At 71.6% G+C, this 57,235-nt stretch carries 46 protein-coding genes, 1 tRNA gene and 3 pseudogenes (1 of these 50 cut by a window edge); 28 read left to right on the forward strand and 22 right to left on the reverse strand.

Annotated features, from left to right (window positions below; all coding sequences use genetic code 11):
• Positions 1-155: 155 nt before the first annotated feature.
• From ACFUJR_RS09085 to ACFUJR_RS09095, 3 genes are all read left to right on the forward strand, one after another.
• Positions 156-482 carry a hypothetical protein gene (locus ACFUJR_RS09085; RefSeq protein WP_383163600.1) on the forward strand — a complete coding sequence of 109 codons (327 nt, stop codon included), beginning with the start codon at positions 156-158 and terminating at the stop codon, positions 480-482.
• Positions 483-544: 62 nt separating this feature from the next.
• A complete protein-coding gene (locus ACFUJR_RS09090; protein WP_383163599.1) occupies positions 545-1,558 on the forward strand; it encodes a DUF6745 domain-containing protein in 1,014 nt (337 codons plus the stop codon).
• Between the two features lie 118 nt (positions 1,559-1,676).
• The gene (locus ACFUJR_RS09095) at positions 1,677-2,468 is read left to right on the forward strand and encodes an SIMPL domain-containing protein (RefSeq protein WP_383163597.1); all 792 of its coding nucleotides are present in this window, start codon (positions 1,677-1,679) and stop codon (positions 2,466-2,468) included.
• A 203-nt stretch (positions 2,469-2,671) separates the two neighbouring features.
• Here the strand turns inward: ACFUJR_RS09095 and ACFUJR_RS09100 are convergent, their stop codons facing one another.
• Positions 2,672-3,328, reverse strand: a complete 657-nt coding sequence (locus ACFUJR_RS09100; RefSeq protein WP_383163596.1) for a TetR/AcrR family transcriptional regulator — start codon at positions 3,326-3,328, stop codon at positions 2,672-2,674.
• 81 nt (positions 3,329-3,409) lie between these two features.
• Positions 3,410-4,588, reverse strand: a complete 1,179-nt coding sequence (locus ACFUJR_RS09105; protein WP_383163594.1) for a Glu/Leu/Phe/Val dehydrogenase dimerization domain-containing protein — start codon at positions 4,586-4,588, stop codon at positions 3,410-3,412.
• A 123-nt stretch (positions 4,589-4,711) separates the two neighbouring features.
• Here ACFUJR_RS09105 and ACFUJR_RS09110 point away from each other — a divergent pair, with 123 nt between their 5' ends.
• The 3 genes from ACFUJR_RS09110 (at position 4,712) to ACFUJR_RS09120 (ending at position 8,845) form a co-directional block, all read left to right on the forward strand.
• Positions 4,712-5,911, forward strand: coding sequence for an MBL fold metallo-hydrolase (locus ACFUJR_RS09110; protein WP_383163592.1), 1,200 nt, complete (start codon positions 4,712-4,714; stop codon positions 5,909-5,911).
• 321 nt (positions 5,912-6,232) lie between these two features.
• Positions 6,233-7,309, forward strand: coding sequence for a hypothetical protein (locus ACFUJR_RS09115; protein ID WP_383163591.1), 1,077 nt, complete (start codon positions 6,233-6,235; stop codon positions 7,307-7,309).
• A gap of 30 nt (positions 7,310-7,339) precedes the next feature.
• On the forward strand, positions 7,340-8,845 hold the full coding sequence (locus ACFUJR_RS09120) for an MFS transporter (protein ID WP_383163589.1): 1,506 nt from the start codon (positions 7,340-7,342) through the stop codon (positions 8,843-8,845).
• A gap of 91 nt (positions 8,846-8,936) precedes the next feature.
• Here ACFUJR_RS09120 and ACFUJR_RS09125 read toward each other — a convergent pair whose 3' ends face one another.
• Positions 8,937-9,629 (reverse strand): YoaK family protein, encoded by a 693-nt coding sequence (locus ACFUJR_RS09125; RefSeq protein WP_383163587.1) that lies wholly within the window; start codon positions 9,627-9,629, stop codon positions 8,937-8,939.
• Between the two features lie 285 nt (positions 9,630-9,914).
• The gene (locus ACFUJR_RS09130) at positions 9,915-10,955 is read right to left on the reverse strand and encodes a helix-turn-helix domain-containing protein (RefSeq protein WP_383163585.1); all 1,041 of its coding nucleotides are present in this window, start codon (positions 10,953-10,955) and stop codon (positions 9,915-9,917) included.
• Positions 10,956-11,481: 526 nt separating this feature from the next.
• Between ACFUJR_RS09130 and ACFUJR_RS09135 the strand changes: the two genes are divergently transcribed.
• Entirely contained in the window at positions 11,482-13,068 is a 1,587-nt protein-coding gene (locus ACFUJR_RS09135; protein ID WP_383163583.1) for an RICIN domain-containing protein, read from the forward strand.
• Positions 13,069-13,226: 158 nt separating this feature from the next.
• A complete protein-coding gene (locus ACFUJR_RS09140) occupies positions 13,227-13,634 on the forward strand; it encodes a hypothetical protein (RefSeq protein WP_383163581.1) in 408 nt (135 codons plus the stop codon).
• A 133-nt stretch (positions 13,635-13,767) separates the two neighbouring features.
• Here the strand turns inward: ACFUJR_RS09140 and tnpA are convergent.
• Positions 13,768-14,183, reverse strand: a pseudogene (tnpA, locus tag ACFUJR_RS09145) (IS200/IS605 family transposase).
• Between the two features lie 26 nt (positions 14,184-14,209).
• On the opposite strand from tnpA, the pseudogene ACFUJR_RS09150 reads away from it, so the two are divergent.
• The 6 genes and pseudogenes from ACFUJR_RS09150 (at position 14,210) to ACFUJR_RS09175 (ending at position 19,802) form a co-directional block, all read left to right on the forward strand.
• Positions 14,210-15,425 (forward strand): annotated as a pseudogene (locus ACFUJR_RS09150) (RNA-guided endonuclease InsQ/TnpB family protein).
• Between the two features lie 550 nt (positions 15,426-15,975).
• Positions 15,976-17,820 (forward strand): sensor histidine kinase, encoded by a 1,845-nt coding sequence (locus tag ACFUJR_RS09155; protein ID WP_383163579.1) that lies wholly within the window; start codon positions 15,976-15,978, stop codon positions 17,818-17,820.
• Positions 17,821-17,826: 6 nt separating this feature from the next.
• Positions 17,827-18,261, forward strand: coding sequence for a roadblock/LC7 domain-containing protein (locus ACFUJR_RS09160; RefSeq protein WP_383163577.1), 435 nt, complete (start codon positions 17,827-17,829; stop codon positions 18,259-18,261).
• A 2-nt stretch (positions 18,262-18,263) separates the two neighbouring features.
• On the forward strand, positions 18,264-18,635 hold the full coding sequence (locus ACFUJR_RS09165; protein ID WP_383163576.1) for a DUF742 domain-containing protein: 372 nt from the start codon (positions 18,264-18,266) through the stop codon (positions 18,633-18,635).
• A complete protein-coding gene (locus ACFUJR_RS09170) occupies positions 18,613-19,236 on the forward strand; it encodes an ATP/GTP-binding protein (RefSeq protein ID WP_383163574.1) in 624 nt (207 codons plus the stop codon). The genes ACFUJR_RS09165 and ACFUJR_RS09170 overlap by 23 nt, the downstream gene beginning before the upstream one ends.
• On the forward strand, positions 19,233-19,802 hold the full coding sequence (locus tag ACFUJR_RS09175) for a GAF domain-containing protein (RefSeq protein WP_383163572.1): 570 nt from the start codon (positions 19,233-19,235) through the stop codon (positions 19,800-19,802). The genes ACFUJR_RS09170 and ACFUJR_RS09175 overlap by 4 nt, the downstream gene beginning before the upstream one ends.
• A 108-nt stretch (positions 19,803-19,910) precedes the next feature.
• Here the strand turns inward: ACFUJR_RS09175 and ACFUJR_RS09180 are convergent, their stop codons facing one another.
• Positions 19,911-21,110, reverse strand: a complete 1,200-nt coding sequence (locus ACFUJR_RS09180; protein WP_383163571.1) for an acyl-CoA dehydrogenase family protein — start codon at positions 21,108-21,110, stop codon at positions 19,911-19,913.
• A 546-nt stretch (positions 21,111-21,656) separates the two neighbouring features.
• Between ACFUJR_RS09180 and ACFUJR_RS09185 the strand changes: the two genes are divergently transcribed.
• On the forward strand, positions 21,657-22,028 hold the full coding sequence (locus ACFUJR_RS09185) for an MmcQ/YjbR family DNA-binding protein (RefSeq protein ID WP_383163569.1): 372 nt from the start codon (positions 21,657-21,659) through the stop codon (positions 22,026-22,028).
• Between the two features lies 1 nt (position 22,029).
• Here ACFUJR_RS09185 and ACFUJR_RS09190 read toward each other — a convergent pair whose 3' ends face one another.
• Positions 22,030-22,923: a transketolase family protein gene (locus ACFUJR_RS09190; RefSeq protein WP_383163567.1), complete on the reverse strand. Its 894-nt coding sequence runs from the start codon at positions 22,921-22,923 to the stop codon at positions 22,030-22,032.
• A gap of 23 nt (positions 22,924-22,946) precedes the next feature.
• Positions 22,947-23,633, reverse strand: a complete 687-nt coding sequence (locus ACFUJR_RS09195; RefSeq protein WP_383163565.1) for a transketolase — start codon at positions 23,631-23,633, stop codon at positions 22,947-22,949.
• Between the two features lie 127 nt (positions 23,634-23,760).
• On the opposite strand from ACFUJR_RS09195, the gene ACFUJR_RS09200 reads away from it, so the two are divergent.
• Positions 23,761-23,834, forward strand: a tRNA-Pro gene (locus tag ACFUJR_RS09200).
• A gap of 383 nt (positions 23,835-24,217) precedes the next feature.
• Here ACFUJR_RS09200 and ACFUJR_RS09205 read toward each other — a convergent pair.
• A complete protein-coding gene (locus ACFUJR_RS09205) occupies positions 24,218-25,168 on the reverse strand; it encodes a glycoside hydrolase family 16 protein (protein WP_383163563.1) in 951 nt (316 codons plus the stop codon).
• 349 nt (positions 25,169-25,517) lie between these two features.
• Between ACFUJR_RS09205 and ACFUJR_RS09210 the strand changes: the two genes are divergently transcribed.
• From ACFUJR_RS09210 to ACFUJR_RS09230, 5 genes are all read left to right on the forward strand, one after another.
• Positions 25,518-25,754 (forward strand): hypothetical protein, encoded by a 237-nt coding sequence (locus tag ACFUJR_RS09210; protein WP_383163561.1) that lies wholly within the window; start codon positions 25,518-25,520, stop codon positions 25,752-25,754.
• 217 nt (positions 25,755-25,971) lie between these two features.
• Complete coding sequence (locus ACFUJR_RS09215) at positions 25,972-28,059, forward strand: bifunctional polysaccharide deacetylase/glycosyltransferase family 2 protein (protein ID WP_383163614.1); 2,088 nt, start codon at positions 25,972-25,974, stop codon at positions 28,057-28,059.
• 2 nt (positions 28,060-28,061) lie between these two features.
• Entirely contained in the window at positions 28,062-29,324 is a 1,263-nt protein-coding gene (locus ACFUJR_RS09220; RefSeq protein WP_383163559.1) for an acyltransferase, read from the forward strand.
• 346 nt (positions 29,325-29,670) lie between these two features.
• The gene (locus tag ACFUJR_RS09225; RefSeq protein ID WP_383163557.1) at positions 29,671-30,774 is read left to right on the forward strand and encodes a TerC family protein; all 1,104 of its coding nucleotides are present in this window, start codon (positions 29,671-29,673) and stop codon (positions 30,772-30,774) included.
• A gap of 49 nt (positions 30,775-30,823) precedes the next feature.
• Positions 30,824-31,027, forward strand: coding sequence for a hypothetical protein (locus tag ACFUJR_RS09230; protein WP_383163555.1), 204 nt, complete (start codon positions 30,824-30,826; stop codon positions 31,025-31,027).
• Between the two features lie 30 nt (positions 31,028-31,057).
• On the opposite strand, the gene ACFUJR_RS09235 is transcribed toward ACFUJR_RS09230, so the two are convergent.
• Entirely contained in the window at positions 31,058-33,634 is a 2,577-nt protein-coding gene (locus tag ACFUJR_RS09235) for a SpoIIE family protein phosphatase (RefSeq protein ID WP_383163553.1), read from the reverse strand.
• Positions 33,635-34,356: 722 nt separating this feature from the next.
• Between ACFUJR_RS09235 and ACFUJR_RS09240 the strand changes: the two genes are divergently transcribed.
• Complete coding sequence (locus tag ACFUJR_RS09240; protein ID WP_383163551.1) at positions 34,357-34,647, forward strand: DUF1540 domain-containing protein; 291 nt, start codon at positions 34,357-34,359, stop codon at positions 34,645-34,647.
• 53 nt (positions 34,648-34,700) lie between these two features.
• Here ACFUJR_RS09240 and ACFUJR_RS09245 read toward each other — a convergent pair whose 3' ends face one another.
• Positions 34,701-35,288 (reverse strand): CBS domain-containing protein, encoded by a 588-nt coding sequence (locus tag ACFUJR_RS09245; protein WP_383163549.1) that lies wholly within the window; start codon positions 35,286-35,288, stop codon positions 34,701-34,703.
• A complete protein-coding gene (locus ACFUJR_RS09250) occupies positions 35,285-36,622 on the reverse strand; it encodes a nicotinate phosphoribosyltransferase (protein ID WP_383163547.1) in 1,338 nt (445 codons plus the stop codon). Before ACFUJR_RS09250 ends, ACFUJR_RS09245 begins: the two co-directional genes overlap by 4 nt.
• A gap of 584 nt (positions 36,623-37,206) precedes the next feature.
• Here ACFUJR_RS09250 and ACFUJR_RS09255 point away from each other — a divergent pair.
• Positions 37,207-37,749: a flavodoxin domain-containing protein gene (locus ACFUJR_RS09255; RefSeq protein WP_383163545.1), complete on the forward strand. Its 543-nt coding sequence runs from the start codon at positions 37,207-37,209 to the stop codon at positions 37,747-37,749.
• 205 nt (positions 37,750-37,954) lie between these two features.
• Here ACFUJR_RS09255 and ACFUJR_RS09260 read toward each other — a convergent pair whose 3' ends face one another.
• The 6 genes from ACFUJR_RS09260 to ACFUJR_RS09285 all read right to left on the reverse strand — a co-directional run bounded on the left by ACFUJR_RS09260 (position 37,955) and on the right by ACFUJR_RS09285 (position 46,824).
• Positions 37,955-38,413, reverse strand: coding sequence for a cyclic nucleotide-binding/CBS domain-containing protein (locus tag ACFUJR_RS09260; RefSeq protein ID WP_383163543.1), 459 nt, complete (start codon positions 38,411-38,413; stop codon positions 37,955-37,957).
• 11 nt (positions 38,414-38,424) lie between these two features.
• Positions 38,425-38,619 carry a hypothetical protein gene (locus ACFUJR_RS09265; protein ID WP_383163541.1) on the reverse strand — a complete coding sequence of 65 codons (195 nt, stop codon included), beginning with the start codon at positions 38,617-38,619 and terminating at the stop codon, positions 38,425-38,427.
• A 108-nt stretch (positions 38,620-38,727) separates the two neighbouring features.
• Positions 38,728-40,311 (reverse strand): AAA family ATPase, encoded by a 1,584-nt coding sequence (locus ACFUJR_RS09270; protein WP_383163539.1) that lies wholly within the window; start codon positions 40,309-40,311, stop codon positions 38,728-38,730.
• Complete coding sequence (locus ACFUJR_RS09275; protein ID WP_383163537.1) at positions 40,304-41,170, reverse strand: universal stress protein; 867 nt, start codon at positions 41,168-41,170, stop codon at positions 40,304-40,306. The genes ACFUJR_RS09270 and ACFUJR_RS09275 overlap by 8 nt, the downstream gene beginning before the upstream one ends.
• Before the next feature lie 277 nt (positions 41,171-41,447).
• A complete protein-coding gene (locus ACFUJR_RS09280) occupies positions 41,448-42,836 on the reverse strand; it encodes a M1 family metallopeptidase (protein WP_383163612.1) in 1,389 nt (462 codons plus the stop codon).
• A 61-nt stretch (positions 42,837-42,897) separates the two neighbouring features.
• Positions 42,898-46,824 (reverse strand): Pls/PosA family non-ribosomal peptide synthetase, encoded by a 3,927-nt coding sequence (locus ACFUJR_RS09285; RefSeq protein WP_383163535.1) that lies wholly within the window; start codon positions 46,822-46,824, stop codon positions 42,898-42,900.
• A 219-nt stretch (positions 46,825-47,043) separates the two neighbouring features.
• On the opposite strand from ACFUJR_RS09285, the gene ACFUJR_RS09290 reads away from it, so the two are divergent.
• Positions 47,044-47,739 carry a helix-turn-helix transcriptional regulator gene (locus tag ACFUJR_RS09290; protein ID WP_383163533.1) on the forward strand — a complete coding sequence of 232 codons (696 nt, stop codon included), beginning with the start codon at positions 47,044-47,046 and terminating at the stop codon, positions 47,737-47,739.
• A 32-nt stretch (positions 47,740-47,771) separates the two neighbouring features.
• Entirely contained in the window at positions 47,772-48,293 is a 522-nt protein-coding gene (locus tag ACFUJR_RS09295) for a DUF3291 domain-containing protein (RefSeq protein WP_383163531.1), read from the forward strand.
• Positions 48,294-48,454: 161 nt separating this feature from the next.
• Here the strand turns inward: ACFUJR_RS09295 and ACFUJR_RS09300 are convergent.
• Positions 48,455-49,258, reverse strand: a pseudogene (locus ACFUJR_RS09300) (DUF899 family protein); the annotation flags it as partial.
• Positions 49,259-49,504: 246 nt separating this feature from the next.
• Between ACFUJR_RS09300 and ACFUJR_RS09305 the strand changes: the two are divergent.
• Positions 49,505-50,302 carry a VOC family protein gene (locus ACFUJR_RS09305; RefSeq protein ID WP_383163529.1) on the forward strand — a complete coding sequence of 266 codons (798 nt, stop codon included), beginning with the start codon at positions 49,505-49,507 and terminating at the stop codon, positions 50,300-50,302.
• 33 nt (positions 50,303-50,335) lie between these two features.
• On the opposite strand, the gene ACFUJR_RS09310 is transcribed toward ACFUJR_RS09305, so the two are convergent.
• Positions 50,336-52,951, reverse strand: a complete 2,616-nt coding sequence (locus ACFUJR_RS09310; RefSeq protein WP_383163527.1) for a SpoIIE family protein phosphatase — start codon at positions 52,949-52,951, stop codon at positions 50,336-50,338.
• Positions 52,948-55,077, reverse strand: a complete 2,130-nt coding sequence (locus tag ACFUJR_RS09315; RefSeq protein ID WP_383163525.1) for a SpoIIE family protein phosphatase — start codon at positions 55,075-55,077, stop codon at positions 52,948-52,950. Before ACFUJR_RS09315 ends, ACFUJR_RS09310 begins: the two co-directional genes overlap by 4 nt.
• 375 nt (positions 55,078-55,452) lie before the next feature.
• On the opposite strand from ACFUJR_RS09315, the gene ACFUJR_RS09320 reads away from it, so the two are divergent.
• A complete protein-coding gene (locus ACFUJR_RS09320) occupies positions 55,453-56,220 on the forward strand; it encodes an SDR family NAD(P)-dependent oxidoreductase (RefSeq protein ID WP_383163523.1) in 768 nt (255 codons plus the stop codon).
• Positions 56,221-56,356: 136 nt separating this feature from the next.
• Complete coding sequence (locus tag ACFUJR_RS09325) at positions 56,357-56,749, forward strand: nuclear transport factor 2 family protein (RefSeq protein ID WP_383163610.1); 393 nt, start codon at positions 56,357-56,359, stop codon at positions 56,747-56,749.
• A gap of 6 nt (positions 56,750-56,755) precedes the next feature.
• Here ACFUJR_RS09325 and ACFUJR_RS09330 read toward each other — a convergent pair whose 3' ends face one another.
• Positions 56,756-57,235, reverse strand: the end of a protein-coding gene (locus tag ACFUJR_RS09330; protein ID WP_383163521.1) for a LysR family transcriptional regulator. Its footprint extends 534 nt past the window's final position; only the last 480 of its 1,014 coding nucleotides appear in the window; its start codon lies beyond the right edge, outside the window — the gene reads right to left on this strand; the stop codon is at positions 56,756-56,758.

The raw sequence follows: 57,235 nt of genomic DNA on the forward strand, positions 1-57,235 counted from the left end.
GCCGGGCAGAACAGCGGGAAGACAGCCCAGCAGGGCGTCAGTCAGTGGCAGAGCCACGACCACCGGGACCTGAGTATCAGCATCAATGTCAGTGGCTGCGTCTAGCGTCGTGTGCGTGGTCGACACGTGGCGTGTCCACCACGGAGGGGAGAGCCATGTACCGGCAGGGAGACGTGCTGATCGTGCCCGTCGCGGAGAGCGCGGTGCCCGACCACGTGAAGGACGCGGAGGGGGAGCCGCGAGACGCGCGGGGGCGGATGGTCCTGGCGCTCGGCGAGGTCACCGGGCACGCCCACGCCGTCCCGGGGCCTGGCCGACTGGTCGCCGAGCCGGGCCCCTTCGGCCCCCTGGTGCTCGAACTGCCCTCGGGAGGCCGGGTGGTGCACGAGGAGCACGCCCCGATCCCGCTGCCGAAGGGCTGGTACCGGGTGGTGCGTCAGCGGGAGTACACGCCGGGCGCGTACCGGATCGTCGCGGACTGACCCGGCGGCGCGGACCGAGAAGTCGTCGCGAAGCAACAGCCGCGCAGGAACAAGGGGGAGAGATGAACGGGACAACGACGGCGGTGGACAGGTGGCGGGCCGTCGCGGCAGCCACCGGGGCGGCGGACCGAGCGGCGGCCGAGGCCGGGGTACGGCTCGCGTACCGCACGGCCGGCCTCGCCGCCCCGGAGCGGATCGTCTGGGCGGACTCGCCCCGGGAGGCCGTCGCGCTCGTGCGCGAACTGGCCGACGCCGGGCGCTCGGTGCGCGACGAGGTCCGGACGCGGCCCTGGGCGGAGGAGCGCCGCCGGATCCATGACGCGCTCGGCCCTCGTGGCTGGACCGCGCTGTGGACCAGCACCGGCGCCCGGCTCTGGGAGGCGTCGCGGACGCTCGCCGATCGCATCCGGTCCGCCGTCGTGGACGATCTCGCCGGGACGTCCGTCGACGCCGCGGCCGTGCGCCTGGTTCTGCTCGACGCGGTCCTCGGACAGCAGGACGCGGCCTGGCTCGCCGCCTTCGACGGCCGGGGCGAACGGCTTGCCGGGCTCGCCGCGGTAGCCGCGCACGCGGGCTGGTGGTGGCCGTACGAGAGGGTCGCCGTGGTGTGCGAGCGGCCGGTGGAGCTGCACCGGGACGAGGCAGGGCGCCTGGACCGGGGCGACGGTCCCGCGCTCGCCTTCCGCGACGGCTTCGCGCTGTACGCCTGGCGGGGCATGTCGGTGCCGGCGGAGTTCCTCGCCGGACTGGGCGGGCTCACTCCCGAGCGGATACGGGCCGAGGAGAACGCCGAACTGCGGCGCGTGATGCTCGAGTACTACGGCTACGAGCGCTACCTCGCGGAGTCGGTGGCCCGCCCCGTGGGCCGGGACGAGGCGGGTGTCCTCTGGCGCATCGAGCTCGTGGACGACGAGGACGTGGTCATGGTCGAGGTGGTCAACGCGACCCCGGAGCCGGACGGCTCGTTCCGTACCTACTGGCTGCGCGTGCCGCCCGGGACGAGGACCGCGCGCGAGGGCGTCGCGTGGACCTTCGGGCTTGGCACGACGGCGTACGAACCGGTGGTGCAGACCTGACGACGCGACAGACCTGAGCGGGTGACCGGACAGGAGTGGCGCGCGGGCGGGGGCGGTGGAGGGTGTTGGGATGGGCGGCGCCGGGGCTGTCCGGCAACCACCGCCGAAGGGACCGCCCGTGACGACCGGTCATCACCCTCGCTTCCGCACCCCTGTCCGCACCCGTCTCCTCCGCCGCGCGACGGCCGCCGGTTTCGTGCTCGGCGCGCTCGCGCTCGCCGGTGTCGCGCCCGCGCTCGCGGCGGCCCCCGTGGCCGGCCCCGCCGCGGCGACCGTCGGAGCTCCCGCTCCGGCGACCCTCACCGTGACCGGGACCGGGCGGGCCGGTGCCGCGCCCGACATCGCGGTGATCTCGGTCGCGGTCGAGGCGCGGGCCAAGACCGGTGAGGAGGCGATGGCGGCCCAGAGCCGTGCGGCGGAGGCGCTGTTCGCCGCGCTGCGGAAGCAGTCCGTCGCGGACCGGGACATCCGTACCGAGAGCATCGCCCTGTTCCCGGTCTACACCCAGGCCAGCAACGGGGAGAGCAGGGTCTCCGGCTACCAGGCCTCGCAGAGTGTCTCCGCGACGGTCCGGGACGTCGACAGGACGGGCCAGGTCGTCGGGGCCGTGACCAAGGCGACCGGGGACGCGGGCCGGGTGGACGGGGTGACCTTCGACGTCGCCGATCCGGCCGCGCTGCGGTCCAGGGCCCGCGAACTCGCCCACAAGGACGCCCACGACAAGGCCGCCCAGCACGCCCGGCTGAGCGGCCACCGGCTCGGCCGGCTGGTGTCGCTCACCGAGACGGACAGCGGCCGCCCCGCAGCCGGGGCCATCCCCGAGGCGTCCGCCGACGCCTCGGGAGTCCCACTGGCCCCCGGCGAGATCGAGGAACAGGTGACGGTCACGGCCGTGTACGAGCTGCTCTGAGCGCGCTGGGGCGGGCCGCCGCAGGCCGACGACGGGCCGGGCCACGCCGATGGCCTGCTGTCCGGTTCGCCGGGGCGGGGACGGGTCGGGGACGGGGACGACCGTCCGTCCCGAGGGCCGTGCGCCACCGGCGGGTGGCTGTGCTGCGTACGGGTGGCTGCCCGTCCCGGCGAGCGGGCGACGGCGGGCGACGGCGGGCCTGGCTACACCGACGACCTGTGGCCCGGACTGTCGGGTGCGGGCGCACGGTCGACCGTTTCGTCGAGGGAGGGCAGGCCGAGTTCCCTGGCCAGGGCGGCGTCGGCCCACTCCAGCATCGCGGCGCGGGAGAGCGATCCGGCGTACGACGTCATCTGCACGGCGAGCCCGTCCAGGAAGGCGGTCAGTCGCCAGGCCGCGGCGGCCGGGTCGGGGCACGGGAACTCTCCGGCTGCCGCGCCCTCGCCGATCACCCGGGTCAGGGTCGCCTTCCACTGCTGGTCGAGCGCCCCGGCGACCTCGCGCAGCGCCGGTTCGCGCAGGCACGCCGCCCAGCCCTCGATCCAGAGCCGCCACCCCTTGGCCTGCCCGGTCGGGGCGTACCACCGCACGGCCGCCCGTAGCCGGCGCAGGGCGCTGGTGCGCCGCTCCAGGAGCCGGCGCAGATGGGCGAGATCGGCCTCGGCGGCGTACGCGAACGCCTCGGCGACGAGCTTCTCCTTCGTCGAGAAGTGGTAGAGCACGAGCGCGTTGCTGACCCCGAGGGCCGACGCGACATCGGCGATCCGGACGGCGGCCACGCCTCGCGCCTCGATCTGCTCGACGGCAGCGCGGAGCAGCTCATCACGCCGCTCCGCCACGCTCAACCGCACTCTCGTCACGCCGGTCAGCCTACACACGCGCACCCCCCGACCATGATCCTCTTCTCTGCCTGCCAGGCGGCCGCATGAGGGGCCCGACGCTCAGTACCAGCCGTACCGCTCCGCGATCTCCGGCAGCCGCTCCTCGACCAGCGCGTGCGCCGCGGCGCGCGGGGTGGTGCCGTCCGCCTCCGCGCGGTCGAGCATCCGGCCGACCAGGGCGCGCATGGCCGTGCGGATGTGCGCGAACGCGCCATCCGCGTCTGCGTCGATGTCGCCGAAGAGGGTCCACCACCACCAGGCGTTGGTGGCGGAATTGACGACCACGTCGGGCAGGACGGTGACTCCGCGCGCCGCGAGCAGCACCTCCGCCTGCGGCAGGACGGGCATGTTGGCCGCCTCGACGATCCAGCGGGCCCGGATCCGCTCCACCGCCTGGCCGTCGATCGCGTACGACACGGCAGCCGGGACCAGGACCTCGGCGTCGACCGCGAGCCAGGCGTCACCGGGACGCTCCGAGTCACCCGGCCGCAGGGCGCTCCGGTCCACGGTCCCGTACGGGTCGCGTGCCGCGAGCAGGGCTTCGACATCCAGGCCGTCGGGGTTGGCGATCGTGCCCTTCACGTCGGCGACCGCCACGACGGCGAGTCCGGATCGGGACAGGAAGCGCGCGGTGGCCCCGCCCATGGTCCCGAAGCCCTGCACGCAGACGCGGGTGCCCGCGTACGGCCGGCCGGCCCGGTCCAGGGCCACGAGGACCGATTCCGCGACCCCGCAGCCGCCCACCAGCGCGTCGAGGCCGATGCCCTCCACCTCGACCTCGAAGGCGTCGGCGAGTCTCCGCCGGGCCCGCGTCTCGTCGTCCAGGAGCGGATAGACGGCCTGGATCGAGGAGACGAGCCCGGCCTCGGCCGCGGCCCGGTCGACCAGGTCCTGGGTCAGGCCGAGGTCCTCGCCGGTGGTCCAGCAGCGTTCGATGTAGGGGCGCATCGCCCGCAGGTACCGGACCAGGACGCCGTACGCCTCGGGCGAGCGCGGATCGCAGTCGATGCCGCCCTTGGCGCCGCCCAGCGGAACGTACCGGCCGTTCGGGTCGTAGTGCAGGGCCTCCTTCATGCTCATGCCCCGCGCCAGACCGGCCACCTCCTCCAGGGTGCAGCCCTCACGCATCCGCAGGCCCCCGCTGGCCACACCGCGAACCAGCCGGTCGACCACCAGATGACCCCGCCGTCCGGTGACGTGGTCCGACCAGGTGACGGAGAGCAGAGGAGTGGTGCTCATGGGCGTTCTCCCGGGCTGGAGCGAGTGCACTACTGAACCGTGGTTCAGTATGAAGCACGCGGCCCGGCCGGGAGCGTCGCAGGCCGCTCATAATGGAACGACCCCCGACCATCAGGAGGACCCGTGACCGGTACCGGCTCCGACCATCCGCTGCGGGCCAGGCTGCGCGCCCTGCGGCCCGAGGCCTTCGGCGCCGACCCGGCCGGGGAGCGCCTCGCGCGCATCCGCCGCTCGCCGAACTTCGCGAACGGTGTCTTCCGGAATCCCGTGGCCGCGCGGATCAGACCCAGCGGGTCGACGATCGAGTTCGCGAAGATCTACTTCGACAAGGAGGCGCGGACGCACCGTGCTCCCTCCGGCGCGATCCCCGTCCACGCCACCACGCTGGCCGACCTCGCCCAGCCCCCGGTCTCGGGCCTCCGCATCACCTGGATGGGGCACTCCAGCGTCCTCGCGGAGATCGACGGCCGCCGGGTCCTCTTCGACCCCGTCTGGGGCGACCGCTGCTCGCCCTTCGCCTTCGCCGGACCGAAGCGCCTGCACCCCGTGCCGGTGCCGATCGCCGCGTTGGGCCCGGTCGACGTCGTCGTGATCTCCCACGACCACTACGACCACCTCGACCTGCCCACGATCAAGGCGCTCGCCTCCACGGACACCGTCTTCGCGGTGCCGCTCGGGGTCGGCGCCCACCTGGAACGCTGGGGCGTGCCGGCCTCGCGCCTGCGTGAGCTGGACTGGAACGAGTCCACCGAGGTCGGCGACCTGCTGCTGACCGCGACGCCCGCCCGTCACTTCTGCGGCCGCGGCCTGCGCAACACCCAGCACACCCTCTGGGCGTCCTGGGTCGTCGCGGGCCCCGAGCACCGCGTCTACCACAGCGGCGACACCGGATACTTCCCCGGCTTCGCGGAGATCGGCGCCGCGCACGGCCCCTTCGACGCGACGATGATCCAGATCGGCGCGTACAGCGAGTACTGGCCGGACATCCACATGACCCCGGCCGAGGGCGTCCAGGCCCACCTCGACCTCCAGGGCGGCCAGGCGCACGGCGTGCTCCTGCCGATCCACTGGGCCACCTTCAACCTGGCCCCGCACGCGTGGGCGGAGCCGGGGGAGTGGACGGAGTACGAGGCCGAGGAGACCGGCCAGGCTGTGGCGTTCCCCCGTCCCGGCGCGCCGTTCGAGCCAGAGGGGAAGCTGCCGGCCGAGCCTTGGTGGCGCGCTGTGGCGCATCCGACCGCGCAACCGTGGCGTCGCCCCCGGCCTGCTGAGGGCGTCGCCGAGCCGCGCAGCGACGATCTCGACCTCGCGGGCGAGAGGTGACGTCGGCCGGGGACGACTTCGCCGAGGTCGCGCGGATGCTGGAGCGTCTGGCGTCCGCAGGGCTCGACTGAGTGCTGCGGGCTTCGGACGGGGCGCCCGCAGGGAGGCGAGGCGTACGCCGGTCATCCGCCTCTGGAGGACGATGCGGCTCCCGGAACCCCGGCTCGGGAGAGCGGTGGGCCCGCGTACGGCCAGGGCGAGGGCGTCGCGCAGGTGGTGAGAACGTTGCTGCCGTGCCGGTCGCAGGACTGGGATGGCGGCTTCCCGGGCCCCGGCTATGGTGGTCGGAGGGGGCCGCGACTGCAGGTGAGCGAGGTCTCGATGAGCGGATCGTCCACTCCTCGCAGCGCTGAGGGCTCCATGGGGCAGGGCTACGCACGGCATTCGCGGGTCCAGCACCGCGCCGGCGACTACGGGATGCCCTTGTTGCACCGGGCTCTGGACGTGGTCGCTCTGCCGGAGGACGGCACGGCCTTTCGGGTGGCGGACCTCGGTGTGGCAGCCGGGACCAACTCCCTGGACCCGATGCGTGCCGTGGTGGAGGGGATCCGCGTGCGTACCGGCGAGGACACCCCCGTGGCGGTGGTCCACACCGATATCCCCGCGAACGACTTCAATGCCATGTTCGCCACGATCATGGACTCGCCCGGCTCCTACGCCCACCTGCCGCAGGTCTTCGCCCAGGCCGAGGCGCGGTCCTTCTATGAGCCCCTTTTCCCGCCCGGGGACCTGCACCTGGTCTGGAGCGCGATCGCGGTGCACTGGCTCTCCCGGGTTCCCGAACCCGTCCCTGACCACGTCTTCTCCTCACGGGCCACCGGTGGCGTACGCCGGGCCCTGAAGGAGCAGTCCCGGTCCGACTGGGAGGCGTTCCTCACCCACCGGGCCCGGGAGCTGCGCTCCGGCGGGCAGCTCGTCGTCCTGGGCGGGGCGGCGGCCGACGACGGTTCGAGCGGGGCCGAAGGCCTGATGGACACGGCCGGGGCCGTACTGGCCGACCTGACCCGCGAGGGCCTGATCACGTCGGTCGAGTACGCGGGCATGACGATTCCGACCTGGAACCGGACCAGGGAGGAGTTCCTCGCTCCGCTCAGGGATGGGCCGCTCGCAGAGCTCCTGCGGGTCGAGGAACACGACCTCGTGGTGCTGCCCGACATCCTCCTCGGACACCTCCGGGAGACAGGGGACGTCCAGGGCTACGCCGAACAGGTGACGGCGTTCTTCCAGGCGGCGTTCCAGCCCTCCTTGTTCAGCGCGCTGGATCCCGGCCGTGGCGGCAGCGACGTCGACGCCCTCGCGGACGCGTTCGCCGCCGGGATGCGGGCCCGCGTCGCCGCCGACCCGGAGGCGGTCGAAACCCACTGGCATGTCGTACCCCTGCGCATCGCACGCGTGTGACCGGCCCGGACGCGACAGGTGAGGCGTGGCATGACGGAGGGCCCGGCCCGGCCGCCCGGCCCGAAGCGGCGCAGGGCGCTGGCCGTCCTGCTCCTGGCGGCGTTCATGGGCATCCTCGACGTGCTGATCGTCAACGTCGCCGCCCCGTCCATCCAGCGTGACCTGCACGCGAGTTTCGACGACATCCAGGCGGTGATCAGCGGATACGTCCTGGCGTACGCCGTGGCGCTGACCACGGGGGCGCGGCTGGGCGACTCCTACGGCCAGAAGCGTGTCTTCCTCCTCGGTGTGCTGGGGTTCACGGCGTTCTCCGCAGGGTGCGCGGCGGCACCGTCGGCCGGAGTGCTCATCGCCCTGCGCCTCGGCCAGGGGCTGGCGGCAGCCCTCATGCTGCCGCAGGTGCTCGCGCTGATCCAAGTGATCTTCCCGGAACGGGAACGGGCCCGGCCGCTCGCGTTGTACGGGGCGACGCTGGGCCTGGGGGCGGTCCTCGGGCAGATCGTCGGCGGCGCTCTGATCCGACTGGACGTCCTCGGTCTGGGATGGCGCTCGGTGTTCCTGGTCAACGTGCCGGTCGGGCTCACCGTGGCGGCCTGCGTACCCGCCACGCTCCAGAAGCGCAGGCTCGCCGGGCGGCACCCCCTGGACATTCCGGGCCTGCTGCTGACCGCGGTCGCCATGACGCTCCTGATCTTCCCGCTCATCCGGGGCAGCGCCGACGGCTGGCCCGTCTGGGTCTGGCCGGCCTTCGCCGGGTCGGGCCTGGCCCTGGTCGCCCTGTGGTACGCCGAGCGGCGGCGGGAGATCGCGGGCGGCGGCCCTCTGGTCCCGCCGTCGCTCTTCCGCAGACCCGGGTTCCGGACCGGGCTGGCCATCGCCCTGGTCTTCTACAGCGGCAACTACGGGCTGTTCCTGCTGCTGGCGTACGTGTTCCAGGACGGCCTGCACCTGTCGCCGCTCGCCTCCGGCATCGGGTTTCTGCCACTGGGCGTCGGGTTCGCCGCCGCGTCACTGGCCAGCCGCCGGCTTACCGCACGGTACGGCAGCCGGGTCCTCCTCGTCGGCGCGGGGACGATGGTGGTCGGCTACGTCGTGCTCATCGCGACGCTGTTGCCCGGCCCGCTCTCCTCCGGACCTCTCGCGGTGCTCACCATGGCGCCCGCGCTGGTGGTGTCCGGGGTCGGGCAGGGGTTCGTCTCGGCGCCGCTCATCGGGGTCGTCCTGGCAACCGTCCGCCGCGAGGACGCCGGGGCCGGTTCCGGAATGGTGCTGACCACGAACCAGCTCGCCAGTTCTCTCGGGGTCGCCGTGCTCGGCGCGCTCTTCGTCGCCCTGCTCGGCGCCGATCCGCAGGACACGGGGGCACGGCTGGACGAGCGGGACTTCACCGCGGCTCTCAGGGGCTGCTCCTGGCTGCTGCTTGCCCTGGCGGTGGCCGTGGGCCTTCTGGCCCGGCGTCTGCCTCCTGGGGACCAGGCCCGCCACCCCGCGTCGGGCGACGCGGAAGGGCCCCCTGGCCACCCGGGCCGCAGGTGAGCCGCGGGTGAGCCGCGGGTGAGCCGCGGGTGAACCGGGGTGAACCGGGGTGGGCCCGGGACGGGAACGGCCGACGCGGGGAACGCGCGCGTCACGCGGTCGGCGGTCGTCGGGATGCCGGACGGGCCGCGTATCCCCCCATGCCTCCCAGGACACCCGCCGCCGCGACCAGCAGAGCCACGGTGATGCTCACCCGCAACAGCAGCGTGCCGATGGCCGCGCCGGTCAGCACCGCCACCAGACCCGCGGCCCGATAGCGCTGGGACAGGTCACCCGCCCCGCCGCCCAGAGCCGAGTGCCGGATCCAGGTGATGAGGGTTCCGGTGACGAGGGTGGTGTTGAGGACGGCCCCGAGCCGCCACATGGTCGCGCTGCGTACCCCCATCGCCAGCGCGGTCGAGGCGATCACCGCGTAGTGCCGCGGAGACGGCTCTCCCGTGACGGACGGCAGGCCGAGCGCGACCAGCGCCCCCACCACGAGCAGGGTCGCCGCGATGAGGGCCGAGGTGAAGATCCACCGCCGGCGCCTGGCCTGCAAGCGCACTCCCAGGCGGTTCCCCGCGGCGGCGCCGACCACGAACGAGGCGAGCGCCGTCGACGACCCGAGGGGTGTCAGACCCTCGCCCCCGGCAAGCGCGAAGCCGAGGAAGAGGATGTTGCCGGTCATGAAGGCCGTGAAGACCTGCCCGAGGCCGAGGAAGGCCACCGCGTCGACGACGCCCGTGACCGCGGTCAGCAGGACAAGCACCTTGGGCAGTGGATCGGGATGAGCGGGTACGGGCACGGGCACGCCTTCCTGTCGCCGACGAGAGGGCGGGACGGCCGGTCCGGCCGGCGCCCGGCGACCGTTCCCGCTCCGCCGCCGAACGGGTCCCGCCGCCCATTACAGCCCCAGCCCGGTCACACGGCACGCCGGGGAAGGGGCCGGGAGCGGGCCGGGCTCGGTCGGCCTGGCAGGGACGCAACGCGTCCCGTGACTCACCGGTCGGCGGAGTCGTCGGTGGACATGTCGCAGTCGCGGGCGTCGGTGAGTGAGGTCCTGCGGCCCCCGGTCGGCTCCTCCGTGCGCCTACGAAGGGGGCGAAGGCGGGCGGTAGCGCTCCAGGTTGGTGCGGACCCGGTCGAGGTACGGCCGGATGCGCTGGAGCTCGGTGCCCTGTCGTTGCACTCGCCAGGTCGAGATGCGGTAGCCCGCGGCGAGGTTGAGGGCCGGGTCGCCTGGAACGCCTTCGAGTTCGGGGGCTATGGCGCAGAGCATCCTGCCCACGGCGGGGATGGAGTCCTCGGGGCTGAAGGGCGGCGTGGGGATGGTCTTCTGCTGGGTGGGCGGCAGGTAGTAGCGAAGAACGCGGGGTGTCCAGCGGGCGATGCCGTACTCGTCCCTGGCCGGGTCGCTCAGCACGGGATCGAACCCGCTCTCCGCTTCCAGCACGGCGGCCACCAGGGCGGGCGTGACCTGAGGGATGTCACACATGGTCCCGGCCTCGATGATCAGGTGCCGGTAGCGCTGCGGGATGTCCGTGTCGGTCCGCAACCACCGTCCGTGGTCCTGCAGCCGGACGCCCGCCACGGGGTCGGGCACGTCGCGCGTCCGGTCTGCCGCCGGGGCGCCCTCGGGTGATACGGAGTCGCCGGACAGGAGCGCGCCGAGCGTCATGACGGCCGTCACGAAGGCCGCGGCGAGGCCCTTGAGCCGGCGCGGCAGCCACCACTGTGACGCCCTCGAACCGCGTGCCGGGGCCTTGGTGCTGGGCGCCGAATCGGCCGGCGTGGCCGAAGAGGCTGATGGGGGCGGTTGGGCCGCAGAGGCCGGCGGGGCCTCCATCGGTGGCGCCGGAGGACTCGTGGACAGGTCGTGCGCGTGGATCCGGCGCCGCTCCCACTCCGCCGGATCGCCGCCGCACGCGCTCACGAAAGCCTCCAGTACAGCGGCGCTGGGCAGGCGTTGGCCGGCGGCCGCGGCGGCCAGGGTGGAGGCCGAGTAGTGGGTCCGTGCGGCGAGTCGCCGGTAAGGCGGGCTGCCCGCCCGGCGTCTCAGATCGCGTAACTCATGAGCGAATCGGGCCACGGGGCCCTGCTGCGGGTCCAGTGGCTGTTCCTGGCGTCCCACCTCTGATTCCTTCCTGTCCTCGGAGTGTCCGTTCACCGGCGTACCGCGGTCCGCCGATGTGGAAATGCCATTGTCCGGGGATTGTCCGGGATCTGTCCGACGGGGTCGGAGGGCCGGGACATGGGGCGCGATCCCGCGTTTGAATGTGCGCGGCGCACGGCGGAGACGGTCCACGGCCACACCACCCCACTCCGCGGCCCTGAGTCCGCCTAGAAAGGGAGCCAGGTGAGCAGACGACCGGCTGCCGGTGTCGGAACCCGCCTGCTCCGGGGTACGGGCCACCGCCCATGCGGAGGCGAACGGAGCATGACCAAGGGCTCGGCCGCGACACGCATCACCGGGAGTTCCGCGGCCTGCCGGCCACATCGGGCCGCGGTCACGGGTGGTACGAGGAGCCCGGCAGCCACGAGCTGCGTGTGCCGCTGTTCCGCCGTGACCTCGACGGCGTCGCCGGCCGGCTCCGCAACGCGTCAACGCCTCGGTGCCACCGGCACGAGGACTCATAGATCGTCCACAGGAAGGCGTCATGCGTTCACCTCTCATACGTGCCCTGCGTCTCTTAGCGGCACCGTTCATCGCCCTGCTCATGCTCGCCACCGGAGCCGTCGTCACGGCGCAGGCAGCCGAGACGACCGACGGTGACACCTGGACGTTCACCACGGCCAACGGGCGGCGTCTCGACGTCCAGAACGGCAACACCCACGCCGGTGTGTTCATCGTCGCCAACAACACCCCCGGCTATCACCAGGAGTGGAGGCTGATCCCGCTCGGCCACGGCGAGTTCCGGATCGCCAACGCCTTCACGGGCAAGTGCGTGCAGCAGACGTGGCCCCTGTCGCAGCAGGACTGCGGCAAGGCCGAGCAGGCATGGCACTTCCGGCCGGTCGCCGGCCAACCGAACACGTTCTCGCTGGTTCGCAGCAACAACGCCGCCTGCCTCGACATCGCTCAGGGCGCCACGTACCCGGACGCCTGGACCCAGGTCTGGAACTGCAACAACAGCACGGCGCAGCAGTGGACCGTCCCGGCGTCGAAGCAGCCGGAGGCGATGAAGCTCGCCACCGAGTTCTACTCGCACCTGTGCTCGACCAACACCTCCACCTGCTCCTGGAAGCAGACCTCCGAGGGGGAGCCCAGGGCCCTGCCGCTCGAAAAGGCGTCCTCGGTCTGGTACAACGACACCTCCGAGAAGGTCACCCAGGTCTTCACGACGATCTACCGCAGCGGATGGTCGCAGAGCTTCTCCGCGGGCGTCTCGACCTCCCTGGGCGTCTCCGTCCCCCTGCAGACCATGATCAGCTCTCAGCTGACGTCGACCACCACCTACCAGGTGGACGAGGCCGAGATCAACGGCGTGCTCGTCACGGTCCCGCCGAAGAACTACGGCTGGGTCGACTTCGCGGCCATCGCCAAGGACGTCACCGGTATCTGGACCTTCGACAAGGGCGGCTTCCCCTGGACGACCGAGGGCGCCGTCACGGTCCCGGTCGTCAACTCCTCGGCCGGATCGACCATGTACATCGCCCACACCGGAGCTACCCCTCCCGGCAGCGACCCGGCCGGCACGGAGGCCGAGCCCCAGACGTACGAGAAGACGGTCACCACGACCCTGAGGATTCCCGACGGCTACCGCGCCGCCGCCGAGAACGACAAGCTCCTGGTGGTCGATGCCGACGGCGTGGCCCACGCCGCGATCATGCCCGGAGCCATGCGGGACGCCACCGGTAGGACCCAGCCGGTCCACCTCCGCGTCGAGGGCACCACGCTGACCCAGACCATCGGCGACGGCAACGGCACGATCACGGGCACCATGACCGCGCCCAGCTTCTCCGTCGGCAGGAAGACCTCTTCCACCGCGAAGACGTCCCTCGCCGGCATCGAGGAGGCGTCCTTCGCCCCGACCGGCCTCGGGAGTACCGCCGAAGGGCCGGAACACAAGGAGTGGCATGACTGCATGCGCAAGGAGATGAACAAGGCGGTTGTCGGCGGTGCTATCGGCGGTGTCTTCGCCGGCGGTCCGGCCGGTGCCGCTGCCGGACTGCTCGGAGGCGCGTTCAGCGGCTACTTCATCGGCAAGATCCAGTGCGGGCCTGAGCCCGACGTCAGCTCGTAAGCCGCAGGTGTTCCCCGCCTGATACGCCCGTCCACGCGGGCGGCGCGCCCTCGCCGGGCTCCAAGCCCTTCCTCGCGGAAGGGGCCGGCGGGGGCTCCTCCCGGTCCGGTCCGGTCACCCGGCCCGGGGCAGCACCGGTGTCGGTGCGCTGCGGCATCATGACGGCCGTGAACACCGAGATACTGAGAGACGTCTGGCAGCGGCTTCTCGCCGACCCCCGCAAGTCGTGGGTGCTGTTCGAGCACGGCACGTGTGTCGTGTTGCCCGCCCCGGACGGAGAGCCGGCCGAACAGGCCACCGAGATCCTGAAGCAGTTCGGCCCGGCGCGCGCCGGATCCTCCGCAGGGGACTTCGGGGTGATCGACCCTGAGGACGTCGAGGGATGGGTCGTCACCGGGCACCACGACGACGTCCTGACCTATGTCGGCCCTGATGAGCCTCAGGACCAGTCGCACATCGCCGTCGGGCTGCTCGGACGTTCCAAGCGTCACCGGGACGGTACCGAACTGCGCATCGTCCACGTCGAGGACCGGCGTGACCCTGCGGGTCCTGCGGGTCCTGCGTAAGGAAGGGCTGTCGTGAGCCGTCGATGAGTCCAGGGCTCCCGATCCATCGGCGGCCTGCTATCGGGACTGATCGCAGTGCACCGGGCTTCAGCCCGGTGGTGAAGCGATTCTCAGAACTGCTCTGACGCGCAGGTCACAGCGGACGATTCTGCTGCTCGATGTACTGACGGACTATCGACAGCGGAGCCCCGCCGGCCGATCCGGCGAAGTACGAGCCGGACCACAGCCGTTGCGCCCGCCAGTAGTGCCGGACCAGTTCCGGGTACTCCTGGCGGAGCCTGCGTGAGCTGACGCCTTTCAAGCTGTTGACCAGCTTGGACGGGGCGACCTTCGGCGGGAAGTTCACGAGTAGGTGGACGTGGTTGTTCTCGCCGTTGAACTCCACCAGCTCGCACTCGAAGTCGGCGCAGGCGGCGCGCATTATTTCCTCCATGCGCTTGAGATGGGCGTCGGTGAAGGCCTTGTGCCGGTACTCGTCACGAAAACCAAGTGGGCGTGCAGGACGAAAGTGCAGTGCCTGCCGGTGCCGATGTTCTGATAGTCAGCCATAAACCAACTGCAGTACGATCACGCTCATGCAGCTCAGGTACTCCTTCCGGATGTACCCGAACGGTCCTCAGCGTTCCGCGCTGGCCAGGGCGTTCGGGTGCTCGCGGGTGGTCTATAACGATGCGCTCCGCGCTCGTGAGGCCGCCCGCACGGAAGGGCTGCCGTTCGTGACTTCGGCCGAGTTGTCGAAGCAGGTCACGGCCGCGAAGAAGACCGAGGAACGGGCCTGGCTGAGCGAGGTCTCGGCGGTCGTGCTCCAGCAGTCCCTTCGGGATCTGGACACCGCCTACCGGAACTTCTTCGACTCCTTGAAGGGCAAGCGCCCGCGTATGGGTGCACCCCGGTTCAAGTCCCGCAAGGACAACCGGCAGGCCGTCAGGTTCACCGCCAACGCCCGGTGGAAGATCACGACCGGCGGTGACCTGTCGTTGCCGAAGATCGGCGACGTGCGGGTCAAGTGGTCCCGCACACTTCCCTCCACTCCGTCCACGGTGACGTGATCAAGGACGTCGCAGGGCGGTACTTCTGTTCGTTCGTGGTCGAGACCGGCACGGACGAGACGCTGCCCGAGGTGACGCCCGAGGTGGGTATCGACCTGGGGCTGACGCACTTTGCGATCCTCTCCGACGGCACGAAGATCGCATCCCCGCGCTTCCTGCGTCGGGCGGAGAAGAAGCTGAAGCGGGAACAGCGCCGTCTGTCCCGTAAGGCCAGGGGTTCCAGCAACAGGACGAAGGCCCGGCTGAAGGTTGCCCGTGCTCACGCGCGGGTGGCCGACGCACGGAGCGAGTTTCATCACCAGCTCTCCACGAAGCTGATCCACGAGAACCAAGCGGTCGCAGTGGAAGACCTGGCGGTCAAGGGACTCGCTCGTACGCGCCTGGCCAAGTCCGTGCATGACGCCGGATGGTCGTCGTTCCTCACGGTGCTGGAGTACAAGGCCGCCCGGTACGGGCGCACCCTCGTACGCATCGGGCGCTTCGAGCCCACGTCTCAGGTGTGCTCGCAGTGCGGGGTCAAGGACGGCCCCAAGCCTCTGAGCGTGCGCGTCCGGCAGTGCCGGGCGTGCCACGCCTGGCTGGACCGTGACATCAACGCGGCGGTCAACGTCGCCAAGGCCGCCGGACTGGCGGTGTCAGCCTGTCGAGCGCGGTAAGACCGGGACCTGTCCCGGCACAGCGCGAAGAAGCAGGAACCCACCGAGACGGTCAGCCGACCGTGGTAGGAATCCCCTCCCTTTAAGGACGGGAGCGGAAGTCAAGACTGGAAGATCACCAGCACTTCGGCCGTCGGCCTGGCCGAAGACATGGCGGCACACCCGCCTGGCCTGGGTATGTGTCGCGCGCCACGCCTGACGGCGCTCACGCGCGTGCTGTCGATGCGAACGCGAATGCGGAAATCGGGTGATGGCTGGTCGGGGCGGCGTGTCGGGTGCTCCGTGCCGGGCGGGGGAGGGCCGACTCGAGCGCCCGTACGGGAGCGTGCAGGCAGATTCCGGTCACGGCCGGATCTCACCGAGGGTGGCGGGATGGATACGCCTCCACCCGGCCCGCCCTCCTCCGTTCCCCCGCCCCCACACGCCCTCGTCGAGTTCCGGCCACGCGTTATCGGCCTGTCGTGCGAAGGGTGATAGCAGAGTGGGTCCCCTCTCCGGGGAACTTTGTCAACTGCACACCGCACATGAACGGTTGACGTCTAGAGTGGGTGGTTGGTGATCATCGGTAGGCTCATCCGACCCACGTAGTGCACCCCCCGTAGTACGCCGACTTCTGGGCACGTACCAAGGACACTCATGTCTCAACTTCGCGCACCCGCCGCGCGGTCCGAACGCCGCGAAGGCGGACGGCACGGCCGGTCAGGCGCTCGTTCCGCTTCCGGTGCGGGGGCTCCCAACCCCGCGCGGCAATCCGCGCCGCTCCCGACGGAAGCCCGCATACGCTCCCAACTCCTGCGCACCTCCGTGCTTCCCGCCGTCGCGGTCGCACTCGGCGGCGCAGCCGCCGTCATCTTCACCATCCGCTCCACCGGAGCCGGTCCGACCCCCGGTCTCTGGGCCGCGCTGACCGGCGCGGCCGCCCTCACGGTCGCCTCCGTGACCGCGGCCGCGCTCGGCGCCGACCGGGCGGCCAAGTCCGTACTCGACCGCTGCAACGCCCTGCGCCGTTCCAGCGCCCGCGGCCAGAACGAACTGCGGACGATCGTCGAGCAGTTACGACGCGGCGAAGGCGCCCCGCCCCGCCCGGTCACCCCGCCCGCCGCCTCGTCCGGCGACGAGTTCGACCTGCTCGCCCAAGAGCTCTCCCGTTCCCACGAGGCCGCCGTGGCCGCCGTGGTGCAGGCCTCCCGGCTCTCCAGCAGCGTCGGCAACGAGCAGAAGGTCGAGGTCTTCGTCAACCTCGCCCGGCGTCTGCAGTCCCTCGTGCACCGCGAGATCCAGCTCCTGGACGAGCTGGAGAACGAGGTCGAGGACCCGGAGCTGCTCAAGGGCCTCTTCCACGTCGATCACCTGGCCACCCGCATCCGCCGCCACGCGGAGAACCTCGCCGTGCTCGGTGGCGCCATCTCCCGTCGGCAGTGGTCGAATCCGGTCACCATGACCGAAGTGCTGCGCTCCTCGATCGCCGAGGTCGAGCAGTACCCGCGCGTGAAGCTGGTGCCGCCGATCGACGGCACGCTCCGAGGCCACGCCGTGGCCGACGTCATCCACCTCCTGGCCGAACTCGTCGAGAACGCGACGCTGTTCTCCGCACCGCACACCACCGTGCTGCTGCGGGCCCAGTACGTCACCGCGGGCCTCGCCATCGAGGTCGAGGACCGCGGCCTCGGCATGCCGGTCACCGAGCAGAACAAGATGAACGCGCTCCTCGCCGACCCCGACCAGGTGAACGTGGCCCACCTGCTCCAGGACGGCCGCATCGGGCTCTTCGTCGTCTCCGCGCTCGCCCGGCGCCACGGCATCGCGGTACGCCTCCAGTCCAACATCTACGGCGGTGTCCAGGCCGTTCTCGTGCTCCCGCAGGGTCTTCTCGGCGCCGACCCCGAGGGACTCGCGCGCAGTGAGGGGCAGGCGGCCGCCGTGGCCGCGGGCCCGTCGCCCGTACAGCCTCCCCAGATGCAGCAGGTTCCTCAGCAGATCCCGCAGCCTGGACCGCAGCACGTTCCCCAGGCGCCCGCCCGCCCCGTCCACACGGCGCCCGCACCCGCCACCGCGCCCGGTCCCGTACCGGCGTCACCGGCGTCGCCCCCCTCCGCCCCCGTACCGCCTCCCGTACGTACGCCCGGGCAGTCGTTCCCGCATGCGCCCGTACGTACCCCGGCGCACGCTCCGGAGCCCGCGGCCACCGTACCGCCGCACCGGCCCCTGGCGTACACCAGCTCCGCCCCCGCCATCCCGCTCCAGCAGGCGGACGACGCCGAGCGCGCCCAGTCGGCGGGCCGCCCCCTGCTCCCCAGGCGGCGCGCCCAGGAGCACCTCGTCCCGCAGCTGCGGGACGAGCCCCTGGCCCGCCGTCCCGAGGAGCACGCCCTGCACGACCCCGGTCTGATGGCCGCCTTCCAGCGTGGCATCGGACTCGCCGAATCCCAGCCCGCACCCCACCAAGAAGCGCTGCGTCCCGATGACGCGCACAAGGAGTAGATCACCATGGCGAGCAATGTGCCGAACGGCCATTCCTCGGATCTCGACTGGCTGCTGAGCGGCCTGGTCCAGCGGGTCCCGTACACCCGGAACGCGGTACTGCTCTCCTCCGACGGCCTCGTCAGGTCGGTCCACGGCCTCGACACCGACGCCGCCGACCACATGGCCGCGCTGGCTTCCGGGCTGTACTCGCTCGGCCGCAGCGCCGGCGCGCGGTTCGGCGACGGAGGCGAGGTGCGGCAGGTGGTCGTCGAGCTCGACTCCACACTGCTGTTCGTCTCCACCGCAGGCTCCGGCACGTGTCTGGCGGTCCTCGCCGGGCGCGAGGCGGACGCCGCCGTCCTCGGCTACGAGATGGCGATGCTCGTCAAGAGCGTCCGACCGTATCTCGTCACTCCCGCCAGACAGGCTGCGGGCGCGGCGGGCATCACAAGGCAGTGAGCGTGACGTCCCCGCAGGAGGGGCCCTGGCTCGACGACGCGGCGGGCCGGCTGATCCGTCCGTACACCGTGAGCGGAGGCCGGACCCGACCGACCACCGCGCTGGACCTCCTCTCCATGGTGATGGCGACCGGCTCCTCCCCCCAACCGCATATGGGTCCAGAACACAGCCTGGCCCTCGGGTTGTGCGCCGGACCCACCTCGGTGGCGGAGATCGCGGCGCACTTACGGTTACCGGCCGTCGTCACCAAGGTCCTGCTCTCCGATCTCGTGGACTGCGGGGCGCTCACCGCCCGCGCGCCCCGCTTCCACGCCAACCCAACCGACCGTTCCCTGCTGGAGGCAGTGCTCGATGGCCTACGACAACGGCTCTGAGCGCCACGAGAGTGTCGCGGCCGACCCGTTCCCCACCGCGCTCAAGATCCTGGTGGCGGGCGGCTTCGGCGTGGGCAAGACGACCTTCGTGGGTGCGGTCAGCGAGATCGAACCGCTGAGCACCGAAGAGCTGCTGACCCAGGTCAGCGCGGCCACGGACAGCCTGGAGGGCGTGGAGTCCAAGACGACGACCACGGTCGCGATGGACTTCGGGCGCATCACGCTCGACGACAGGAACGTGCTGTATCTCTTCGGCACCCCCGGCCAGGAACGGTTCTGGTTCATGTGGGACGAACTCTCCGAAGGAGCCCTCGGAGCGGTCGTCCTCGCCGACACCCGCCGCCTGCAGGAATGCTTCTCCGCCGTCGACTTCTTCGAGCGGCGGGGCATCGGATTCGTCGTGGCGGTCAACGAGTTCGACGGTGCGTTCCGCTACGAGCCGGACGAGGTGCGGGCGGCGCTCGACCTCAACCCCGAGGTACCGGTCGTGCTCTGCGACGCCCGGATCTCCAGCGCGGGCATCCGTACCCTCCTCACTCTCGTCCAGCATCTGCTCACCACCATCCCGGCCCCCGTGCCGAGCTACGGAGCACCGTCATGACCTACGACCCGACCGGTCATCTGCTGCTGACCCCCGTCGACCAGGACGCTCCCGCCCGTGTGCGCCGGCTGCGCGAACTGGGCATCGGGGAGCGGCCGGAGCAGGCGTTCGACGAGTTCGCCCACCGGCTCGCGGAGGTGACCGGCGCCCCCTACTCGATGGTCAACTTCATCGACGAGAACCGGCAGTTCTTCGCCGGGCTGCACACCCCGGCCGGCACCCACACGGGCAGCGACCTGGGCGCGGCGGCGGCCGGAGGCGACGTCGGCCGGTACATGGCCCGCGACCACGGCTACTGCCCGCACGTGGTGGTGCGCCGCAAGGCGCTCGTGCTGGAGGACGTCTGCGACTACCCCCGGTTCGCCGGGAACCCGGTGGTGGACGAGATCGGCATCCGCTCGTACATGGGCGCGCCCCTGATCGACCGTACGGGGATAGCGCTGGGCACGATCTGTGTGGTCGACACGGACGTACGGCCGTGGGGCCGCGCCGGTCTGGAGAAGATCAAGTCGCTTGCGGCGGAGCTGGTGGAGCAGATCCACCGCCGTGAGGAAGGGCTGATCTGACCCGCTCGGACGGGTCTCCCGCTCCGGCGGGAGGTGCACACGGGACCGCCATGGGTGCGCCCCGGGACGACTCAGTGGTCGTGCCGGGGCGCTGCCGTGTGTCCACGTTCAGGCATGTACGGGCTCCAGCCTGAGGAGGTCCGCGAGCTTCTCGGACCAACTGCCCTTGTCCTGGCCGAGGGCCACCTCGGCGAGCCGGAGCAGCTGGATGTCGGAGGTGCCGGCCGGGGCGAAGATGTGGTGCGCGTCGCGGAGGTAGCGTTCGATCGGACGGTTGGTGAAGAGGCCTGCCGCCGCGTGGATCTCCATCGCGCTGCGGCCGGAGTCGATCGCCGACTCGACGTTGACCAGCTTCGCGTTCATCAGCTCGGCGTCACAGGACAGGCCTTGGTCGAGGAGATGTACGGCGTGATACGCGGCGAGCCGGGCCGTCATCAGCCGGGACTGCATCTGACCGAGCTTCAGCTTGACCGTGGGCAGCTGGTGCAGGGGCTTGCCGTAGCGGTGGCGCTCCGCGCAGAACCTGGTCGTCTCCTCCAGGATCGCCTGGTGGATGCCGAGCGAGACGGCGGTCAGGTTGGCCCTGCCGTACAGGACGCTGGAGGAGTACGCGACGGCGAGGCCGTCGCCCTCGTCGCCGAGCCGGTTGGCCGCCGGCACCCGGCAGTTCTCGAAGATGAGCTCACCGAAGCTGAAGCCGTGCAACCCCATGGCCTGCTGCTGGGGTCCGAGCCGGAAGCCGGGGCGGTCGGACTCGACCAGGAAGGCCGTGAGACCTCTCGATCCGGGGCCGGTCCTGACCACGACGCCATGCAGATCGCCGACATGGCTGTTGCCGACGAACACCTTGCTGCCGTTCAGGATGTAGTCGTCGCCGTCACGGACCGCGTCGGCCGTCATGCCGAGGACGTGCCCGCCCGACTCGGGTTCGGTGACCGCGATGGTCGGGAGGCACTCGCCGGCGGAGATGGCGGGAAGCCAGGTCTTGCGCTGGTCGTCGCTGCCGAAGTGGACGATCTTGGCCGTGCCGAGCTGTGAGGCCTGGACCATGGCACCCATGGCGCCGCTGACCCGGGAGAGTTCCTCGATGATAATGGTTTTGGCCAGATGTCCGGCGCCCATTCCGCCGTATTCCTGGCTGATCGTGGCACCCAGCCAGCCTTGGTCGCAGATGAGTCGCGACAGTTCGTGGTGCACCGAGCGTGATGATTCCATTTCCGCTATTCGCGGTCGTACCTCACGCTCGGCGAAGTCCCGGACGGTTTCCCTGAGCTGATGATGGAGTCGGCTGCTGAAGTAGCTGTCCATACGAAACCTCCCCTGCGAAGCCTGCTCGCTCGGTTGTTCGAGCAGGTGGTGCATCGGCAGTGGCCCCGTCCCGAACAGGCCGACACTCCATGGTGTTGATCTTTCTTGAGCGGATCAATATTGCCACCGAGTTTGTCTGAAACCGGAGTGGTTGACGTTTGAAACTGGCTGTGTCTCAGGGGAGTTGGCCTGTTCGGGTGGGTCACCAGGGCATACCCTTGGGCATCTTTCTGCCACATGCCAAAGGCAAGAAAATGCCGGTCATATGGCGGTGAGGCAGGTCGGATCACCTCATGTGCCACCTGTTCACCATGGGGGCGGCCTCGCGGAGGAAGCGCCGATTCCGGACGGCGCCGGAATCCGGGGCCGGGGCGCTGGCGCACCCCCTCGTGACGGCGGTGGAGGCGGCGCGCGGTCGTGCGAGGCAGCGCCGTGGCGTGTGACGGGGAGTGACAGGCGCACGCGCCGCCGCGGCGCGCCGTGTGCGTGTCGCCGTGCGTCCCTGCCCCGGGTGTAGGTGTCAGTGGTGGGTCGTACGGTCGTCGTATGACCACTGCCGACGACGTACGCCGCGTCGCGCTCTCGCTGCCCGGGGCGGTCGAGAAGCTCGCCTGGGGCATGCCCACCTTCCGCGCGGGCCCGGGCGGAAGGATCTTCGCGTCGCTGGACGACGACGACCAGGCGATGGGGGTGAAATGCCCCAAGGAGGAGCGTGCGGAACTCCTCGCGTCCGAGCCCGCCAAGTTCTTCGTCCGCGAGGGCCACGACGACGGCTACGCCTGGGTACGTGTCCGGATCGGGGCCCTCGACGACGAGGACGAGCTCCGCGCCATCCTGGCCGATTCCTGGCGCCAGGCGGCACCGCGCAGCCTCCGGGATCAGTACCCGGAGGTGGGCGTGCCCCCGGACCAGGGCTGAGTCAACGGCCGAGGAAGCCCGTGACGCGCTCGCGCAGTCCGGCCGGGTCGAGGCCGTGGCCCGCCAGATGCTCCTCGATCGTGCCGTACTTCCGCAGCTCGCGGCGGGCGACACCGAGCCCGAGGACGCGGTGGGGGAGGGTGTCGAGGGCGTCGTTGGCGGCGGCGCTCGACGTGCCGGCGAGGTACGGCTCGACCAGGACGACGTCCGGGCGCGCCGCGCCGACCGCGCGTCGCAGGGCCTCGGCGTCGAAGGGGCGGACGGTGGTGGCGTAGAGGACGGTCACGTCCAGGTTCTCGGTCGCGGCCAGGACGTTGTCCAGCATGGGTCCGACGGCGACGACGACACCGTCGCGCCCCTCGCGGACGGTGCTGAAACCGGGGGTGACCGGGCGGGGCGCGGTGTTGGACTGCAGCGAGAGCCGTACGTAGACGAGGTCGTCGCCCTCGACGGCCTGGCGCAGCAGCGTCTCCGCCTCGTCCGGATGGCCGGGGACGTGGACCGTCCAGCCGTCGAGGGTGTCGAGCAGGGCCACGTCGCCGGGCGCCATATGGGTCAGGCCGCCGGCCGGCCAGTCGTACGACGCGCCCGCGCTCACCAGGACGCCGCCCACTCCCTGGTGGCCGAAGTCCAGCTTGAGCTGCTCGAAGGGGCGCTCGACCAGGAAGCTCGCGAAGGTGTGCAGCACGGGCCGCATCCCGGTCAGTGCCAGCCCACCGCCCGCGCCGATCAGCAACTGCTCCCGGATGCCGACGTTGATCACGCGGTGCGGATGACGGCGCTGCGCCTGCCGGAACCCGTCCATGCTGATCTCGGCGAGGACGAGCGCGAGGCGCGGGTCCTCGTCGAGGAGTCGGCCGGTGGTCGAGATGAAGCGGTCGCGCATCGTGTCCATGGTGTGGTTCTCCTCGGAGGGGGTCAGGCGTTCTTGGGCTCGACGCGGGCGACGACGGCGCGCGGACGTCCGGGGTGGGGCGCGGTGAACGCGGCGTACAGCGCCCCGTGATCACGGCCGTCGACGGTCTCGGCGGACCATCCGGCGGCCTCGAACCGCGAGGCGATCCCGCCTGGCCAGTCGTAGGTGGCGGAGCTGTTGTCGATCACCAGCGTGTGCAGCTGCTCCAGGCCGGCCGGCCCCGCGTAGGCGATGGCCTCGTGATTGCTGCCCTCGTCCAGCTCGGCGTCGCCGATGAGCACCCACACGCGGGGTTCGGTGAGCCCTTGCGCCCGCAGCCCGAGCACGCTCCCGACGGCCAGCGGCAACCCGTGCCCCAGCGACCCGCTGCCGATCTCGGCACCCGGCACGAGGGTCCGGTCGGGGTGGTGTCCGAGGGGTGAGTCGTACGAGCCGAAGCCGGTGAGCAGCTCTTCGGTGAGGAAGCCCTTGGCGGCGAGGACGGCGTAGTACGCCATCGGCCCGTGCCCCTTCGAGAGCAGGAACCGATCCCGGTCGGGGCGCCCGACGTTCTCGGGTGAGACGCGGAGCACCTGGTCGTAGAGGACCCAGAGCGCGTCGAGGGTGGAGGTGGCGGCGGGCGAGTGCTTCTCGTCGCCGGTCATCAGGCCCATGAGGCCGTGAAGCCGGTCGACGTCCGTGGTCGTCATGGCACATACGGTGCAACCTCAAGCTTGGTCGAGGTCAACTCCGTAAAGCGGTTCGTGACCACCCGGGGAAGTGCGGTATTGTTCTCATGCGCGTTCGGCCCGGGGAAACCCCAGGTCAGACGGGCATCGGGACGTGGCGCAGCTTGGTAGCGCACTTGACTGGGGGTCAAGGGGTCGCAGGTTCAAATCCTGTCGTCCCGACTCGAAAGAGTCGCAGATCAAGGGGCTGTTTCAGAGAGATCTGAAACAGCCCCTTGATCGTTTCTGGGGACCAGTCGGGGGCCAGCGCACGTGACCGACCGGAGCGCACCTTGACTCGGTCGACGTGCGCTCCGTGGGGCGGGGCCGCCCGCGCCCGCTCAGTCCTGCTGGGTCGCGGTGGGTGACCCGTGCCTCCCGCCCCGCACCGGAAGGCCGATCCGGCCAGGCTTCCGCTCGCGACGGCAGAACGATGGCCGCGCCCACGGCGAGACCGAACTCGGTGGGCACATCGCGGGTGAAGTCCGCCTGCGGTCCTCCAGGAGGTAGGTGACCTCCCGTTCGGTGAGCGGCACGTAGCGGGGGCGGCCGTGCGGTGGGTGGGGTCAGGGCTTGGGGACGGTGTTGACGTAGCCGGTGCCGGTGCTGTGGAAGCCGTCCACCGTCTTCTGGATGTCCGCCGGGGAGACGGCCTCGTCGGCCTTGTAGTAGACCCAGTCGACCTTCATGTCCCAGGTACGCGGGCCGCCGGTGAAGGGGAGGTCGATGAGCCAGTTGCTGAAGTGGATGTCCATCTGCTCGCGCGGGATGTACTTGCCGGAGCTGGTGAACAGCTCCTCGCCGTTCAGGGAGTAGGTGACCTTTCCGTCCATGGCGGTGATCACCATGGTGTGCCAGCCCTCCATTCGCCGCTTGAGGGTGTTGTGGACCCGGTCCGGCGGGTCGGCCTTGTACCAGCTGACGTTGTCGAGCTGCGGACCCACCGAACCCCAGCCGCCGTTCGGCAGGTATTCGAAGTCGAGTTCGCTGTAGTTCTCCGAGGAGTCCGAGGGGGAGATCGGGAAGAAGGCCTGGACGACGTGGTCGCCGTCGCGTCCGCTCGTGGGCTTGTCGCTGAGGTGGACCCGGGCGGCGAAGGTTCCCGTGAAGAAGTTCCGGCTCGTGGTGTGAACCTCGACCTGCGTGGTGCCCTGCTCGGTGCCGTCGGTGGAGGAGCGGAGTCGTAGGACCTTGCCCCCCTCGGCCGTCGGGTCGACGGGGAAGGCGGCGCCGTCGGCGCTCCAGGTGTCCTTGATCCCGGGGCCGCCCCCGCCGGTACGGATCGCCCACCCGTGCGCGGCGAGGGAAGGGTCGTCGGCGCCGGTGTAGTTGAAGCTGTCGAACAGGGTTCCCGGCGGTCCGGTGGGCGTCGGCGAGGCACTCCGCGCGGGCCCGGCGTCGTCGACGCCCCCGCCGGCCGCGGGATCGGCGGAACACGCGGCGAGTACGCACAGGAGGGCGGGCGGCGTGAGCGCCGTCCACGCGCGGCGACGAGAGGTGCGGCGGGGCTGGCTCACGCAGGCTCCTTGGGGCGCAGGGGCGACGTCTGGGCACGCCCCGCGCACGGGGGCGAACGCTGATCACATGAATTGAGCCGTCATCCTAGCGAAAGGTTCCAGCCACCCTCGCCGTGTGTGCCCGACGGGCCGTTCGTGGGTGGGGACATGCTCGTCGACATACCGATCCGGTTACGGCATTCGATCAGATCATGTCAAAAGCGGATATCACACACCAGTCGATCAGAGTCCTCCGCTACGGTGCGCTCTACGATTCAGCCGTCTACGTCCCTGCACAAAAAGGCCACACCAGATGCGCCAAATCTCCACATCCTTCAGGCGTGGACCGGCATACCCGGCACAGTCCGGCGTGTCCGAATCCAGCCCCCAGGAGCCTGCTCCGGCACCGGTGTTCGTCGACCAGTCAGGTCTGCGCAGCCGCCTGTTCCGGCGCTTCGGCTGGCCGGTCTCCGTGGTCGGCGCGATCCTGGCTGTCGCCATGGGCGGCAGCCTGATCGGCGTGCAGTCGGAGGCCCCGGCGATGGAGATTCCGCCGAAGCCCGCGTACATGCCCACCAGGGGCCCCCTGTCTCCCTCCTGGCCGTAGAGGGCGCGGTCCAACCCGCTCGAAAAGCTCGGCCTCCACGCCGAACGTCGCGACATTCCACGACATACCGCAACGCAGTGCCCCCGGAGCAACGCCTGCGGGCCGGCCGCGTCGCGTGCCTGATCGTCCGCACCACCCATCTCCAGGAGCGTCCTTGTCCCGCCACCAGCGTCGTCGGCAGTCCCTGCTGAGACCACGCCGACTGGCCGCGCCGCCGCTGCGCTTCTTCATGCCGCTGTCCCTGCTGGCCTGCCTGCTCGCGCTCCTCGTCCTGCGCGGCCTCGCCACCAACGAGGCCTTCCACGACGACCGGATCGCGGTCTCGGTCGACAAGACGAGGGTGCCGCCCAACCTGCTCAAGGGCGGCCCGATCATCGACGCGCGCGGCGACGGGGACGAGCGCCCGGTGAGCTACCGGATCCCCGACCACACCGTGGTTCTGAGCTTCGACGACGGTCCCTCGCCGGAGTGGACCCCGAAGATCCTGGACGTGCTCGCGGCCCACGACGTCCACGCGGTCTTCTTCGTGACCGGCGCGATGACCACGCGCCACCCGGAGCTGATCCGGCAGATCGTCGCGGAGGGCCACGAGATCGGTGTGCACACCTTCACCCATGCCGATCTGGCGTACCAGTCCGAAACCCGGATCAGCTGGGAGTTGGCGCAGACCCAACTGGCGCTGGCCGGCGTCGCGGGCGTCCACAGCGCGCTGTTCCGCCCGCCGTACTCCTCCGACGCCTCGGCGCTCGACAACTGGAACTACCCGGTGATCAAGCACGTGGGTTCCCGCGGCTACCTCACGGCGTTCATCGACCGCGACACCGAGGACTGGAAGCGCCCCGGCGTCGACGCGATCGTCAAGGCGGCGATGCCGCGCAAGCCCGGCGCGGGCGAGCTGATCCTGCTGCACGACGCGGGTGGCGACCGCACCGAGACCCTCGCCGCGCTCGAGCAGATCATCGAGAAGCTCCAGGGCGAGGGGTACCGCTTCGCCACGGTCTCCGAGGCGCTCGGCGCCACCGACGCCACCGTGCCGGTGCACGGCTACCAGCTGTGGGCGGGCAAGTGCTTCATCTGGGCCAGCCAGGCCGCCGTGCTCACCCTGCCGGTGCTGGTCGCGCTGCTGGCCGTCGTCGGCTTCCTCAACTTCGGCCGGTTCGCGCTGATGCTGGTCCTCGCGCCGCTCCACGCCCGGCGCTCCCGGCGGCGGGACGCGTGGGGACCACCCGTCACCGAGCCGGTCACCGTCCTCGTCCCGGCCTACAACGAACGCGAGTGCATCGCGAACACCCTCAACTCGCTGGCCGCCAGTGACTATCCGATCGAGGTCATCGTCATCGACGACGGCTCCACGGACGGCACGGCGGACATCGTGGAGGCGATGGCCCTGCCGTTCGTCCGGCTGATCCGCCAGGCCAACGGCGGCAAGTCCACCGCGCTCAACACCGGTATCGCGGCCGCGTCGCACGACATCATCGTGATGATGGACGGCGACACCGTCTTCGAGCCGTCCACGGTGCGCGAGCTGGTCCAGCCCTTCGGCGACCGGGCGATCGGCGCGGTCGCGGGCAACGCCAAGGTCGGCAACCGGGAGAGCCTGATCGGCGCCTGGCAGCACATCGAGTACGTCCTCGGCCACAACCTGGACCGCCGGATGTACGACATGCTCAACGTCATACCCACCATCCCCGGCGCGGTCGGCGCGTTCCGCAAGGAAGCCCTGCGGCGGGTCGGTGGGATGAGCGACGACACCCTCGCCGAGGACACCGACATCACCATGGCGGTGCTCTGCGACGGCTGGCGGATCGTCTACGCCGAGCGCGCCCGAGCCTGGACCGAGGCCCCCGCCAGCCTTCAGCAGCTCTGGTCTCAGCGATACCGCTGGAGCTACGGCAGCATGCAGGCGATGTGGAAGCACCGGCGCGCCGTGACCTCCCGCGGTCCGGCCGGGCGCTTCGGCCGGCTCGGGCTGCCGCTCGTCGTGCTGTTCGGCGTGGTCGCCCCGCTGCTCGCGCCGCTGGTCGACATGTTCCTGCTGTACGGCGTGCTGTTCGCGGACGCCCCGATCACCCTCGCCAGCTGGGGCGGCTTCATCCTGCTCCAGGCCCTGCTGTCCTGGTACGCCTTCCGGCTGGACGGCGAGAAGCCCCTGCACCTGATCAGCCTGCCGATCCAGCAGCTGGTCTATCGGCAGCTCATGTACATCGTCCTGTTGCAGTCCGTGATCACGGCGCTGACCGGTGGCCGACTGCGCTGGCAGAAGCTCCGGCGCACCGGCGAGGTCGCCGCACCGGTGGAGGCCTGATCATGACCGCACCCTTCGAGTCCGTGGACACCCAGGACACCCTCCGGCTGCGCGTTGCCGTTCTGCGCCGGGAAGGTAAGCAGGAGCCGGGGGCGGACCCCACGGCACCGTCCAGGGCCAAGGGCGGCCGGGACCGCTATTTCGACCTGCTGCGCGCCCTGGCGCTGGTTCGCGTGGTGTTCTACCACAACTTCGGCTGGTTCTGGCTGCCCGTCCTCTTCCCGTCCATGGGCGTGATGTTCGCGCTGGCCGGTTCGCTGATGGTCCGTTCGCTCAACCGGCCCGCACTCGGCGTCATCCGGGGCCGACTGCGCCGACTGCTGCCGCCGATGTGGCTGTTCGGCGCGATCCTGCTCACCGCCCAGCTTCTCGACGGCGGAGGGCCCGACGCCGAGGGGCACCCCAACTGGTGGTGGGGCAAGCTGCTGTTCTGGATCGTGCCGCTGGGCACTCCGCCCTACGCCGAATCGCTGAACGGTTTCGACCATCTCGTGGGGCAGGGCTGGGCGGTGCAGGTCATCGTCCCGCTCTGGTACCTCCGCGCGTACCTCTGGTTCGTCCTGCTGTCACCGCTGATGCTGTGGGCCCTGCGCCGGATGCCGGTGGTCACGCTGTCCGCGCCGCTCGCACTGGCGATCGTCATGAACACGTTCCTCATCGACCAGGAGTTCCTCTACGGCCGGGTCTGGGAGAACCTCAGCGACTTCGCCACCTTCGGCTCCTGCTGGATCCTCGGCATGGCTCACCAGGAGGGCCTGCTCAAGAAGCTCCCGCAGTACGTCGTGCCGTCCGTCGCGCCGCTGATCATGGTGGCCGGCTGGTGGTACCTCCAGACCCGACCGGTCGATCCGACCGTGCACACCGACATCGAGAGCTGGCCGATAGCCCAGGCCCTGTGGTCCTTCGGCTTCGTCGCCATCCTGCTCCACGTCAGTCCCTCCTGGGAGCAGTGGCCCCGACCGCTGGAGCGCTGGAACGGCCTGGTCAGCCTGCTCAACTCACGCGCTGTCAGCGTCTACCTCTGGCACCAGGCCGCGTTGGTCGCCGCCATCCCGCTGATCGACCCCCTCTGGTCCGTCGGCTTCTTCTACGAGCACTTCCGGTGGCTGCTGAGCAGCCAGTGGTTTCCGCTCATCGTGGCGATCCCCCTGACCGGTCTGCTGGTGCTGGCCTTCGGCTGGGTCGAGGACGTGGCCGCGAAACGCTCTCCGCGGCTCTTCCCGTACCCGCGCCGTGTGCGGGGCAGGCGCCGGGCCGGCGCCTGACGTGGACCGCCCGAACCGCAGACGTGCGGGAACGGCAGTGACCCGCGCCACCGATTCGGTGCCGTGGGTCACCGGGCGGAGCCTGACGCCCGACGCTCGGCCGGCGCTGCGGACGAGCTTGCGGTTCGCGAACCCGCCGACACCGTAGCGGCCGAGTTCCTGACCGGAACCGGATCCTCGTCCTCCGGGTCGATGCCGACGACCCGCGGGGGTGCGGGCTCCTTGTCTCCCCGCTTCTCGTACGAGCCGGGCACGCGCCCCAGGGCAGCGGTGCGGCGCGCCGTGCCGCAGAATCGTAGGAAGGGCCGGTGACCCTCCTTCGCCGGCCGCGGGGAGTGTGGCCGGCGTGCTCGATGTCCCGTTCTGGCTGTGGGCGGCGTTCGCCGCGACGGTGGTCGTGTCGCTGGCGGTGGACCTGCTGGCCCACCGCACCGCGCACATCATCGGCTTCAAGGAGGCAGCCGCCTGGAGCGGCCTGTGGGTGGGCCTGGCCCTCGTCTTCGGCGCCGTGGTCTTCCTCGTCCTCGGGACGACCGCCGGTACCGAGTACACGACGGCCTGGCTGCTGGAGAAGAGCCTGTCGGTCGACAACCTCTTCGTCTTCGCCGTGATCTTCGGCTACTTCAAGGTGCCCCGTGCCTACCAGCACCGCGTGCTGTTCTTCGGCGTCATCGGCGCCCTCGTCTTCCGCGGGATCTTCCTGTCCCTCGGCGTGGCCGTGGTCAGCCGTTTCACGGCGATCCTCTTCGTCTTCGCCGCCGTCCTCTTCTGGAGCACCTACAAACTGCTGAAAGAGGAGGACGACACCTTCGACCCGGGCAAGAGCTTCGCCGTGCGGGCGCTGCGAAAGATCGTCCCGGTGCGGGACGAGTACGCGGGAGCGAAGTTCTTCGTCAAGGAGGCAGGCAAGCGCGTGGCCACGCCGCTGCTCGCCGTGGTGGCGGCCATCGAGGCGGCCGACCTGATCTTCGCCGTCGACAGCGTCCCGGCCGTCCTCGCGGTCAGCGACGACGCCTTCATCGTCTACACCAGCAACGCCTTCGCCATCCTGGGCCTGCGGGCCCTGTACTTCATGCTCTCCGGTCTGCTGGACCGCTTCCACTACCTCAACACCGGGCTCGCGGTCATCCTTTCCTTCATCGGCGTCAAGCTGATCCTCCAGGCATCCCACAAAATGATCAGCCCGGCGGTCCCGGAGATCCCCTCCCCCGTCAGCCTCGCGGTCATCGCCGCCATCCTCGCCACGTCCGTTGTCTTCAGCCTGCGCCTTCCGGCCACGAACACGCCGCCCAACGCGGAGAACCCGGAGCGCGGGCGGTCCGCCAGCCGCCCGAACCCCGACGCCACCGCCTCCACGGAGGGCCCGCGCCCACGGGCGGGCGGAGACCCCGGACCCGGCGACGACCAGCCACACCCTCGCGATGAACTCACCCCGCCCGACGACGGTTGACCGCCAGGACCGGCTTCCGGTATCCCCACCGCACGACTATCGTTAAAAAATGGGTAAAAAGGAGCATGAGGTCGGGCCGCAAGGCAAGCTTTTCTGCCCGGTCTGCAAGCAGAACGTCGACGCCGTGGTCAAGCGCCGCCACAAGACTCTCGGGCTCTTCGTCCCGGTCTGGGGGCCGGGCCCGTGCCGCAACCCCGAGTGCCCCGAGTATCTGGAGGAGCCGGTCCAGCCCCACCCTCACCACCACCCGTAGCTTCCTGCCGGTCAGCGGCAGAACCGTGCTCTAGGGGAGGGAACTGCCGGCTGCGGGCAGGACCTGTTCGGCCCAGATGACCTTGCCTTCCGGTGTGTACCGGGTGCCCCAGTGCTCGCTGAGCTGCGCCACCAGGAACAGTCCGCGGCCTCCCTCGTCCATGGTGGCGGCGTACCGCATGTGTGGGGCGGTACTGCTGCCGTCCCACACCTCGCAGGTCAGAGTGCGATCGCGCAACAGACGAACGCGAACCGGCGCGGCGCCGTACCGTATGGCGTTGGTGATGAGCTCGCTGAGGATCAGTTCCGTGGTGAAGGCGAGTTCCTGCAGGCCCCACTCCTCGAGTTGCTCGGCCGCGAGGCCGCGTACGGCGCCGACCTCGCTCGGGTCGAACGGGACGTCCCATTCCGCGACCCGGTCGGGGCCCAGGGTCCGTGTCCGGGCGATGAGCAGGGCGATGTCGTCGGAGGGCCGGCTGGGGAGCAGGGCGTCGAGTACGGCGCGGAGGCTGGCCTGCGGGTCCCGGCCGGGGTGGCTCAGCGCCGTGCGCAGCCTTTCCAGGCCCTCGGAGATGTCCCGGCTCCGCTCCTCGACCAGCCCGTCGGTGTACAGGACGAGCTGACTTCCTTCCGGCAGCCGCAGTTCCACGCTCTCGAACGGCATGCCTCCCAGCCCCAGCGGCGGACCGGCCGGCAGTTCCGAGATCGTCGTCGTGCCGTCCGGGGCGACCACAAGCGGTGGCATATGTCCTGCCCGTGCCATGGTGCAGTTCTGGGAGACCGGGTCGTAGACGGCGTACAGGCAGGTCGCGCCCAGGACCCCGCCGTCCGTGGCGGCGCTGTCGCCTTCCTGGTCCATGCGCTGGACGAGGTTGTCGAGACGGGCGAGGAGTTCGTCGGGCGGCAGGTCCAGGGAGGAGAAGTTGTGCACGGCCGTGCGCAGCCGCCCCATGGTGGCCGCGGCGTGCAGACCGTGCCCGACGACGTCTCCGACGACGAGCCCCACACGGCTGCCCGGCAGCGGGATCACGTCGAACCAGTCCCCGCCCACTCCGGACTGGGCGGGCTGGTAGAAGTGCGCGACGTCCACGGCGCTCTGCTCGGGCAGACCCTGCGGCAGCAGGCTGCGCTGGAGCGTCACGGCGAGATTGTGTTCGCGGGTGTAGCGGCGGGCGTTGTCCATGGTGACCGCGGCGCGGCCGACGAGCTCCTCGGCCAGGGACAGATCGTCCTCGTCGAACGGCTCCGGCTTCTGCGACCGCCAGAAGTTGACGACCCCGAGTACGACGCCCCTCGCCTTCAGCGGAGCCGCGATGAGCGAGTGGATCCCGTAGTCGACGATCGCCGACGCCCGCGGCGCGTCCTGGGCGTGCCAGCCCGGCGCGTCATGGAGATCGGGCACGAGTTCGGGTGTGCCCGTGCCGTATCCGCGGGCCTGCGGCGTGGACGGCAGGAATTCGATCAGGCTGCCGAGCGGGTACAGCGGGTGATCGGCGCGGATGCCGCTGACCGCGGTGCGCCGCATGTCGGCGCCTGGACCGGGCTCGTCGCCCTTGAGTACCGGGTCGGCCAGGTCGACCGTGACGAAGTCCGCGAACTGGGGAACGGCGACGTCGGCCAGTTCCTCCGCGGTGCGCACGACGTCGAGGGTGGTGCCGATGTCACCTCCGGCGTCGTAGAGCACCTTGAGCCGCCTGCGGGCCGACTCCGCCCGGCTGCTCAGGAGCTGCATCTCGGTGGAGTCGCGGATGGTGACCGCCGCGCCCCGTGGGCGGGTGGGCCGCTGATTGACCACGAGCAGCCGGTCCCCGGCCTCCAGCACCTCGTCGGTGGCCACCCGGCCGGACAGCAGCAGTTCCGCCATTCGGCGATCCATGCCGACCTCGTCGACGGGGCGTCCTTCGGCGTCGTCCGGCAGGCCGAGCAGCCGTCCGGCCTCGTCGTTCGCCAGGAGTAGTCGTCCGTCGCCGTCGGTGATCAGTACCCCTTCACGGACGGCGTGGAGCACCGCGGCGTGATGCTCGTACATGCGGGTCATCTCCTGCGTGCCGAGCCCGTGGGTCTGGCGGCGCAGTCTTCGGCTGATCAGCGCCGAGCCGACGGTGGCCAGAGCCAGACCGATGGCGATGGCCAGGAGGATGACCGGAAGCTGACGGTCGGCGATGCCGGTCACGCTCTCCACCGTCAGACCCGCCGAGACCAGGGCGACGACCTCGCCCTCGGGCGAGGTGACCGGGACGATCGCCTGGATCTCCTTGCCGAGCGGCCCGTCGACGCTCTCGGTGTGCACCTGGCCGGCGAGCGAGGGCTCGATCGTGCCGACGAACCGCTCGCCGATGCGTTCGGGCTGGGGGTGGCTGTAGCGGATACCGTTGGTGTCCATCACCACGATGAAGTCCACGCCTGCGTCCTTGCGTGTCTCCTCGGCGAGAGGCTGCAGGACCGCGGACGGGTCCGGCGAGCTCAGCGCTTCCTGCAGGCCCAGGGAGTTCGCGAAGGTCTGGGCCACGGAAACCGACCGGTTGCGTGCTTCGCGGTCGATGTCGTACCGCGACTGCAGCACCAGAGCCAGCAAGGCCCCGGCGGAGAGCAGCACCACGATCGCCACCTGAAGGACGAAGACCTGTCCGGCGACGCTTCCGAATCTTCTGCCTAGGTTCGAGCGCACCGGTACGCCGGGCACGAGACACGAGACGGGCTCACAACCCCAGTTGTAACACCTCCCCCCCGGCCCTGGCTCCCGGCATGCACTGTACGCATCAGTCCCACGACACAAGGTCCCCGTCCCGGTGGGTCTGGGAGAGGGCGTTGGTCCAGGATCTGGAAGACGAGGCCACCGACCCCGAGCGCGCGGGCCGCCACGACGGTCGCGGCCGGGTCCTCCCAGGTCGGGTGTGATGACGAGCGATCTTGATCACCGCCCAGAGGCGGGCGTCCGCCGGGACGACGCGCCCCAGCCGTGGAAACCGCTCGCGGTGCGTCATCTCGGGTCCGGAGCGCGCACCGGTCCCGACCGTCCCGTACGACGTCCTCGCGACCCCGCCCGGCTGCCGGGCGGGGTCAGACGGCCCGGCACCGCCACAGCAGTGATGGCCCTTGGTGCGACGGCGCACAGGTGTCCGCACGGGAGGTCGTGGTCCGTCCGACGTGTTCCCCATGAACGCGGGGCCCCGGCGGCCGGCAGCGGATTGCGCCGACCGGTGGAAGCCCGCTGGCCGCCGACGCCATGTGCGGTCACGCTCGACACAGGCAGGTGAGCGGCGCTGAAGCCGCTCACCTGCAGCTCACCCCCGACGAGCGGGACGAGACGCGAACCAGAAGGACGCCATCATGGACATGCCTGTCGTGAACGAGTGCGCGGTCGAGGACTGCGCCTACAACCGGGATCACGCCTGCCACGCCCTGGCCATCACCGTGGGAGACCCCGGGCCCGGGCACGCACACTGCGACACCTTCCTCACCGCACCGTCCAAGGGCGGAGACCCGACCGCCACCGGCCGTGTCGGTGCCTGCAAGATGTCCGACTGCCGGCACAACGCCGACCTCGAATGCCGTGCCCCGGGCATCACCGTCGGCTACCGGCAGACCGATGTCGACTGCCTGACCTACGCACCCGCCTGAGCCTGCGGCATGGCCGTCGATGGGGCGTGGTTCCGTGGGGGGGCGCGGAACGGTCAATCGTCGTGGCGGAGCCTGTCGACGACGCTCACGACGCCGTCCACGCTGCCGCACAGCCGCACGACCACCGGTGCCCGGCTGCGTCGGGGCAGGGTGCCGCTGAGGGTCACGACGCCCTCGGCGACATCGACGTTCACGGAGGAAGGGGCCAGGCGCAGTGTGCGGGCGAGGACGTCCTCGACGATCTCCTCCTGGATCGCGTGATCGCGGCGGAGGAAGAGCTGGATCAGGTCGCTGCGGCTGAGTACTCCCACGACCACGCCCTCCTCGTCCACGACCGGCAGCCGCTTGATGCCCCGCCGGTCCATCACCCGGGCCGCGCGCACCACGTTCCACTCCGGCCGGGCCGGCACGGCCGGACTCGACATCAGTTCGCCGGCGCTGTTCCCTCCGCCGCCCGTCGCCTGGTGGCGGACGAGATCACGTTCGGACACCACCCCGAGCGGGTGGTTCGCCTCGTCGACGACGCATACGGCGGTGATGTCGAACTCGTCGAGCAGCCGGGCGATCTCCTTGAGGGGGGTGTCGGGGCGGACGCTCACCGCCGTGGGGGTCATCAGATCGGCGACGCTGCGGTGCCTCATGGCGGGTCACTCCCGGTCGTGGTGGCGATGCGCTGCCTCACCTCGTCCGTCAGGGCTGCCAGACGTGGTGACACGGAGGCCGTCGGTGCCCGCGGTGCGTCGATGCGCCGCGCCGCCTCCGGTGCCTGTCCTAGGTCCGTCTCGAAACGGGTGCGGGCAGAGGCGAGCGAAGGGCGTGGCCCGATCCTGCGGCCGTCGCGCATCACGGTCCGCAGGAGCGGCTCCGTCCCGGCCGGGGCCGGCTCGTCACGCAGCCCGATGACGTCCAGGAGGCCGTGCCGGCGGAAGACCTGCTTGGGTGCGGGGGCGGTGACCTTGTGGGACGACAGCTTCATGACCGGCCGTCCGTCGTACGCGACGAGCTTGTAGGCGGCGTCGAGGTACGGGGCGTCGGCGGAAACGCCCACCTTCGTGCCGACGGCGTACACGTCGATCGGTGCGCCGGACCGTACGAGCGCGTCGACCGCGTATTCGTCGAGTCCGCCGCTGGCGATGATCCGCACCCGCGGCAGTCCCGCCTCGTCGAGGAGGGCGCGGGCGCGCCGTGCGAGCATGCCGAGGTCGCCGCTGTCGAGACGGATCGCGCATCCGTCCGGAGCGCCCAGCTCATCCAGGACACGCGCGGCGGTCCGTACGCCGCGCTCGGTGTCGTACGTGTCGACGAGCAGCGTGACGGGCCCGGGGTGCGCCCGGGCGAAGGCCCGGAAGGCGTCGAGTTCGCTCGGGAACGCCTCGACGTACGAGTGGGCCATCGTGCCGGACGCCGGGATCCCGTACCGGACGGACGCGGCCACGTTGCTCGTGCCCGCGAACCCCACCAGTGCCCCGAGCCGCGCCGAGACCATGCCGGCCTGCGGACCGTGGCTGCGACGCAGCGAGAAGTCGATCACGGGACGACCCCCGGCCGCGAGCACACAGCGAGCGGCCTTCGAGGCGACGGCGGTCTGGTGGCAGACCAGCGACAGCAGGAAGGTCTCGACGAGCTGTGCCTGCGGCAGCGGCGCGGTCACCTCCAGGAGCGGCTCGTCGGCGAGGACGATCGTTCCCTCGGGTACGGCCCGCACCTCTCCGTCGAACCGGAGCCCGACGAGCGGGCGCAGATCCTGTTCCCCGCGGTGCAGCGCCTCGGCGAAGTCCCTGACGTCCGCCGGGCCGACCGTGAAGCCCGAGAGATAGTCGAGCGCGGGCTCCAGACCGGCGGCGACGAGGAATCCACGACCCGGCGGCAGATCCCGTACGAAGAGGCTGAACGTGGCAGGTGAGCGCATGCCCTCGCGGAGGTAGGAGAGGGCCATGGTGACCTCGTAGAGGTCGGTGGTCGTCACGTTCGACACGCCACTCAGCTCCCGTCCTTTCCGTACGCTGCGGGACGGCACCGCCCCACACGCCATCCACGCCCGGCTCACGTCGCGCCGCTCTCGGGGCGTTCATGGTGTGCCTCCTGCGGTCGGCCCATCCGGCTCCGTCGACCGCTGGAGTGCCATGGCGGTTCGCCCTCTCCGGCGGTCGGTTCGGTCGGGACCGGAGGTCACCACTCCTCACCTTCCGCGTGGCCGCCGTCCCCGGAACAGGGCCGAACGGTCCCGGGCCGGGGCCGAACGGTGCCGGGCGGCGGGCGTCGCTCGCGTGTGCGGCGCCCTGGATGACGAAGCTGCGCGGCTCGCTCGCCCTGTGCGGTCGAGTGCCTTCCCCTGTGGGAACGCGACAGTCCTCGACACGGCACACCGTGACGGTGGAGCAGGTCATGCTGCCCCTGTCGCAATGCCGATGGCGCGGGAAACGCCGATCCTGCAAGAGGGACGTCTGCCCCTGCGTGCACGCCCGGTACGACCGAGGAGGCGATCACGGAAGAGCCGCAGGAAGTCCGGGCGATGCACACCAGTCTGCCCCGAGCCGGACCGGACACGGAGGAAGCGCCATGGTTTCCGTGCGGATCCTGTACGCCTCCGAGCATCACTCCACGCAGGAGATCGCCTCGCGGATCGGCGGTCGGCTGAGAACGCACGGTCACCGTGTCGAGGTGCGGCCGCTGGACGCGGACCCAGGCGGGCCGTGGCCCCAGCAGGCCGACGCGCTCGTGATGGGGAGCGCCGTTCATGACGGGGCCTGGCTGCCCTCTGCGGAAGCCGTCGTCCGAGACAGGACCGAGCAGTTGCGTGAACAGCCGGTGTGGATGTTCAGTGTCGGCATGTCCGCCGCTCTGCCCGGACCGCTGCGCCTGCTGGCCGACCGTGCGGTGCAGCCGCGTATCGCCGCCCTCGTCGACGCCGTCCGTCCCCGGGAGCACCGGCGGTTCTCGGGCGTGATCCGGCGCGAACACCTGGACCGCAGAGGGGCCGTGCTCTTCCGTCTGCTCGGCTGTCGATACGGAGACCACCGGGACTGGGCGGCGGTCGAGGCCTGGGCTGACGACATCGCCGGACAGCTCAGGGAGCTGCCCGCGCACGGTCCCGCGCGGTGACGTCCTTCCCGGCCGTTCCCCGCGGAGGGCCGGCTGCCCCCTGCACGGCGTCCCGGCCCCTCGCGAGGACGCCGCCCACGCCCAGGGCACGGTACGGGCGGGCAGCCGCAGCCCGGCCCGTGTGAGCACGGTTCCGCGTCGCACGGCGGGAACCGACGCGCGTTCCCGGGGGCGTCAAGGGACGAGCAACCAGGCGTCCTCGCCGTCAGGCCCCGCGTGGACGGGGGTCCGTGGAAGGAGGCCCGGGGGGTTCCTCGAGGACGCTCCAGGCGACCGGGCCCAGGAGGTCGGCCAACCGCTGGAAGACGTCGATGAGCATGTCGTCCACAGTCAGGACGCCCACGACCCGGTGACCGTCCAGGACGGGGAGGCGACGGAACCCGGACCTGCGGAAGGTCCGGTAGGCCACATGGATGTCATCGGTGACGTCCACCGTGATGACGGGCGAGGTCATCACCGAATCGATCACCTCGTCCGCGTCGAGACCCCTGGCGAGAGCGCCCACGGCGAGGTCGCGGTCGGTGACGATGCCACGGAGGGCGTCGCCCTCGGTGATCATCACGGAACCGACCCCGTACTCGGCCATCTCCCGGGCGACCCGTCCCAGCGGTGTCCTCGTGGGCACGGACACCGCCGGATGGCTCATCGCTTCGGAGACCTTCATCAGCCTGGTTCCTACAGTCCCTGGGACAGGAGCAGTTCGTGTGCCAGCCGGGCGCCGCGAGCCGCCTGCCTCTCCCTGTCGGCGTCCTCCGAGGGGATCTCCTCCAGCCCTTCGGCCAGCGCTCTGACAGCCTGCGCCAGGACCTGCACCTGAGCCTCAAGGATGCGAAGCCTCTCATGCTCGTTCGGGGCGATGTTCTCGGTCATCACGTCTCCTTTTCGCGAGGGACCGGGGGATCGGGCTCTCCCGGTCGATGGGATCAGTCGTGCTGCTGTGGGTCTGGCCGGGGTCGGTCGCATCGGTGTCTTCCGGCGCTAGTCCGGCTCCATGAAGGGGCGGCGGAAGACGAGGGGGCCGGTGTCGTGCGGGCGTACGGCCGTCAGCGCCTGGGAGACCGCGGCCTCCAGGGGACCGCTGGTGTCGACCGCGACGGCTTCTGTCCACGGCGGCTCCCGCTCTGCCATGGCGAGTGCCACGTCGAGGTCGGCATCGGACGGTCCGGCGGCGCGGCTTTCCAGACGGGCCGCCGTCATCCCGTCCGGCACCCGGCAGTGCAGGGCCACGAGGGCGGCGCTGGTTCGTTCGGCTACGCGCCGGGCGGCTTCGCGCTGTCCGGCGTTCGACCAGGTGGCGTCGAGGACCACGGACTCGCCGCGGGACAGCAGGGTGGCCGCGCGTTCCAGCAGGGCCGCGTAGGTCGTGGCGGTCCACTCGGGCGTGTACAGGCCCTGGCCGTAGGGGGCCGAAGCGGGCCGGTCCGCCGGGAGGCCGGCGAGTTCCTTGCGCAGGCGGTCGCTGCTGAGCAGTGTGACGCCCAGGCGGTCGGCCAACGCACCGGAGAGGGTGGACTTTCCGCTGCCGGGGAGTCCTCCCACGAGGGTCAGGCCGACGGCGGAGGCGCGCAGGTGACGCAGGGCTGTGCTGATCAGTCGCCGTGCGGCGAGCCCGGCCTCGGGCGCACCTTGGCGGGCTTGGATGAGGGAGACCTTGGCACGGACGAAGGCGCGGTAGGCGACGTAGTGATGCCGCAGCGAGGGCGGTGCGGGATCGCCGGAGTACTCGCTGTACCGGGCGAGGAAGAACGCCGCCAGGTCCGGCGCGTCGAGCTGTTCCAGGTCCATGGCGAGGAAGGCGGCGTCGTCGAGACCGTCGACGTAGCGCAGGTGGTCGTCGAACTCCAGGCAGTCCAGGACGCGGGGCCCGTCGTCGAGGCAGAAGATGTCGTCGGCGAGCAGGTCGCCGTGGCCGTCGACGATCCGGCCCTGCTCGATGCGCATCTCGAACAACTGCTCACGTCCGGCGAGATAGCGGCGGACCAGCTGCTCGATCTCCTCCACGCCCCAGGCGACGTCGCCGTCCGCGGCCAGCGCACGGACCTGCGCGAAGCTCGCCTCCCAACGCGACGACAGGGCGTCCCGCGTCCCCTGCGCGTCCACGTCCGGGGTGCGGGGCGCGCCCGCGTGAAGGGTGGCGAGCAGCCGGGCGACCGACCGCAGGGCGTCGTCGACAGCCGCGCCTTCCCGTACGAGCCGAGACAGGCGGCGCTGCGCCGGCATGCGGCGCATCACCACGAGAGGTTCGTGGGCGTCCGCGTGCGGGACACGGATCTCGCCCACACCCACGTACACGTCGGGGGCGAAACGACGGTTGAGAGCGACTTCCCGCTCGCACGCGGCCCGCCGTGCCTCCAGGGTCGTGTAGTCCAGGAACGTCAGGTCGACCGGCTTCTTGAGCTTGTAGGCGCGGTCGCCGAGGAAGAACACGACCGCGGTATGGGTCTCGCGTACCTCGGCCCGCGGGAGCGGGTGGAGGTCAGGGGTGACGCCCGTCCGGAGCACGGACGCGTCGTCATGATGTACCGGGGTGATCCGCTCCCCGGGGTAGGGCGGCTCAGTCATGGGGGACGACGGCGACGGGGCAGCGCACGTGGTGCAGGGCGGCATGGGCTACGGGGCCGAGGCGAGGCGCGAGGGCGGGAAGATGCTTGCGGCGGCCGACGACAAGCAGTTCGGCCCCCTCGGCGGCGCGCACGACAGCCTCTGCGGGGCTTTCGAGGCGGACGGCGTCGGCCGGCTCGAGACCGGGGAACTTCTCGCGCCAGGGGCGAAGGACCTGACCCAGCTGCTTCTGCGCATCCTCCGTGATCTCCCTGGTGACGTGGTGATCCACGCCCCAGGGAGTGCGCGCATGGATCGGCAGGCTTCGGCCATGGACGACCTGGAGGGGCACGCCGCGCGCTGCGGCGGTCTCGAAGGCGAAGGCGAGCAGATCGTCGCAGGGGCCGTGCAGTTTCAGCGCGACCACGACGCCACGAGCCGCGGGGGACCGGCCCCCTCCGCGCCCCTCGGGGCGGACCAGAACAACGGGCCGCGCGGCCCGTGCCACGACCGCCGTGCTGACAGAGCCGAGGAAGTAGCTCTCGGCGGGAGTCAGACCCAGTGAGCCGAGCACGGTCAGCTCGGATTCCGAGGCCGCCTTCAGCAGAGCGTTCTGCGCGTCGTCGGCGACCAGGTTGCCGACGATCAGGAGGCCCGGGTGGCGGGCCTGGAGTTCCGCCTGCGCGTGGTGCACGAGCCGGTTCGCCCAGTAGTTCTGATCGACCTCCGACGGCACATGGGTCGGTTCGGGCACCAGCATGGGCCAGGCGTGCAGCAGGCGCAGCGTGACCTTGCGGCGCTCGGCCTCGGCGGCGGCCCAGCGAGCCGCGGCCATGCTTTCGGGCGAGCCGTCGAGGCCGACCGTGACGACTGGCTCCATGGCGATCGACTCCGTCTCGTACGACACCGGAAGGACGGACAGGGGACGTCGGGATCCGACGGCCGAAGCTCCCGTTCCTCATCTCCGAGGAGTACCGCAGATCGTCCTGCCCCGCATGCGGGGCGGCGTTGCGACCCGGCTCGGAGGCACGCCCACGATCACGCGCGGGAGATGCCCAGGGCAGCTTCCTGTCGGGGATCGTCCTGAAGGCCGGCCGGTCCTGGCGTACGAGCACGCGTCCCGCTCCGGGCACCGGATGGCGGCGTCGCGGCGGCCGCTACGCGGAGGCCCCGCCCCGGTCGGTGGACCCGCCGTTCGTCGGCGGGTACGCGGGCCGCTCCGGTACCGACGCGGAGCCCACGGGGGAGGGCAGAGGCGGGAGGGCGGGTTCGTGCAGCCAGGCCGTGAGCAGATCGTCCACCGGCCCGTCCGCGTAGCGGGCGACATGGGCGGTGAAGCCGGCGGTCGTCACCACGCCGTTGCGGTGCAAGGTCGCCCAGTCGCGCAGCATCCGGAAGAAGGCGGTGTCGCCCAGGGCGCAGCGGACTGCGTGCACGGTGAGACCCCCGCGCTCGTACAGACGGTCGTCGAACATCAGCTTGCGTCCGGGGTCGGCCAGCTTCAGGTCCTGGGGCAGCCCGGTCAGCATCCGGTGGGCGAGTGCGGCCTGTTCGGCGGCGGAACGGCCGCCGGAGCGCTCCGACCAGAGCCACTCGGCGTACTTCGCCAGCCCCTCGTTCAGCCAGATGTGCCGCCAGTCGGCGATGGTGACGCTGTTGCCGAACCACTGGTGCGCCAGCTCGTGGGCGACGAGGCGCTCGGAGCCGCGCGCGCCGTCGACATGGTTGGCGCCGAAGAGGGAGAGGCCCTGGGCCTCCACCGGGACGTCCAGCTCCTCGTCGGCGACGACCACCGCGTACTCGCCGAACGGATAGGGCCCGAAGAGCTCCTCGAACAGCTGCATCATGGCGGGCTGCCGGGCGAAGTCGCGGGAGAAGTGCGGCAGGAGATGCGCCGGCACATGGGCGCTCTGCGGCACACCACCGAGCCCGGGGTCGCCCAGCAGCACCGTCTGGTACATGCCGATCACGAGGCCGACCAGGTAGCTGGAGGTGGGCGCGGACTGCTCGTACACCCAGGTGGTCGTGCTGGCCTTGGTCGTACGGGTGAGCAGCCGGCCGCCCGCCACCACGGTGTACGCGGAGGGCGTGTTGACCGAGATCTGGTACGAGGCCTTGTCGGCGGGCCGGTCGTTGCAGGGGTACCAGGAGGGCGCGCCGACGGGCTGGCTGGCGACCAGCGCGCCGTCGGTCAGCTCCTCCCAGCCGAGCCCGCCCCAGGGGCTGCGCACCGGCTTGGGGTTGCCCGCGTAGTGCACCTCCACCGTGAAGGCAGCGCCGGCGGGCAGCGGCTTGGCCGGCCGGACCCGGAGCCTGCCGCCCCGGTGCGTGTAATGCGGCGCCCGGCCGTTCACGAGAATCCGGCCGACCTTGAACTCGGACAGGTTCAGATGGAACTCGGTGAGGGCGGCCCGCCCCACTATGGCGCTGAGCCGGGCCGTCCCGGCCAGCCGGTTGGGGCCGGGACGGTACTCCAGGGCGAGTTCGTACCGATGCACGCGGTACCGGGAGTCGCCGTGGTCGGGAAAGTACGGGTCCGATGCCATCGTCCGCTCGCCGCTCACTGCCGCTCCCTGCCCTGTGCTGTGCCGTGCTCGTGCTGCCCGTTCAGGACCGCCACGCCTCGATCGGATTGCCCAGCCAGCGGGTGTCGGCGGGGACGGATTCCCCGGCCATCACGAGAGAGGCGGGCCCCAGCGTGCTGCGGGCCCCGACCGAACTGCCGGGCAGGACGATTCCACCCGGGCCCAGGGTGGCGCCCTCGCGGAGGACCACAGTATCCGTCCTCAAGATCCGGTCGTGGAAGAGGTGTGTCTGCAACACACAGCCGCGATTCACACTGACCGCGTCGCCCAGCACGACCAGGTCCGTCTCGGGCAGCCAGTAGCTCTCGCACCACACACCCCGGCCGATCCGTGCCCCGAGCCCGCGCAGCCAGAGGGCCGTCAGCGGCGTTCCCGGCACCGATCCGACCAGCCACGGCACGGCCAGCACCTCGACGAAGGTGTCGGCCAGTTCGTTGCGCCACACGAAGCCGCACCAGAGCGGGTGCTCGCCCGTCCGGTGCCGGCCCACCAGCAGCCACTTGGCCGCCACCGAGACCAGACACGCGGCCGCACCGGCGGCGAGGAGGACAGCCCCGGCCACCAGCGCGGTACCCCAGACCCCCAGAGCCGTGGTGGCCAGGGCGCAGAGCGCCGCCACCGTCAGCACCGCCAGGGCGGCCGAGCAGAACACCGGCACGAGTCGGCACAGCTCCACCAGACCGCGTGCCCACAGCAGGCGCGCCGGCGGGTCGTACGTCCTGCTCCGGTCGGAGTCGGCGGCGGCCCGCGGCAGCCTCACCGGCGGCAGCCCCAGGTACGAGCTGCCCTTCTTGGCCTTCTTCGGCGTCGCCGACAACACGCCGACCAGGCCGTCGTCGGGCACCGTGCGGCCCGGCGCGGTCATGCCGGAGTTGCCGAGGAACGCCCGGCGCCCGATCTCGGAGTGACCGATCCGTACCCAGCCGCCGCCCAGCTCGTATGGGGCGGTCAGGGTGTCGTCGGCGAGGAACGCGCCCTCGCCGACGGTGGTGAGGCTGGGCAGCGCGAGCACCGTCGACACCTCCGCGCCCCGGCCGATCCTCATCCCGAGCAGCCGCAGCCAGACCGGGGTGATCAGCCCGGCGTAGAGGGGGAAGAGCGTCTCCCGCGCCAGGTCCATCAGCTGGCTGACGGTCCATGCCTGCCAGGCGACCCGGCTGTGCGTCGGATGGCTTCCGGTACGCAGGCCCAGGCTGAGCAGCCGTACCGAGACCAGCACCAGCGACGCGTAAGCGAACCCGTAGGCGAGCGCACCGGGCACCACGGCGAGCAGCGCCCCCGGCAGTGCCTGGGCGAGCCCGGCGCCGGACGGTACGAAGCGGCTCACGACGAGCAGGGCCGGCAGCGCGGCGAGCACGGGCAGAGCCGTGAGGAGGAATCCGGTCACGCCGTACGTGGCACGCCAGCGCAGCGCGCGCACCGGCCGCTCCTTGGGCCAGTTCCGCTTCGCCTTGCCGAGCTTGCCCGCGGGCGCTCCGGCCCAGCGCTGCCCCGTCGGGATCTGTCCGGCCACGGCGGACCCCGGGGCCACCTCGGCCCGCTTGCCGACCCGCGCACCGGGGAAGAGCATGCTGCGGGTGCCGACCACCGCGCCCGCGCCGACCTTGACCGGGCCGATCTCGAGCCGGTCGCCGTCCAGCCAGTAGCCGGAGAGGTCCACCTCGGACTCCACGGCGCAGCCGCGGCCGAGCTTGAGCATCCCCGTGACGGGCGGCAGCGAGTGGAGGTCTACGTCGGGGCCGACCTTGGCGCCGAGCGCCCGTGCGTAACGCTCCAGCCAGGAGCCGGTGAGCGATGTAGCGCCGACGCACTCGGCGAGGCGCTCGGCCGTCCACAGCCGCAGATGGACGCTGCCGCCGCGTGGATGGCGTCCCGCCTTCACCCCGCGCAGCAGCAGGCGGGCGCCGCCCGCCGCGATCGCGACCCGGCCGGGAGGGCTGAAGAGCAGCGCCGCACCGGCGGCGACGAGCCACCACGAGGCGGTCGGCGCCCACGGGTAGGACCCGAACCACCGCAGGACGTTGCCCAGGGCGAGAAGCGCCACCGACCAGCGGAGCCCGGTCATCGTGAAGAGCGGGAGGAGCAGGACGGTCTGCACGATCCCGGACCGGAGGGGGACCGGTTCGACGGTCCGGGCGGCGCCGTCGTCCTGGACGGACTTCTCCAGGCGCCGGGCCAGCTTGCGCAGGGTCGGCTGCTGGTAGACGTCGACGACGGCCGCGCTCGGATAGCGGGTGCGCAGCCGGGTGGTGAGCTGCGCGGCGGCGAGACTGTTGCCGCCGATCGCGAAGAAGTCGTCGGCCGGGTTCGTGACGGCCACGCCGAGCGTCTCGCTCCACTGCTCGGCGAGCCAGGCCTCGGTTCCGTACAACTGCTCGGTGGGACCGGTGGTCTCCAGGTCGGGCAGGGGCCAGGGCAGCGCGTCCCGGTCCACCTTGCCCGACGTACGGGTGGGCAGCTCGGACACGGGAGCCAGCAGCGGTACGAGCGCGGCGGGGAGTTCGGCACGCAGCCGCTCGACCGCCGCCGCGTGGTCCCAGCCGTCCTGGGCGACCAGGTAGCCGACGAGCAGCTGGTTGCCGCTGCGTGCGGTGCGGACGGCGGCGGCCGCGCCGGCGACGCCGGGCAGGGCCTGCAGTGCGGCGTCCACCTCGCCCAGCTCGATGCGGCGGCCACCGAGCTTGATCTGCTCGTCGCCACGGCCGAGGAAGACCAGCCCCTCCTGCTCGGCACGGACGAGGTCGCCGCTGCGGTACGCGCGTTCCCAGCCCAGGGAGTCCAGCGGGGCGTACTTCTCGGCGTCCTTCTCGGGGTCGAGGTAGCGGGCGAGCCCGACGCCGCCGATCACCAGCTGACCGCTGCCGCCCATCGGCACCGGCTCGCCGGACTCGTCGACCACGGCCAGCTCCCAGCCGTTGAGCGGCAGACCGATCCGGACGGGCTCCTCCCCGGTCAGGAGGGAGGCGCAGGCGACGACGGTGGCCTCGGTGGGGCCGTACGTGTTCCAGACCTCGCGGCCCTCGGTGACCAGGCGCTGGGTCAGCTCGGGAGGGCAGGCCTCGCCACCGAAGATCAGCAGCCGGACCTCGTCGAGGGTCTCCGGCTCCCAGAGCGCGGCCAGGGTCGGCACGGTGGAGACCACGGTGATCTCCTGCTCCACCAGCCAGGGGCCGAGGTCGGCGCCGCTGCGGACCTGGGAGCGGGGGACGGGGACGAGGCAGGCGCCGTAGCGCCAGGCCAGCCACATCTCCTCGCAGGAGGCGTCGAAGGCGACGGAGAGTCCCGCCATGACCCGGTCCCCGGGGCCGATCGGCTCCTCGACCAGGAAGAGCGCGGCTTCGGCGTCCACGAAGGCGGCGGCGCTGCGGTGGCTGACGGCGACGCCCTTGGGCTTGCCCGTGGAACCGGACGTGAAGATGATCCAGGCGTCGTGCTCGGGGCTGGGGCGGGTGGCGGCGGGGGGAACGGCCGCTCCCACCGGGACGGTCGTGTGGTGTGCGACGACGTCGACGTGCCGCTCGGCGCCGACGACGGCGCGTACCCCGGCCTCACCGAAGACCAGCTCGGCCCGCTCGTCCGGGTCCTCGGCGTCGACCGGCACATAGGCGGCGCCCGCGGCGAGGACGGCGAGGACGGCCACGTACAGCTCGTTGGTCCCGGAGGGCACGCGGACCCCGACCCGGTCGCCGAGCCCCACCCCGGCGGCCACCAGGGCGCGCCGCCGGCGCTCGACCTCGGCCGCCAGCGCACGGTAGGTCAGCCGGGTGCTGCCGTCGTCGAGGGCGAGCTCGTCGGGGTGGGCCCGTACGGATGCCTCGAAGATGTCGACGAGGGTGCGCACCGGGGCCGCGGGTCCGGCGGAGAACCGGGCGTACTTGCCGGTCTCCTCCTCCCGCGCGGCCTCGTCGTGGAGCAGAGCGGTCTCACCGTGGTCAGGTGTGGCTGCCATCGGACCTCGTGTCTCGTTCCCGGCAACGTCCGGGTAGCCGGGGGAGCCCGGGTCTGCCCAGGTTGTTCCCTTCCGGCGCCAAACAGCCCGCCAGTCTAATGCGCTGGCAAGGATTTACCTGTCGATGCCTTGCGCGTGGCCGGTACGGGACGGTAGTGGAGTCGTCGCGAGCCTGTCCGCGCTTCTCTCTCCGACCTGTGGCGTTCCTAGAATGGCCAGGTGGAGGACATCAACGCGATCGCGATGCTGCAGGATCCGGTGCGGCGTCGACTGTACGCATACGTGGCCGCGCAGGGGCGCGAGGTCGGGCGCAACGAGGCCGCCGAGGCGACCGGCGTGGCGCGCACGCTCGCCGCGCACCATCTGGACAAGTTGACCGAGGCCGGTCTTCTGGAGAGCGGGAGCCGTCGCCTGACGGGCCGTTCGGGGCCGGGTGCGGGGCGGCCCGCCAAGGTGTACACGCGGGCGCGGGTGGAGCGGTCGGTGTCGCTGCCAGCCCGCGACTACCGCACCGCCGCCGAACTGCTCGCCGAGGCCGCCGAGCAGGCCGGGCTCGACGCCGGGCTCTGCGCCGCCGCGCGTCGGCGCGGCGAGGCCCTGCGCGGTTCGGCGGCGCCCTGCGGGGGGCTGGAAGAGGCCATGGAGGTTCTGGCCGCCCGCGGTTACGAACCGCACGTGGAAGGCGCCGAGGTGGGAGTCGCCGAGGGAGGGACCGGGGAGGCCGCGCCCGTCGTCCGTATGCGCAACTGCCCCTTCCACGCCGTCGCGGAACGCTTTCCGCCGCTCGTCTGCGGGATGAACCTCGCGCTCCTGGAGGGGCTGCTCGGTACGAACGGCCCCGTGCGCGCTCGTATGGACGCGCGGCCGGGGGAGTGCTGCGTGGTGGTGGAAAGTTCTAAAAACAATGATGATTGACATAGAAAAGCGGGCCGTGCTGGGATGAGGTCATGACCGCATCCACGCCCCCTGGCGCCCACCTCGCCCAACTGAACGTCGCGACGCTCCGTCACCCCTTCGACGACCCGCGCATCGCGCCGTTCGTCGAGCTGCTCGACCCGGTCAACGCCGCCGCCGACGACGCCCCGGGCTTCGTGTGGCGGCTCGTGGAGGACGGCGCGGCCGACGCCACCGGGCTGCGCCCCGCGGGTGAGGACGTCATCGTCAACCTGTCGGTGTGGCAGACGCGGGAGGCCCTGTGGGACTTCGCCTACCGCAGCGGCCACCTCGAGGTGATGCGGCGACGGCGCGAATGGTTCGAACGGCACGTCGAGGCCCACCTGGTGCTCTGGTGGGTCCCCGCCGGGCACCTCCCGAGCGTCGGCGAGGCCCTGGAACGGCTCGCCGACCTGCGGGCGAACGGGCCGTCCCCGCGCGCCTTCACCTTCGCCTCCGCGTACAGCGCGGCCCAGGCCGCCCACGAGCTTCGGGTCGCTCCGCAGGCGCCGGCCGGGGATGTGGCGGGGGCCTGAGGCCCCGCCGACAGGCCGAGGCCGGCACCGGTTCTGATCCCCACCGAGCCGAAGCAGGCCGCATCGGGCGGGCTGGGGCCCGGGCGGTCGGCTGAGGCCACGCCGGGTCGGCGCTCCCGCTCGCCGCGGAGCGCATCCGCTCCGCGGTCGTCAGTGGGGGCGCCGTGCCGACCGAGCGTCTCCACGGGGGTCGCGCCGGGGCGGGTCCACTGCGGTACGGGCCGGCTGGTCGGGCCCCACGTGGCGACGCCGTCGGCGTCCGTACGCCAGTACCAGCAGATCGGCGCACCGTGCCCACCGACCGGCGACCCGGCATCGGGGGCCTCGGGCCAGCCCTCGGGGGTCTCCTCCCACCCCTCACGGCGACCGTAGGGCGTCATGTCGAGCAGGCCCAGCGACCCGTTGACCGGCTCGTTGCCACGCCCGGTCGTGGAGTACGTGAGGAACGTGCGGTCGCCGTCGCGCAGGAAGCAGGCGACGTAGCCCATGTCCCCGCCGACCGGCTCCGCCAGGCCGCGCACCGAGTACCAGGGCTCGGCGTAGCCCATGAACGCGACATAGGCGGCCACCTCGTCCCACGGGCCTGTCGTCAGCACCGCGAACGAGACGCCGCGCGCGTGGAGATAGGCGGCGTCCCTCATGTGCCAGGCCGTGGTCGTGCAGCCCTCGCACTGGCCCTGGTGCGGAGCGCCGTCGTACCACATGTGCTTGTAGACCACGAGCTCGTCGCGGCCCTGGAACAGGTCCAGGAACGGGATCGGGCCGTCCGGTCCGACGACCTCGACCGTCCCGTCGAACTCCACCATCGGGAGCCGGCGGCGGGCGGCGGCGATGGCGTCGCCCTCGCGGGTGTGGGTCTTCTCGCGGAGCAGGAGTTCGTCGCGCGCGGCCTGCCAGGTGGCCAGGTCGGCCACGGGCGGGCGCCCGGGCGGCGCGCCGGGGGAACGGTTCGACGTGGGCGGCATGGTGTCCTCCGCGGTGGTCCGGTGCCGGGGGCGGCGTCGTGCGACGTCCTACGAAGACCCATGAGACGCGTGGCCGGGCCGGAACGCATCGCGGCGGCCGGGGTCGGCCCGGCCGGTGACGCGCCGCCGACCACCGCCACGGCCGAAGCGGTACGGCACCTGGATGACGTACGGGCACTCGGCGGGCGAGGGCCGAGGTCCGGTGGAAGGGTGAACGGCGTATCGGAACCGAGAAAGGTCGCTGTCATGATCACCACCGACTTCGTACCCGGCTCCCCCTGCTGGCTCGACCTCGGCGCCCCCGACGTCCCGGCCGCCGCCCGCTTCTACAGCGCCGTACTCGGATGGGAGTACGAGTCCATGGAGGCGGGGGAGGACATGGAGGGCGGGATGTTCCGCAAGGACGGAAAGATCGTCGGCGGGCTCGGCAGACTCACCGAGGAGGGGGCGCGCTCGGCCTGGATGATCTACTACTCCGTCGCCGACGCGGACGCCACGAGCAAGGCGGTGGAGCAGGGGGGCGGCACGGTCCGCGTTCCGCCGACGGATCTCGACGAGTGGGGCCGGATGGCTCAGTTCAGCGACCCGCACGGAGGACAGTTCGCGGTCTGGCAGCCGGGCACGAACAAGGGCGTCGAGCTGGTGGACGAGCCGGGCTCGCTGTCGTGGACCGAGCTGTACACGACCGACGACGCTGCCGCGAAGGAGTTCTACGGCGGTGTCTTCGGCTGGCGGTACAGCGACATGGCGATGCCCGGCGGCGGGGGTACGTACACCCTCATCACCCCGGCGGGACTCCCGGAGGATCGCATGCAGGGCGGCCTCATGAAGCTGTCCGCGAAGGACCTGGTCCTCACGGGCGGAAAGCCGTACTGGCACCCCGTCTTCGCCGTCACCGACTGCGATGCCGCGGTCGCCAAGGTCGTCGAGAACGGCGGCAACGTGCAGATGGGACCGGACGACGCGGAAGGCGTCGGCCGGCTTGCCGTCTGTGTCGACCCGTCGAACGCCGACTTCGTGGTCCTGGCCCCCGAGCAGCGCTGAGTTGCCCGTGACGCGGCGGTGCGCGCCGTCGCGTCACTCGGTGGCGACGGGCGGCTCGGTGGCGACGGGGGGCTCGGTGGCGACGGAGGGCGGGAAGTCCTGCTCCGCCCAGATGGTCTTGCCACTGCGGCTGTAGCGGCTGCCCCAGCGGGTGGCGAGCTGGGCGACCAGATAGAGACCGCGACCGCCCTCGTCGGTCAACCGCGCCCGGCGCATCCGCGGGTGGGTGGCGCTGGGGTCGGAGACCTCGCAGATCAGCCGGCCCGCGCGGACGATCCGTACCTCGATGGGCCCTCCGGCGTACCGGATGGCGTTGGTGACCAGTTCGCTCAGCACCAACTCGGTGGTGAAGACGAGCTCTTCGAGTCCCCAGGCCCGCAACTGCGCCGTGGCGGCCTCGCGTACGGCACCGACCGCCGCCGGATCGGCTTCGATCGGCCAGGAGACCGAGTCCTCGGCGGGCACGGCTCGGGTACGGGCGAGCAGCAGAGTGACGTCGTCGCCCAGTCCGTGGCTCTGGCTCTGGCTCTGGCCGAGTTCGCGGCCGTGGCTCGTGCCCTGGTGCCGGCAGCCTTCGTCGCGGCGGGCCGTGGCGATCTCGCGGCCGAGTTCGCGCAACGGCCGGGCGAGGGCTCCCGGGCGGCCCAGTCGGGTGGCGAGGTCGGCCATGCCCGCGTCCAGGTCGCCGTCCTGCCCCTCGATCAGGCCGTCGCTGTACAGCGCGAGGACGCTTCCGGGGGCCAGCTCGACCTCCGTCGTCTCGAAGGGCAGCCCGCCGACACCCAGCGGGGGACCGGGGTCGACGGGCAGGTACGACACGCGGCCCTCCGGGTCCGCCACGGCGGGCGGCGGATGGCCGGCGGAGGCCACCGTGCATCGCAGGGAGACCGGGTCGTAGATCGCGAACACACAGGTCGCGCCGGTGGGGCTGGAGGGGTGGCCGATGTGCCAGCCCTCGTCGCGGTCGTCGTCGGCGTCCTCCTCGTCGCCGTACCCGTGCTCGTCCCGGCGGTCGCGTCCGTCGGTCTCGGGCTCCCTGTCCGACTCCTCGGGCTCGGCGAGCAGTTGGGTGACCAGGTCGTCGAGGTGTGCGAGCAACTCGTCGGGTTCGAGGTCGAGATCCGCGAGAGTGCGGACGGCCGTACGCAGCCTGCCCATGGTGGCGGTGGCCGCGAGGCCGTGGCCCACGACGTCACCCACGACGAGGGCGACGCGCGCGGAGGAGAGCGGGATCACGTCGAACCAGTCTCCGCCGACCCCGGTCGTGGTGTCGGCGTGGAGGTAGACACCCGATGTGGACGTCGCGATCGTCTCGCTCTGCGTGGGCGGCAACATGCTGCGTTGGAGGCCGAGGGCCGCCCGGCGCTCGCGGGTGAAGCGGCGGGCGTTGTCGAGCGCGAGAGCCGCTCGGTCGGCGATCTCGCGCAGCAGGTCCCGGTCGGCGGCCTCGTACGCGCCGCGGTCCGGGTGGCGGCCCAGGGACACCCGGCCGAGGACGATCCCCCGGGCGCGCAGCGGGGCCGTCATGAACGTCGGGTACCCCCCGACGCCGTCGGCACCCGCACCGGTGCCCGCGCCGTCGACGGTGTCCACGGCGTCGACGGAGACGAGGGCGGTGCCCGCGCGTGTGGCCTGGGTCCCGGCCGCCGGCCGGCCCGCCACCGCCGTACGACGGAGCCGCAGTCGCCCCGCGGGGTCGGGCACCGGCTCCTCGCCCAGCATCACGGCGTCCGCGATCTCCACGACGGCGAGGTCACCGAGGCCCGGCGCCAGTGCGTCGGCCAGTTCCCTGCCGGTGTCCCTGACCGACAGCGAACCGCCGACGTTCGCCGTCGCGCGGTGCAGCAGTGCGAGCCGCTCGCCCGACCGGCGCAGCTCGGTGACGTCGGTGAACAGGGCCGTGACGCCCAGGACCTGCCCGTCGGGTGCCTGCAGGCGGAACGCCGAGATCGAGATGACCACTCCTCCGGCCGGGTCCTCGACGGTCCGCAGGATCTCCTCCGTCCCGATCGACGGCCGGCCCGTGCGCAGGACCTCGCGCAGCTTCTTCTCGACCGCCGCCGCGTCTCCGGGCCAGAGGAACTCGCTCAGCCGCCGGCCCCGGAGGTCGTGCGGCACACCCGTGTACGGAAGGAGGTGGGTGTTCGTCCGCAGCAGCCGCAGCTCCGCGTCGAAGACGGCGAGCCCCACGCGGTCCTGGAGGAACAGCTCCCTGACGAACGCCCGGTCCTGATGCCAGCGGGCGGCCAGCGGCGCGGGGGCGGCCAGGACGAGCCAGCCGCCGCCCACCCCGGCAGTCCCACCACCGCTGCCGCTGTCGTCGCCGTCGCTGCCACCGCCGCCATCGCCGTCGGCGGCGAGCGCGAAGGCCTGGTAGACCACGGGTACGTCTCCGCCCCCGCCCTTGCGCAGCACGGTCTCGCCGCCCGCCTCCCCCCGTGCGTACGCCTCCACGAGCGCAGGCCAGGCCGTGGGGTCCGCGAGGAGGTCGTGCGCCGGGCGGCCGACGACATCGGCGGCGGACCGCCCGAGCAGGTCCTCGGCCTCCGGCGACCAGCCGCCGACCCGCCCCCGGCTGTCGAGCAGCGCACCGGCCGTGCCCTCGGGGAAGGGCAGGAGGCTGTCACCCGGGAAGGGCGTCTCGTTCACGGGGCCTCCTCCTCTCGGCTCTGCCCGCTCTCGTGCGACGGCTGGGCCCGGGCGATCAGCAGCGCCACGTCGTCGTGGTCGTCGGGGCTGCCTCGCAGCGCGCCCAGGAGCAGGTCACAGGTCTCCTCCAGGGGGAGGGACGACTGGCCGAGCAGGTCGGTGAGGGCCGTGAGCCGTACATCGATGTCCTGGTCACGGGTCTCCACCAGGCCGTCGGTGTACAGCACCAGTTCGTCGCCCGTCGCGAACTCGATCTCCTCGGTCTCGAAGGGGACGCCGCCGACGCCCAGCGGCGCACCCGTCGAGAGGTCCAGCAACCGGGGTGGCAGACCCATCGGCACGTGCACGGGCGGCGGATGGCCCGCGTTGGAGAGCCGGCAGGTGCCCCGCTCGGGGTCGTACACGGCGTACAGGCAGGTGGCCATCTCATCCAGGTCGACGACCGTCCGGTCCAGCTGGGTCAGGACCACGGAGGGCGTCAGACCGAGCCCGGCGAGCGTACGGGCCGCCGTGCGCACCTGCCCCATCGTCGCCGCGGCCTTGATCCCGCTGCCCATCACGTCGCCCACGACGAGGGCCGTCTTGCCGTCCGGGAGCGGGATCGCGTCGAACCAGTCCCCGCCGACCTCGACCGCCTCGGAGGCCGGCTGGTAGCGGTAGGACACGTCGAGCCCGTTCAGCCGTGCCGGGCCGTGCGGCAGCAGATGACGCTGGAGCGCCAGGGCGGCCTGGCTCTGGTGCCGGTACCAGCGGGCGTTGTCGATGGCCACGGCCGCGCGGGCCGCCAGCTCCCCGGCCAGCAGGACGTCGTCCTGGTCGAACGGCACGGAGTTGCGCGCCCGCTTGAGGTCGAGCACGCCGAGGACGACGCCGCGGGCACGCAGAGGGACGGCGAGGTACGAGTGGACGCCGGCCTTCCGCAGCAGCGCGGCCGCGGGCCCGGCGCGGGCGATACGGGTCAGGTCACTCTCCGTGACATGCTCGACGAGGACCGGGCGGCCGGTACGGGCGCACTGGGTGACCAGCCGCTCGATGCCGTAGCGGGCCGGCTGGCCGACGGGGTCGGCCGCCTCCTCCGCGGGGGTGGGGTACGCGGCCTTGACCGCCAGGGCGCGGAACACGGCAGGCCCCGAGGCCCGCGTCCCGCCGGGGTGCGGACCGGTGAGGATGTCCTCCAGGACATCGACGGCGGCGATGTCGGCGAACTCCGGGACCACCAGATCAGCCAGTTCGTGCGCGGTGAGGTCCAGGTCGAGGGTGGTGCCCACGCGCTCGGACGCGTCCGCGATCACCGCGAGGCGTCGCCTGGCGCGCGCGGCCGCACGGGCGGCGTGGTGCTGGTCGGTGATGTCCACGACCGAGACGGCGACCCCGGCGACGCGCTGCGCCGAGTTCTCCAGGCGGTACAGCGACACCGACCAGATCTGCTCCCGGCCGCCGGGCCGGTCGGGGCCCCGCACGCTCCTGGAGAGGACGGGCACGCCCGTCTCCAGCACGTCGCGGAGCGCCGCCTCCAGGGCGTCGCCGTCCGGCGACATCACCGCCTCGCGGAACGTATGGCCCAGATGACCGGCGGCGGTCCGGCCGTCGATCCGTTCGAGGGCCGGGTTGACCAGGACGAACCGGAGATCGGAGTCGAGGACGGCCAGGCCGGTCGGGGAGTGGGCGACCAGCCGGGAGGAGAGGGCGAGGTCCTGTTCCACGCGCCTTGCCGTACTCGCGTCCGTGGCGAGGCCGAGCGCGTAGAGCCTGCCTTGGTCGTCCTGGAGCCTGGTGTTGCGGAACTCGACCGGGATCGTACGGCCGTCCTTGTGGCGTACCGAGAAGATGCCGGACCAGGGGGCGCCGGCCCAGGGCCCCCGGACGGACATCACCCGCTCGAACAGGGAGAGTGCCTGGTCGCGGTGGCGCTCGTCGACCAGGAGCCGGGCCGCCGGGCTGCCCAGCGCCTCGGCGGCCGGATATCCGAAGATCGCCTCCGCCTGCGGGCTCCACAGGACGATCCGCCCGCTCGCGTCCACGACGACGGCTGCCACCCCGAGCACATCGAGAAGTCCGCCGGGCTCCACGGCGAACTCGGCGTTCGCCGGGTCCTGGCCGGCAGGGGGAATGGCCGCCGCACTCATCCAGACCGCATCCTCCTCCACCCCCTCCACCCTGCGGCCACCACGCCACCGCTGCACGTCCACGGCGCGGACGCACGGGTCCCCTCCATCATCCGTCAGACGGCGCCGGTCGGCTTCACGGCCGCGACCCGCGGAGCCGCCACGGAGCCGCGCAGGAGCCGCCGAGGAACTGCCGAGGAGCCGCCACGGAGCTGCCGAGGAGCTGCCCAGGAGCCGCGTCTCACCTCGGGGGGCGCGCCCCGCGGCCGGTGGCACCTCTCGTGCGCCGATCCATGACGGCGTCGTCGGACGGCCGGTCGTCTCGATGATCTTCGTGAAAGGCTGAACGTGTCGTCGCAGCAGCGCAGAACGTCGTCGTCAGAGAGGCGAAGTCCCATGAACCTGCCCGCATCAGGCCGCCGTGTCCTCGTCAGCGGAGCGTCGCGGGGCCTGGGCCGCGCCGTGGCGCAGGCGTTCGCCGCCAACGGGGACCGGGTCGCCGTGCACTTCGGTTCCCGTGCCGAGGAGGCCCGTGAGACGCTCGACTCCCTCTCCGGCACCGGACACGTCCTGATCGGCTGGGACCTGACGGACCCGGCGGGGGCCGCCGCCGTGGTGGACACGGCCGTGGAGGCGCTCGGCGGAATCGACGTCCTGGTGAACAACGCGGCGGTGAACACCCGGCATCCCCTGGCGGAGACCTCGTACGAGGAGTGGGTCGCGGTCTGGCAGCGGCACGTGTCCGTGAACCTGCTCGCCACGGCGCATCTGAGCCATCTCGCGGCACGACGGATGATCGACCAGGGCAAGGGCGGACGGATCGTCAACATCGGCTCCCGGGGCGCCTTCCGCGGCGAACCGGACCACCCGGCCTACGGTGCGACCAAGGCCGCTGTCCACGCGCTGGGCCAGTCCCTCGCGGTCTCCCTCGCGCCGCACGGCATCGGCGTCGCGTCCGTCGCGCCCGGCTTCTTCGCCACGGAACGGGTCGCGCCCCGCCTGGAAGGTCCCGAAGGCGCCGCGATCCGCGCCCAGAGCCCCTTCGGTCGCGTGGCCGCGCCCGAGGAGATCGCCTCGGCGGTCCTGTGGCTCGCCTCGCCCGGGGCGGAGTGGTCGTCGGGCACGATCCTGGATCTCAACGGAGCCTCGCACCTGCGTAGTTGAACGCGGGGTCCCTTGAGGGGGAGGCCGGGCAGTCCAGGGAGCCGAGTCCTGCGGAGCCGGCCGGCCTGGACAACATGGCGTCCCGTCCCTAGCCTCTCCCCACCTATTCAATTAGTTGAGTACTGCGAGGGTCTCCATGCACGCGTTCCGCAAGGCGGTCGAGAACCGGGACGAGGACGCCATCGTGGCGCTGCTCGCCGATGATGTCGTCTTCACCAGCCCTGTGGCCTTCAAGCCGTACCCCGGCAAGGCGATCACCGCCGCGATCCTCCGGGGAGTGATGCGTGTCTTCGAGGACTTCGAGTACGTCCGTGAGATCGCCGACCCCGCCGGGCGCGACCACGCCCTCGTCTTCACCGCGACCGTGAACGGCCGCCGGATCCAGGGATGCGACTTCCTGCACGTCGACGAGGACGGACTGATCGACGACTTCACCGTCATGGTCAGGCCGCTGTCGGCCGCACAGGCTCTTGCCGAGGCGATGGGCGCTCAGTTCGACCGCATCGCGCGGGAGGCGGCGGGGGAGTGACGGGCCTCACCAGGCCGGGCCCAGGGCGAGCAGGCGGTCCCGGACCAGGGTGACGTGGGGGTTGGCGGAGGTGCCGGGGCGCTGGACCAGGTAAGCCGTGTTGATCGGCGGATCGTCGGTCTCGTGGAGCGCCACGAGGGCCCCGGAGGCCAGTTCGTCCCGGCAGAGGTACTGCGGGAGGACCGTGAAGCCGGCCCCCGCGACGACCGCGGCGAGAACGCCGCGCAGATCCGGCACGGTCACGGCCGCTCGCCGGTTGATGCGCTGCTCGAAGACGTGACGCCAGTAGCGCCGGACGATCGGGAGGTCCTCGGCGTACGTGACGAGGGGGACCGCCTGCAGGGCTCCCGGCCCCTCGGCGGCGACCCGTCCGCCGAGCCGGTCGGCCCAGACCGGCGCGGCGACCAGCACGAACTCCTCGTCGGAGAGCGGTACGGCGGCCAGGGTCCGGCCGCGGGGGCGCGAGGTGGCGATGACCAGGTCATG

Source organism: Streptomyces sp. NPDC057271 (genome assembly GCF_042668715.1).
GTDB lineage: Bacteria > Actinomycetota > Actinomycetes > Streptomycetales > Streptomycetaceae > Streptomyces.

What these genes read in the sequence shown, in the direction of transcription:
- ACFUJR_RS09085 (WP_383163600.1), top strand. Translation starts at nt 156, where the DNA reads ATGTACCGGCAGGGAGACGTGCTGATCGTGCCCGTCGCGGAGAGCGCG.
- ACFUJR_RS09090 (WP_383163599.1), top strand. Translation starts at nt 545, where the DNA reads ATGAACGGGACAACGACGGCGGTGGACAGGTGGCGGGCCGTCGCGGCA.
- ACFUJR_RS09105 (WP_383163594.1), bottom strand. Translation starts at nt 4,588, where the DNA reads ATGAGCACCACTCCTCTGCTCTCCGTCACCTGGTCGGACCACGTCACC.
- ACFUJR_RS09115 (WP_383163591.1), top strand. Translation starts at nt 6,233, where the DNA reads ATGAGCGGATCGTCCACTCCTCGCAGCGCTGAGGGCTCCATGGGGCAG.
- ACFUJR_RS09120 (WP_383163589.1), top strand. Translation starts at nt 7,340, where the DNA reads ATGACGGAGGGCCCGGCCCGGCCGCCCGGCCCGAAGCGGCGCAGGGCG.
- ACFUJR_RS09135 (WP_383163583.1), top strand. Translation starts at nt 11,482, where the DNA reads ATGCGTTCACCTCTCATACGTGCCCTGCGTCTCTTAGCGGCACCGTTC.
- ACFUJR_RS09140 (WP_383163581.1), top strand. Translation starts at nt 13,227, where the DNA reads ATGACGGCCGTGAACACCGAGATACTGAGAGACGTCTGGCAGCGGCTT.
- ACFUJR_RS09155 (WP_383163579.1), top strand. Translation starts at nt 15,976, where the DNA reads ATGTCTCAACTTCGCGCACCCGCCGCGCGGTCCGAACGCCGCGAAGGC.
- ACFUJR_RS09160 (WP_383163577.1), top strand. Translation starts at nt 17,827, where the DNA reads ATGGCGAGCAATGTGCCGAACGGCCATTCCTCGGATCTCGACTGGCTG.
- ACFUJR_RS09170 (WP_383163574.1), top strand. Translation starts at nt 18,613, where the DNA reads ATGGCCTACGACAACGGCTCTGAGCGCCACGAGAGTGTCGCGGCCGAC.
- ACFUJR_RS09175 (WP_383163572.1), top strand. Translation starts at nt 19,233, where the DNA reads ATGACCTACGACCCGACCGGTCATCTGCTGCTGACCCCCGTCGACCAG.
- ACFUJR_RS09180 (WP_383163571.1), bottom strand. Translation starts at nt 21,110, where the DNA reads ATGGACAGCTACTTCAGCAGCCGACTCCATCATCAGCTCAGGGAAACC.
- ACFUJR_RS09185 (WP_383163569.1), top strand. Translation starts at nt 21,657, where the DNA reads ATGACCACTGCCGACGACGTACGCCGCGTCGCGCTCTCGCTGCCCGGG.
- ACFUJR_RS09190 (WP_383163567.1), bottom strand. Translation starts at nt 22,923, where the DNA reads ATGGACACGATGCGCGACCGCTTCATCTCGACCACCGGCCGACTCCTC.
- ACFUJR_RS09195 (WP_383163565.1), bottom strand. Translation starts at nt 23,633, where the DNA reads ATGACGACCACGGACGTCGACCGGCTTCACGGCCTCATGGGCCTGATG.
- ACFUJR_RS09220 (WP_383163559.1), top strand. Translation starts at nt 28,062, where the DNA reads ATGACCGCACCCTTCGAGTCCGTGGACACCCAGGACACCCTCCGGCTG.
- ACFUJR_RS09230 (WP_383163555.1), top strand. Translation starts at nt 30,824, where the DNA reads ATGGGTAAAAAGGAGCATGAGGTCGGGCCGCAAGGCAAGCTTTTCTGC.
- ACFUJR_RS09240 (WP_383163551.1), top strand. Translation starts at nt 34,357, where the DNA reads ATGGACATGCCTGTCGTGAACGAGTGCGCGGTCGAGGACTGCGCCTAC.
- ACFUJR_RS09245 (WP_383163549.1), bottom strand. Translation starts at nt 35,288, where the DNA reads ATGAGGCACCGCAGCGTCGCCGATCTGATGACCCCCACGGCGGTGAGC.
- ACFUJR_RS09255 (WP_383163545.1), top strand. Translation starts at nt 37,207, where the DNA reads ATGGTTTCCGTGCGGATCCTGTACGCCTCCGAGCATCACTCCACGCAG.
- ACFUJR_RS09260 (WP_383163543.1), bottom strand. Translation starts at nt 38,413, where the DNA reads ATGAAGGTCTCCGAAGCGATGAGCCATCCGGCGGTGTCCGTGCCCACG.
- ACFUJR_RS09265 (WP_383163541.1), bottom strand. Translation starts at nt 38,619, where the DNA reads ATGACCGAGAACATCGCCCCGAACGAGCATGAGAGGCTTCGCATCCTT.
- ACFUJR_RS09270 (WP_383163539.1), bottom strand. Translation starts at nt 40,311, where the DNA reads ATGACTGAGCCGCCCTACCCCGGGGAGCGGATCACCCCGGTACATCAT.
- ACFUJR_RS09275 (WP_383163537.1), bottom strand. Translation starts at nt 41,170, where the DNA reads ATGGAGCCAGTCGTCACGGTCGGCCTCGACGGCTCGCCCGAAAGCATG.
- ACFUJR_RS09280 (WP_383163612.1), bottom strand. Translation starts at nt 42,836, where the DNA reads ATGGCATCGGACCCGTACTTTCCCGACCACGGCGACTCCCGGTACCGC.
- ACFUJR_RS09285 (WP_383163535.1), bottom strand. Translation starts at nt 46,824, where the DNA reads ATGGCAGCCACACCTGACCACGGTGAGACCGCTCTGCTCCACGACGAG.
- ACFUJR_RS09295 (WP_383163531.1), top strand. Translation starts at nt 47,772, where the DNA reads ATGACCGCATCCACGCCCCCTGGCGCCCACCTCGCCCAACTGAACGTC.
- ACFUJR_RS09305 (WP_383163529.1), top strand. Translation starts at nt 49,505, where the DNA reads ATGATCACCACCGACTTCGTACCCGGCTCCCCCTGCTGGCTCGACCTC.
- ACFUJR_RS09315 (WP_383163525.1), bottom strand. Translation starts at nt 55,077, where the DNA reads ATGAGTGCGGCGGCCATTCCCCCTGCCGGCCAGGACCCGGCGAACGCC.
- ACFUJR_RS09320 (WP_383163523.1), top strand. Translation starts at nt 55,453, where the DNA reads ATGAACCTGCCCGCATCAGGCCGCCGTGTCCTCGTCAGCGGAGCGTCG.
- ACFUJR_RS09325 (WP_383163610.1), top strand. Translation starts at nt 56,357, where the DNA reads ATGCACGCGTTCCGCAAGGCGGTCGAGAACCGGGACGAGGACGCCATC.